The following is a 56,717-nucleotide window of genomic DNA, read 5'->3' on the forward strand; positions in this document are numbered from 1 at the left end:
CGGAGCGGCAATCAGAACACGATGAGACCCTTGCCAGCGACAATCAGCATGATACCTTCATGCCGACCGCGACATAAGAGTCTCATCCAGATTGTCGCCGCCGTCTCATCCTGATCGCCGCGCTATACTTCGGCCACAAAACTTGGGATCTCATTTGCGTTCATTTCGCGCTTGCTCTCAATCATGACATCCTCGCTTTGAAACGAGAAAGTACTGTGAAGTCGAGCGGTTCCCACAGGGACAAAAACGCTCACCGGAATTCGGAGCAAACGGAAGAATGGCCCCGATGGGGTGTCGGGGCCAGTTGGTATCGTTGGCGCTTCTACGCGGGGAATGGGAGTACCTCCATGAAGCGCTGTAATCCCGGAAAGGATCATTGCCTATCCTCTAACTGCCGCGTGTAAAGTGGTTCCCAGTTGGAAAAGAGACGGCCCCGTCCGGGGAGAGCGGGGCCTCGGCACGGAGGTGCCATGGGCTCCATGCTGGGCTATTAGATGGAGCCTAGCCTAGATCCCGCGGGGGATGGTGGATCGTAGGCAAAGCTAGAAACGCGTACATTTGACAGAGGTTCCAGCACCGAAGAAAAAAAAGGGGCCCCGAAAGCCGATAACGGGACCCTAGGAGGTACGTGCCAAAATCCTGGTGTAAGAGAGCCAGGACGATCTTCAAACCTACGACGTCAGGATTGGTTCCGGCTCGATCTGAAAGCCGAGAGGGGGAGAAAAAATGGCCGCAAACGGCGACGACAGCGCCAAAGCGAAAGGATCCGGTCTAAAGTACCAGAGTCCTTGGCCTTGGTGCGCACGGTTTTCAGTGTCGGTCCATTCGCGGAGATCGGTCCACACAGCGTAGACGGAGAGGACGGTGTGTGTGAACGGTCATCAGGGAAATCATGAGGTTGCGATATGCTGCAGGCAGCAGGATCTGCCAGGCGGCCCCGTAATCAACCTCAAGCGCCCCGACCTCTTCGTATCCTCAGCAATGTTCTCGAAAGCCATGCCATTGGAACATGACCGAGCTGCTATAAGAATGCTCAGACACACTCTGCCACGGCGTAGCCGCCGGTAGGGCTGGATGAAAAGTGCCAGCTACGCTACTATAAAATCGTAGCGGCCGAATTTTCCGTCGCTCGTCGTTTTGATGTCGAGCAACAGGTCTGCATTGAACATGCGGTCACGCCTATTGTCCGGCTCATCGGCAAAATACAGCTGCGTCGTCAGCACGTTCCCGCCCGGCCTTTGGACTTTCACGTGGTAATGCCGGGTGCGACCAGGATACAGCCCAGGCACGATCGTCTCGAACCACCATTTGCCTTCTGCGTCCGTGAATTGATGCCCGCGGAGTTTATATCCGCTGTTGTCGTAGGTGCCGGTCTCATCGGCATGCCATAACTCGATCAACGCTTTTTCTACCGGCTGGCAGTCCTTGGTTAACACGTAGCCAATAAGTGTCATTCTTTCACCGCCCGGTGAATCGCTGGCGAAGTCCTTTTTTTCAGGGCTCTCCGGTGTGAAATACGGGCCTTCGGTCTGTGCCGGCGTCAGATCGTCGTCATCACCGCAATTGGCCGTAAGCGGCAACTCCACGGAAGCGGCGGCTGCATGGCCGAGTCTCGGCAGCACAATCGGCGTGGCGACGAAGCTGATAAGGAAATGTCGCCGGGTCGGCATGGCGCTGTATCTCCGAACAAGGAAGTCAAGATCGTTGCGGGTCCATTGGGCAGAAGTGGGGCGGATATTACCAGATTTCGCGACCAACAACGTCATCAGGCGAATGCCGCTGCTGAAGCGTCGCCGGTCTACAGGGTTTGCACGTAAACATCTGGTGTCTGACTTGGAGCAGCAGCAATGCCGTTCCATTGACGCCGTCTGCTTTCTAGCGGAAGTAAGCTTCGTCGCCTTCATGTCTCGGCGAAACTGCGTTTGGCAAAGCATCCTGTCTTTATTCTGGGCTACGGGCACCGCGAGTTTCTCGACGCCCTGGCAGCTGCGCGAGGATCTTGCGAAATGCAGCTGGTGTGGGGTGACCGGCGTCCCGCTGATGGTCGTCCATGTTTCCAGCGGAGATGCGATCGATATCATCGCAGCCGCCCACGCCGCGGCGTGACCTAAATCGACGCTCGTTAGAGCTTCGCCGTCGTCGACTACGGCGTCGAAAAGAAGGATCGTTTCGCTGCCTATAATGCCGTGCCGGGCACGAGACGGATTTTGCGCATCACAGCATCAAAGTTGCCGAGGCTAGACGCGCTGAGTTCCACCAGCAGATCCCACCGGCCGTTCGTCGTGTGAATCTGCGAGATTTCAGGAAAGCCGCCACGCGATTGATCTATCGGTTCTGCTGTCCTTAGAAAAGTGATGGTGGATAGCTCAATGCTCAGCGCCGCCGGCTTAGCCGCCAAGAAGCCCACGGCGCGGTGACCGACTGACTTTCGGGGTTGGAAAGATACAGGACGCAGCGCGGGCAGTGTCAAGGATAGCCTGGCTCGACTTGCTCCGGCTTTCGACGAACCATCATCGCAATTTGTAACTAATCGTTTCAGCCAATCTATTGGCGCAGATTCGGTACAAACCCCTGCTCATCGCGAAACAATCCATACACAAGCAGCGCGTCAACTGAACGCGCTAATAGAAACGGATTTCATGAGGACTGACGTCCCGCCGCAAAAGCGCGACTGCATCTTCGGCTGCACACTCCAACTTCGACAACTGGCCACCACTGGAAAGGGTTCCAAATGAAAATTATGCATAGCATCGCGATCGCTGCCGCGGCGGCTTCAATCAGTTTCGCGCTGGGCGGCGTTGCCCAGGCGCAGGAACTCAAACGGACTGGTCTGGTTCAAAGCGATATCAGCGTGCCGGGCAAGGAAGCGCTTCAGGTCCGGGTAGATTTCCCGCCAAAGGCTGCATCTATCAATCATAAACATCCCGGCGAAGAAATTGCATATGTGCTCGAAGGTACGCTTGAGTACACCCTCGAGGGTCAGAAGCCGGTAACGCTGAAGGCCGGTGAAGCCCTCTTCATTCCGGCGGGTGTTGCGCACATCGCCAAGAACGTTGGCGATGGCGAGGCGTCGGAGCTTGCGACTTACATCGTCGCGAAGGATACGCCGCTTGCTGCCCCGGTGAAATGAGTTCGCTGCGATGGGGGAGCGATCCACTAAGTCTGTTCGTGGCTCGACCGTATGCGACCTGGGTCGACAGGCGCCGCGGCTACAAGAAATGCCGCGACAACCGATCCGCAACGGCTTCGATCATAGAGTGCAGACGAAGAGGCCCGCTGGCTTGCTATAGCCAGGTGGGGTCTATGCACCGCTTACTCAGATGGGAGCACCCCACCGCAAGAACTGCTTGGCGGGGCAACTACACAGACCGTGACTGCCGCTCTGATGCAGCCGGGGGCGCGGGCGCTCCCCGGAAAAACAAGTCATAAAGTTCGGCGACACGTGCAAGCGGATAAACGCTGTCGACCCGGCGCTTGGCCGCTGCGGCGAGCACTGCATATTCGGATGGACGGAGACCCTGCATACGATCCATCGCATCGGCCAATGCGGTGACGTCGCCAGGCGGAACGATGAAACCACTGTCGCCGACTATGACCGCCGCGTCGCCCACGTCCGTCGAAATCACAGGTTTGGCAAAACTCATCGCCTCGGCCACCACATTGGGGAAACCTTCTGTGCGTGACGAAAGTACAAGAGCGTCGATGTCGTGATAAAAACCCGCCATGTCTGAAACATTTCCGCGTAGTTCGATGGCGCTCAAAGGCAGGCCTGCATCAGCGATCATCTGGCGAACGATGGCGCTATCGAGGGTCAGGCCAGATCCAGCAGCGACGAAGCGGATCTCCGGGTGGCACCGGTGGGCATGTGAAGCGGCAGCGAAGAAGGTCGCGTAGTCCTTCTGCGGATGTAACCGACCGGCAATGCCGAATACCAAAGGCCGGCGGGCGTTCACTGGTATTTCCTCTACGAAATCGAAACCATTCGGGATCGTGACGAGGTTCGGATTGCGGTAGCCGAATTGTCGATGCAAATGGAGGGCGCGCGAGGAGTTAAAGACAATCCCCGTTGGCCGGCTCGACAGAAGACGCGTCAAGTGTAGCGCCGTACGGGTGCTCGCGCTGAACGAACTCATGTCGTCCAACGACTGCCTGACGTTCCAGTAAACCGGCACCTCGTGAGCAACCCGCCACGCAGCCACCTGTCCGACGACCATGGCGTGGTACAGCCAGCACATTAATGCATCCGGCCGCTCATTGCGGATGAGCTGGCGAACCGTGAGCACCGATTTCATCATTCCGGCGGTCGACCGAACCTTCAAGGGACGAACATCGAGATCATGATCCGCAATCACCTGCCGATGTCGTTCGGAGACATCCATGAGAGACACGATAATTGGACGTTCGCCTCCGATCGCGCTCGCAAGTCGCAGCAGCATCACCTCCGCACCGCCAGTCCCCATCATGTTGGTTATAATATGCATCACGCGCATTCTTGCCGTTTCCCGCCGTGCTAATTCGGTGCGCCCATTTCGTGCCCCTCCGCTGGTCCGATCATCTCGTGATCTCCGCAGCTACCGGAGGCTTTGATGGGTCTTTCCACATGCCTGACCGTCGGATCGGCACGCTGATCGAAGACCGCGCGATCCTTCGTCAGGACCGCCTCTGCTGCGAGCAAACCCGCGAGCGTAGCCCAGTCGGACCCCGGCCTGTTGACGTGGTAGAGCGTTGGATATCTTGCCAAGCTTCGCAGAAGTGACAGACGTCGCTCCGTCTGCTGCTCGCGCCAACTTGCTGCGGCGTTTGTGCGTTGCAGGCGGCGAACAGAAGAGCCGATCAGTCTTCCCGGATCGACCAGCCCAGCGGAAGCAAGTTCGTTGAGAGTGCGCTCAGTAAGGGCCTGGTCTCCTATTTGGATAATCGGATCGTCGGCCTGGCAAAAATATTCAATGCAGAGGCTCGAATGCCCTGGTGGAACCATTGCCCCGCCAAATGCCGCGTAATTGGTAATGCGCCCGATGGATGTCAGGGGATCGTTGACCTCCAACCAAGCGTGTGGAAACTGTGGTGGTTCGTCAAAAAAAAGATAAACGAGGATAACGCTCCGCCGTGCTTCGCGGCAATCCACATCGTTCGGACCGGCGCCAAGCAACTCCGTAAGCTTCTCAATAGGCAGGCTGGAAATCACATGGCGGCTCGTTCTACTGTGAACAACGCCGGACTCCAAATAGTCGACTTCGAATGAACCGTCCGCCTGGGGTCGGATCGCCCGGACCTCTGCTTGGAACCGTATCCTGCCGCCACGGGCATCAATCTCGCTGCGCAGCGCTTCGAAAATCTGGCCGGTACCGTGCGTGGGGTGACGCCAGGCGGCTTGAGTTTGTACACCTCCGCGTTGGGCAAGTCGTAAGGCCTGTCGCGCAATTTCGAATGATCGGGAGCGTTTCGAGGGGACTTCGTCGTCCATTTGTGGCACGGGCATTTCCACCCAGCGCCGGCCGCGGAATTTCTCCCAGTAGCCCTGCGCCAGCAACTCTGCAAAAACCCGTCCGACGCGACCATGCCAATAGGCCTCGTAGGATTTCGGGGAGCGCATCGCTGCGCAGGCCCAGCCTCCCAGCATCGACAGTCCTCCACGGACCAGCCAGGGAACAGGGATGCCACGCAGAATTCCGCGATATTTGCCAGACAACTCAAGGATGCGTCCGCGATAAAGGCTGCCGACACGATGAGGATACGGACCGTACGCACCGCCAAGCGCCTCGTTCCAAAGTGCATCGACTTCGGGAAACCGGGTGTAAAGTTCCTTGCGGCCCAGATCGACAGTGAACTGACGCCACCTGAATGAACGCATCAATCCACCGACATCGTCATCCCGCTCCAGCACAAGCGGCCGCAATCCGCCGCGACAAAGCGCGAGTGATGCTGCAAGGCCAGATGGGCCTGCCCCGAGCACAATGACGTGTTCATCATTCCTACGAGCACGGACATCGGACATATTGACTCTTTACGTAGAGGAACAGCTCAAACATGCCGACACCAACGCTGCCGTTGGAGGGCAAACCAATAATCTCTCTTGCCGATTTTGTACCATTACAATACCCTGTCAATAAATTCCAAGTTTAATTTAGTTCATTGGAAATGATAGCACATTAAGATGCGACAATGACAAGCATCGCTCGAATTATGTAAACAGAAATACTTATGGGTAAGTCGAATGGGCGACGGGGGAGGCTTTGTCCTGTCTCTGGATTTTGAGCTTATGTGGGGCGTCAATGATTCCCGCACGGTTGCCAATTATGGCCGCAACATCCTTGGAGTGCGCCACATGGTTCCGCGGATGCTTGACCTGCTCGATCATTACGAACTTGGCTGCACCTGGGCGACAGTCGGATTCCTCTTCTGCGACGGTCGGGACGAACTCCTTGCTCGCCTGCCCGCGATCCGCCCTTCCTATCGCAATCCGCGTCTTTCGAACTACTCCTATCTGAACACCGTAGGCGCGGATGAAAGCAAGGATCCCTACCATTTCGCCCCAAGCCTTATTCGCGACATCAGCAGGCGACCGCATCAGGAAATCGCCACGCATACATTCTCCCACTACTATTGCCTTGAAGAGGGCCAAACGTACGAGGCTCTCGCTGCCGACATCGATGCGGCGCTCGATGTCGCTGCTGCCAAAGGATACTCCATCCGCACGATCGTCTTTCCACGCAACCAGGTCAGCGCTGCGGCGCTGGCGGTCTGCCGGGAGGCCGGAATTACGGTTTACCGGGGAACGGGACGCGCAGCTGGCGGCGGAGGTGTCGCTCGCGAAAGAGAAGGCGTTCTTCGGCGGGCCGTTCGGTTTGCCGACAGCTATCTTGAAATGGGGGCCCGACGAGAACTTGGGGTCGAGAGGCATGATGGGATGTGCAACGTCCCGGCAAGCCTTTTCCTGAGACCCTTTTCGCATCGCCTGGCGGCTGGCGAGGGTCTGAAGTTACAACGGATCTTGAACGCCATGCGCCGTGCCGCGCAACGAGGCGGCGTGTTTCATCTGTGGTTTCATCCAGAAAATTTCGGCGTCGACCAGGACGAGAATTTCGCGACGATGTCAGCTATCGCCGCAGAAGCCGCGCGCCTGCGCGAGCGTTACGGCTGGCCGACACTCAACATGGCCGAGGCCGCCGCTTCAGCCGTACGACAAGACACGACAATCCAGGCGGAAGGCAGTTAGCGCTTTGGCACTTCGCAAGCAGCTCGCCGACGTACCTTGGGGGATCGACGCAGTGACAGCAACGGCTCGTGGCAGATCAGAGGTGGACATCCGTTCTCCCCGGATCGCCGTGATTGCGAGCCTCACTTCGTCACTGGTGAATTTCCGGTTGGAGTTGCTGCGTGGTCTTCGGCAGCGTGGCTGCGATGTTTATGCACTGGGACCAGACGACGACGCGGAGACCACCGCTGTGCTTGAAAGCCTCGGCGTTCACTACATCCGCATACCACTGGCCCGAACGTCGACCGGACCAATCGGCGATCTAACAACCTTCGCAGCACTCGTGCGCATCTTTCGGAAAATCCGCCCAGACATCATTCTGCCCTACACCATGAAACCGATCATCTACGGCGGGCTCGCCGCCCAGCTCACGCGCGTACCGCACCGCTTCGCGCTGGTAACGGGCCTCGGCTACGTCTTTGTTGAACGGGTACACACGCTGCGCACGATTGCGCTGCGGTGGTTGAGCGTCAAATTGTATCGCATGGCTCTGAAGGGCGCGGAGCGCGTCTTTGTCTACAACGAAACGGACGCGGCTGAACTGAAGGCGCGCGCGATCGTCGCAGAAGACGTTCTGACGCTGGTACCCGGTTCTGGCGTCGACACTGAACGGTTTGCTGCATGCCCGCCGCCGATCGGGCCGCCGGTCTTCCTGATGATCGCGCGTCTCTTGCATGACAAGGGTGTGAATGAATTCGTGGCGGCAGCAAAGATCCTTCGGATGCGCCATCCGCAAGCCCGCTTCAGACTGCTTGGACCGTTCGATTCCAATCCCGCAGCGATCTCGCGCGACGAAGTCGATCGCTGGGTCGCTGAGGGTGCGATAGAATATCTCGGGCAGACGAAGGACGTACGGCCCCATCTTGCCGATTGCTCGGTTTTCGTCTTGCCTTCCTATAGGGAGGGACTATCACGCACTATTCTCGAGGCTATGGCAACAGGCCGAGCGGTGGTGACTAGCGATGCACCCGGCTGCGCAGAGCCGGTCCAGCACGGCGTCACCGGCTACGTCACCCCGGTCAGAAACATTGATGCTCTCGCGCTTGCGATGGAGAGATTCATCGCCGACCCCACGTTGATCGAAACCATGGGCGCTGAAGCTCGTCGCCGCGCGGAGGAGCGCTACGACGTACATGCGGTCAATGAGACGCTTTTTGCCGGCCTTGGGTTGGACCCGGTGCTTCCTGGGTCGCGGGACAGAAGTCTTCCACTACAGGGAGCAGGTGCCCCGTGAGCGGTTTCCCGGTTCAGGAGCGTATCGCAGTCGTCGGGCTCGGCTATGTCGGACTACCGGTGGCCGTTGCATTCGCACGTGTGGCAGAGCACGTCGTGGGTTACGACATTTCGCGCCGGCGAGTGGAGGCCCTGGGAACCGGACGCGATGACACCGGCGAAATTTCGAGCTCCGAACTGTCCGCTACGCGACTGACGATTTCGAATGATCCCGAATGCCTGGGGAATGCCACGCTATACGTTCTCACTGTGCCAACGCCGGTCGACAAGGCGCAGCGACCGGATTTTACGCCCCTGCTCTCCGCCTGCCGCGCTGTTGCTCCTCATCTGACGCCAGGGGCGATGGTCGTGCTTGAAAGCACGGTTTTTCCGGGCGCAACCGAAGAGATCTGCGGTCCCGAGTTGGAGCACGCCTCCGGCCTGACGTGTGGTCGGGATTTTTTCCTCGGATACTCGCCGGAGCGGATCAACCCCGGCGACCGCGTTCACCGGCTAGAGACGATCGTCAAGGTTGTCGCAGGGCAGAACATGGCGACCCTGGAAAGGATCGCAACCGCATACGGCGCCATCATCCATGCAGGCATCCACCGCGCCAGCTCCATCCGGGTGGCCGAGGCGGCGAAAGTTATCGAGAATACCCAACGCGACATCAACATTGCGCTGATGAACGAATTGGCGATGATTTTTGAAAGACTTGCCATTCCGACGGGCGAGGTTCTCGCTGCAGCCGGGACCAAGTGGAACTTCCTGCCGTTCACGCCCGGGCTGGTCGGCGGACACTGTATCGGTGTCGATCCGTACTATCTGACGGCAAAAGCCGAGGAAGTCGGCTACCGTCCCGAGGTCATCCTTGCGGGCCGCAGGATCAACGATGGAATGGGGCGATTTGTAGCGCAGAAAGCGGTGAAACTCATGGTCGAAATGGGCATTGCACTCAGCACTGCCCGGGTTGGCGTTCTTGGGCTGACCTTCAAGGAGAATGTGCCAGACCTGCGCAACTCGCGAGTACCCGATATTGTCGACGAGTTGCGCAGCTTCGGGATTCGGGCTCTCGTTCACGACCCGCATTGTTCGGCGCATGAAGCGAAACACGAATATGGCATCGCTCTTGATGACCTTTCACACTTCAAAAAATTGCAGGCGCTGATCCTCGCCGTGCCGCACGACACCTATCTCGCCAACGATGGGGAGATCGGCCGGATGCTTGATCGCGGTGGTGTGCTTGTCGATGTCAAGGGAGCGCTGGCCCGCGCGCAGATCCCTGACGATATCAGGCACTGGAGCCTTTGAGGCATCGGACCAGGCAGATATTTGCGACAGCCATTCGTGTTGCGCGCCCGCAACGATCCGACATCAGGAGAGACACAGCAACGCGTCAACTGACTACAGACCGCACAATTGCAGCCTTAACAACGACCAACTACATGACATTTTTCTAATAATAAACTACACTGAGCGCGCCTTTGAGGCACGACCTCAAATTGAATTTCTGTTTTCATCTTAAACCATTGTAACGTATGCAATTTTTTGGCGGGCGTGCCATGGTTGAATTAAGACGTTTTCGCAAATCGCTTTGGCTGTTGATGACCCTCTCGGCGATTTCGGTCGCAATACTGAATTCGCGGTTCATCTTGGTGGATATTCACACCATATTTCATCGAGCCATTGATCACCTCGAGAATGAAAAGTTCGAGCTGTATTTGCACCTTTTTACGGCGCCGGTGCTTCTTGTCGGCGGGGCACTTCTTTTCTTTGACCGGCTCCCGCAACGGTTCCCCACTGTTCACCGCTGGGGCGGCCGCGCGTACATCTTGACAGTGCTTGTCACCTCGATCGCAACGCTGAAGATGAGCCTGAACGAAACCGAGGGGCCTTTGACGGTTTTCGGCTTTGCCGTTCTGTCGATCCTATGGTTCGTCACGGCCGCTCTTGCCTGGTTGCGGGCTGTTCAAGGGCGATATGCTCGTCATGCTGAATGGATGATCCGAAATTACGCCCTGACCCTTACAAATGTGACTTTCCGCGCTGAACTGCATCTATCCCTTTGGCTTGGGGCAGACTTCGACCTTATCTATGAGCCCCTACGATCGCTGCAGTTTGTTCCAAACCTTCTGCTTGCCGAATTGCTGATTCAGACTGCATTTTTCACAAGCCCGAATTGGCGGGACCTGCTTCGCTCCGATGCCTACCGCCGGCGACGAGACAGGCAACTTACGTCTCAGCCGGTGCGAGAGTTCTCAGTTCAAATACCGCCTGGTGACTCGTCATCACCTTAGTCTGCGTTGCGTGCAGCTAACCGAATTGACGTATCTGAACCTCGGTGGACCAGTGAAGTTTGATCAATCGCCTTCCCTTGACCGACTTGCCGCAAATTTCAGCGTTGCGAGAGGCGATAACGTAGAATCAGCACCCGCCATCGCGACGTCCGCGCAGCGAATGGTATTGGCAATTGTTACCGTGATGTTTTTCAAACAGGAAAAGGGCTACGGCTTCATCTCTCCCGATAACGGCGGAACGGACGTGTTTGTCCACGTCTCAGCGATCGACGGGGGGCCTTCTGCGAGACGTCAGAAGGTCAGCTATGACGTCGGCCAGGATCGCAAGACCGGAGAAACGAGAGCCGAGAACTTCAGGGTCTGTCCGAGCCGCCCCATCACCAGGCAGAGCAGCCCTGCCCTCCAGTCAGACCTGCATCAATTCAGCGTTTCGAGGACTTGGCGATGCAAGGCTTCGTTGGCGGCCGCGAGGCACAGATTGCCGGAAGTCAGCGTGAGCGGCCGACCCTGCCAGTCCGTGATACATCCGCCCGCACCCGTCACCACCGGGACAAGGGCGCAATAGTCGTAGGGATCGAGCCTCCATCGATGCTGATGTCGATGCTGCCGTCCGCGACGCGGCCATAGGCCATGCAGCTCCCACCATAGACGCACCACCGCGTAGATAGGCGCAGGCGCTCAACGCTATCCTTCTCGTTTTGCTGGAACGGTTCCGGATTGCCGTTGGCCATGAACGCCTCCGAAAGGAGAGCGGTCGATGCGGTCCGGATGGCAACACCGTTGAGGGTCGTCGCGCGCCCTGACAATCCCAGCCAGCGGTCGCCGGTGACAGGATTGTCGATCAGTCCAAGGACCGGCGTCCCGCCATGCGTCAATGAAATCAATGTGCCATAGACAGCAAGTCCGCCGACGAAAGCCTTGGTGCCGTCAATAGGATCAATGACCCAGACGAACTCCTCCCCCAAACCCTCGGCGCCAAACTCCTCCCCGAGGACCCCATGGCGGGGGAAGCGGTCTGCGATGCGTTCGCGCAGCGACTGCTCGACCGCGCGATCCGTTTCCGTCACCGGGCTCGAATCCGATTTCGCAACGGGGCGGCGCGGGCCGGCCGCAGCAGTGCGCACGATCTGCCGCGCAACATCGGCAATCTCGCTGGCGAAACTGGAAAAAAGCTGAAGCGGCTGGTCAAGCATGGGCGGGTACCCTCCTCAATGTGTTTTGTGCCTCTACGGCCGGTCGCATGTGGCGGGAAAGTCGGGCCTCGATCGCCCGCACCAGGCGCGAGAGCATCCAGGCGACGCAGAGATAGACGAGCGCAGCGGAGATAAAGACTTCGTAGGGAGCATAAGTCCGGGCGACGATCGTATTTGCCGTGCCCGTGAGCTCCATGATCGTGATTGTGCTGGCGAGCGAGGTCGCCTTCATCATGCTGATCATTTCGTTGCCATAGGCCGGCATGCCGATGCGCAACGCCTGGGGAAGAATAACGAGCCGGTAGATCAACAAGGGGCGCATGCCCAAGGCGACGGCCGCCTCCTTCTGACCGGCCGGGATTGCGAGAATGGCGCCGCGCAGGATGTTCGCGGTGTAGGCTGCGGTATGGAGCGCGAGCGTCAGCAGTGCGCAGAACCAGGCTTCACGAAGGACCGGCCAGAAGATGCTGCTGCGAACAATCTGAAACTGCGAAAATCCGTAATAAACCAGGAAAACCTGCACCAGCAGAGGCGTTCCACGGAAGAAGGTGATGTAGCCCATCACCGGGAGCCGGATGATCGGGCGGCCATTGGCTGCGACGATGCCAAGCGGCAAGGCGAGCAGGGCTCCGCAAACAAGGGTCATAAGGAGCAATTGCACCGTGGCCAGCGCACCGTAGAGCAGCGCCGGAACGCTCTCCAACATCAGGGACCAGTTCATGCTGGGGACCTCCTCTCGCCGCGCATCAACCGTCCTTCGAACCAGGCGATGAGGCGCGTGTTTGCCAATGTCAGAGTCAGGTAAATCAGGGCGGCCGTCATATAGAAGGTGAAGGGCTGGCGGGTGACCGAAGTGGCCATCTGCGACAGGCCCATCAGTTCATGCAAACCGACGATCGAGATCAGCGAGGTATCCTTGATCAGCGAAATCCAGTTGTTGCCAAGGCCTGGCAATGCAAAGCGCATGAGCAGCGGCAGACGGATCTTGGCGAACATGACGAACCCCCCGAGGCCAAGCGAGTGCCCCGCCTCGATCACTCCGCTCGGAACGGATTGCCACGCACCGCGCAGGACTTCGGCAGCATAGCCACCGAAGACGAGGCTGAGCGCGAAGACGCCAGCCTGGAGAGGCGGCACCTCGACGAAGCCGAAATCCGCGACGAAGAGGTTGACCGCTTTCGTCAGCGCCACCGTGCCGCCGAAGTACACGATCAGGATGACCAACAGTTCGCGGGTACCTCGCATCACCAGGCTGAAGCCACGGCCAAGGGATGCCACGGCCCGGTTCGGTGACATCTGCGCCAACGCGCCCAGCATGCCCCAGCACAGGCCGACGAGCAGCGAGAGGACTGCCACTTTCATGGTCAAAAGGGTGCCGTGGGCGATCTCGTCACCCCATCCCTGCAATAGATCCATGGTAGTCTCCAAAGAAAGACGGAGCCGTCAAACGGCTCCGTCCGGTTGTGGTCGCGGATTATTTTGCGGAGGCCGGAAGGACGCTGAACGACAAGTATTTGTCGTTAATCGCCTTGAAGTTGCCATCCTTGAACATGGCGGTCAGCGCACCATCGACATTCTTCAGAAGATCTTCGTCGGCCTTGCGGATGCCGATACCGATACCGGGGCCGAAGTAGGACACGTCGTCGATTTCCGGACCGACGAAACCGTAGTCCTTGCCTTCCGGCTTGCTGAGGAAATCGTTGTCGAGCTTGATGGGGCCAGCAAAAATGAGATCGACGCGGCCGGCCTGAAGATCGAGGATCATGTTGTCGACCTTGTCATACTCGGACACGGTCGCCTGCGGATACTTCTTTGCAATGTACTTCGCATAGGTCGACGAGCGCTGGAGGCCGATGGTCTTACCGGCAACGCCTTCCGGGTTCGGCTCACCTGCCTCCGTCACCGGCTTGGCATCCAAGGTCTTTAGTCCGACGAACCGGGCGGCCGACGAGCGGTAGGGAACGGAGAAATTGATGCTCTGCAGCCGCTCCTCGGTGATGGACATCGATGCGGAGATCAGGTCGTACTTTCCGGCGAGCAGGCCGGGGATCATGCCGTCCCAGGCCTGGCAGATGATTTCGACCTCACTGCCAATCTGCCTGCCTATGGCACGCGCGACATCGACGTCGAAGCCTTTGATTTCTCCGTTCGCGTCCTGATATCCGAACGGGGGATAGGTGCAGTCGGCTGCCACTTTCAGCGTCGCGGCCTGCGACGACGTCGCGCCGAGCAGAAGGCCGGCGAAGGTGAATACGATGATCTTTTTCATGGGACCTTCCTTGTCAAAAGGCTGCGTTTTTTCGGCATGGAACAGGGCAGCTGCTTTAGGCGGGCGGCTGCATATGAGGTGTCGCTGGCGGCGAACTGTGTTCAAAGCCAGCAGCACGTACCTGCTCCGGCGATGCTGGTGAGCGCGACTATCTGGTCATGTCTTTGGATCCGACTTGCATTCTGGCCTCCCTCCAGAACCTGTCTTCTGGAACAAAGGATGGCGCGGAAGCAGAACGAGCTAAAGTACCAATTCCCATAAACTGATGGTACCAGACCGAGCTTCAGGAAGATTTGCCGGCTTTCTCCAGAAACCGCCTCGTGACAAGCTCCATCCGCTGAACCGCCCCGGCCAGCCGCCCGGTGGAGAGATTTCCAAATCCCGCTACGAGACCAAAAAGATCCTTCCGCTCAATGCAATAGGAAGAGAGCGTGGGGTGTCGATCCATGCCCCGCGCAGGAGCCGTGAAAGCTCGACGTCGTCGAAGGGCTCGCGCGCCGTAAGCGTCAAATGGAGACCAGCGTCCAGTTCCGGCACATCGAACACGTCGCCCAGCTTTTCTTTCAGGGACGCGATCATCGCGGTGGCACGATCCCTGTAGAGAGCGCGCGTGCGCCGGATATGAGATGCGAGTTCTCCGCTCGCCATGAAGTCGGCGACCGTATGCTGGTGCGTCAGCGGCGCATAGCAGGAAAGGCTGTCTTGCACTGCCGTGAACGAGGTGATCAGCTCGCGCGGCACGACGAGATAAGCAAGCCGCAGCCCGGGGGCGAGCACACGATTGAAGGAGCTGACATGGATGACCCGCTCGCCACCCTTGCGCGCGGCGAGCGGCACGAGCGGCGTACCGCGCCATCTGATCTCGCTGTTGAAGTCGTCCTCGAATATCCAGCGCTGCGACGTATTGGCCCAGGCGAGAAGCCGTTCAATCGCCGCTTCCGACATGGTTGCACCCGCGGGAAACTGGCCGACCGGCGAAACCAGGATCATCCGGGCATCCGCGGCACGATGCGCGATGTCGTCAGCGTTCAGTCCGTCACGAGACACGGGCACGGGTGTGAGCCGAAGTCCAGCCGAACGCAGAGTGGACAAGAGCGTCGCGTAGGCCGGGTCCTCGACGCCGACAACGTCACCGGCGTCGAGAAGAACATGCGCGACGAGATTGGCAGCCTGAAGCGTGCTTCCCACGACGATGATTTGGTCAGCCTCGCATCGAATACCGCGCGCCTCGCTAAGATAGATGGCGAGTTGTTGGCGAAGCGCCGCCAGGCCGCCGCCTTCGCCATACCCGAGGTCAGAAACCGTGAAGCGTCGCCAATAGTTGGCGGCGATCTTGCCGAACTGCTTGTAGGGGAAGATATCCAGCGCCGGCATGCCAGGACTGAGATCGAACTTGTCCTGGCGCGACCAACTCCAATGCCGTACCGACGCCTCTCTCCCCCGTGCAGACAGCGCAACCGGTAAACTCGAAGGCGGCAGGCCTCTTTCTCCTCCAGGCCGCACCGAGTCTTCTGGAAGGCTCTCTTCCACGTAGAAGCCGGAACTCGGGCGACGCTTGATATAGCCCTCGGCCGCCAAGCGATCATAGGCAATGTTGACCGTGTTTCTCGATATCGCGAGATCTCTCGCCATCGACCGGCTGGCCGGCAATCGGGCGCCGCGCGCAAGCTGTCCGTTGACGATCAGCCGGCGCAACTGGATGAAGAGCTGCTCCTGCAACGTCGGCCCACCGGACTTTTCTCGAACGACCATGGTCCAAACGGGATAATTGAACTGTTTCGCTGAAGCCATCCGAGAAATCCCTGTGCGGAGCCGCGCACTATCTCCCTGCCGGGCGGTATTTCGATCTACGAGACGACGTTGCGAATGAAGCGGACGATCTTCTTTCCGACGTTGCAGTACGAATAATGCTGGGCCGTGCTGTAAGTGACAAACTCGCCCGTGGCATAGTCCTGCGCCTCGCCCGATTGGATCAAACGCAGCGCTCCTTCGACAACGAAAAGCATCTCGTGCCATCCTTCGGGGTCCGGCTCGGCCACGTAGCTGTCGCCCGGGCCGAGGGTCCACAGCCACATCTGTGTTTCCCGCGAGGCCGGCGCTGAACAAAGCAGCATCGCGGCGCTCGCCGGTTGACTTCCGCGCCAGGTGACCTCGTTGATCTCGGCGCGCGTCTCCCTAGACGGATCGCGCACCAACTCGACGAAGTCTACGCCCATCGCGGTCGCCAATTTATCGAGGCTGGAAAGGCTGATGTTCGCGTCGCCGCTCTCGACCGCCGCGATCATCCGCCGGCTGATACCGGATGCATCTGCCAGCGCCGTTTGGCTCAGGCCCGAGGCGAGCCTTAAACGGCGGAGGTTTCCGGAAACGTGGGCCAACACATCGGCCCGGTCTTGACTGTGCAATATATTGCTCATATGGTCCTTCTAGACTACCGGCTTTCACAGCTCAACATATTTCTGTGCGTCTTGCCCTGCATGGGGCGCCAAGGCTTTGGCGTCCATGCAGCGTGATTTCGCACGCCTTTTTGGGATCGTCAAAATGCAGAAATTGGTCGTACTCAACGACGAAGATATCACCCGACTGTTGCCCCGGACAGATGTTCGCGCAGCCCTGGAGCGTATGTTCATCGCGCTTGCCGATGGACGGGCTGTGCAGCCGCCACAGACGTTGAGCCTGTTCCCGGCCGGCGGCGGAGACTTCATCACCTATCCAGGCGTTCTTGGAAGCGATGGTGTCTTTGGCACGAAGCTGTCGCCCTATATCCCCGGCACGAATGGGGCGACCGTTACCGCCTGGACGCTTCTGATGTCGATGGAGACCGGGAAGCCGCTGCTCCTGTGTGATTCCAAACGCCTGACGACCGAACGAACGGCCGCGACCACCGCGATTGCCGCCGATCTGCTCGCCTCGAAGGAGGCAAAGATCCTGACGATCATCGGCACAGGCGAAATCGGCCTCGCGCATCTTCGGCATGCCGCATCGATCCGTCCGTGGCAGGAAATTCGTCTGTGCTCTCCGGATATTGCCAACCGGCTCGGTCTTCCGGTGCAGCTCGAATCTGGCTGCCCGGTGACCACATCCACCTATACCGATACGGCCGCGGCCGGCGCCGACGTGGTCATGCTATGCACCTCGTCCGGCACACCGGTCATTGACGCGTCGAGGTTCGGCGCGGGCGTACTCGTCACATCCATCAGCACCAATGTCGCCAACGCCCACGAGATCGCCCCCGACACGCTCAATCGGTTCGATGTCTATTGCGACTATCGGGCCACCACGCCGGCTGCGGCCGGCGAAATGAAACTTGCCGCGGAACGTGGCCAGTGGAGCATCGATCGCCTTGTTGGCGACCTGCCCGAGCTATTGTCGGGCCGAGCGACTGCCCGGGACACTGGCCGTCCAGCTTTCTTCCGTTCGATCGGGCTCGGGCTCGAAGACATAGCAACCGCCAGCGCCCTGCTTTCCGCAGCACGCAGCTAACCAATTCCAAGACAGCACAGGAGATAGGCAATGAAGATTCGTAATTTCGGCGTCGAGATCTGGATGAACCGCTACGAAAACAGATGCGACTGGAACATCGCCGAGACCTGCGTCGAGTCGCTGACAGTCGCTGAACTCTTGGAGATGGCCGGCAAGACCGACACGATCCTCTCCGAGCTTCTGCCCATGAAGCTAACCTACGGCGCCATCGAAGGCAGCGAACGCCTCCGCAAGCTGGTTGCCGGCCTCTACGAAAAGCAAACTGCAGAAAATGTCGTGGTCACGCACGGCGCCATCGGCGCGAATGCCCTGGTGCACGCAACGCTGGTCGAGCTGGGTGACCGTGTGGTCTCGGTCCTGCCGACCTACCAGCAGCACTATTCCATCCCGGAAAGCTACGGCGCCGACGTACAAATCCTCAAGCTCACGGAAAGGACTGGCTTCCTGCCAGACCTGGAAGAGCTGAAGCGCCTTGCAACACCGGGCACGAAACTCATCGCCATCAACAATCCGAACAATCCGACGGGCTCGCTGATGGACCGCGCCTATCTGGAGAAAATCGTCGAGATTGCCCGCGCCTGCGGCGCGTGGATCCTGTGTGACGAGGTCTATCGCGGTACGGACCAGGAAGGCGACGGAATGACCGCGTCGATCGCCGACCTCTATGAGAAAGGCATCAGCACCGCGAGCATGTCCAAGACTTTCGCGCTTGCCGGCCTGCGCCTTGGATGGATCGTCGCTCCCGTAGAATTGATCCATGCTGTCTCCGTCCATCGCGACTATAACACGATCAGCGTCGGCATGCTGGACGATCATTTCGCAGCAATTGCACTGGAGAACCGCGACAAGATTCTTGCGCGCAGCCAGGCGATAACGCGCACCAACCTCGCCTTGCTTTCCGACTGGGTCGACAACGAGCCGTTGATCTCGTGGATCAAACCGAAATCCGGCACCACGGCACTCCTCAAGTACGATCTGCCCATGTCCTCGGAAGAGTTCTGCATCCGGCTTCTGGAACGTACCGGCGTCATGCTGACGCCTGGCAGCGCGATGGACATGGAAGGGTACGTCCGGATCGGCTTCACCAACAACGGCACCACCCTTCAGGAAGGCCTGAAGCGCATGTCCGAATTTCTTAAGGGCTATCAAACCGCGGCCGCGTGATCAGGGCGGTGGAGATGCAATGTCTCATAATGAAAGGGGAGTGAACATGAAGAAATTGCTTGCCGTGATGACGATTTCGCTGGCAGCGAGTGTCGCCAGTGCGCAAGATCTGCGGGTCGGCACGAGCGCAGATTATCCGCCGTGGGAGTCCGTCGATGCCGCCGGCGAGGTCGTCGGTTTCGACCGCGACGTCGGTAACGAAATCTGCAAGCGCATCGAGGCGAATTGTACATGGCAGAACCAGGCCTATGACGGTCTGCTGCCCGGCCTGCAGGTCGGTAAGTTCAACCTGGTGATCTCGGGCGTTTCAATCAACGAGGAACGGGCGCAGAAGGTCGACTTTTCCGTCGCCTACGCGGACGCCCCAAACGCGATGGTCGTTGCCGCGGGCAGCCTGGTTGCCGAGGCGAAGTCCGCCAAGGATCTGCAGGACAAGCTTGCGAAGGTCGCGATCGGCGTGCAGACCGGCACAACCCATGAGCAGGTGGTTCGCGCCCATTTCCCGGATGCGGACGTGCGCGTCTATGACCGCCCGGACCAGATTGCCGACGACGTTGTCGCGGGACGCATCGATGCCGGCCTGATGGAGCGATCCGCACTGGAGCCGCTTGTGAAGGATCGTGGCGCTGACAAGTTGGTCTATGCCGGCCCGCTCCTGACCAGCGCGGACTTCCCCGAATTCGGCAAGGGACAGGGCGTCGCCATCGCCAAAGGCAACACGGAACTCGCCGCCAAGGTTGACAAGGCCGTGGCGGAGATGCTCGCCGACGGCACGATCAAGACGATCTCCGAAAAGTGGTTCGGCTACGACATTTCCAAGAAATGACGAACACATGAACCACGCGAGGGGGCGAGCAAGCCCGCCTCCTCGCGAGAGGAATTGGACGATGACACTCCCAGACCATATCAAGATCGAAGCGAAGCGAGACCTGACGGACCTCGTCGCGATCCCTTCCGTCAGCGCCCGAGTTGAAGGCCTCGATGCGTGCGCCGATAAGGTTGCCGCTCTTCTCGCCGACGCCGGCTTCCAAACTGCAATCGAGCCAGGGGACGTCGGTCCGTTCGTAACCGGAGAAATCGGTGAGGGCCCCTTCACACTGGTGATCTACAACCACTACGACGTTCAGCCTGAAGAGCCTATCAATCTTTGGACGGCACCGCCCTTCAGCCTGACGGAGCGCCACGGCGCGCTCTTCGGCCGCGGTGCGGCAGACGACAAGGGCGAATTCGTCAGCCGCATTGCCGGATGGCGCCTATTCCGGGAACGACACCCCGGCCCCTTACCCTTCCGCCTGATCTGGATCGTCGAGGGCGAAGAGGAAATCGGAAGTCCTTCGCTCGTACGCTTCCTTGAGAAACGTTATCCAGGCCTTCAAGCTGACCTCTGCTGGTGGGAATTCGGGGAGGTCGATACACGCGGCCGACCGGTGGTCCTCATGGGCTTCAAGGGTGTGTTGGCGATCGAGCTGAGCGTTCGCACCGCACGCGCTGATCTGCATTCCAGCCTCGGCGCCATATTCGATAATCCCCTATGGCGGCTGGCCTCTGCTGTCGCTTCCATGCGCGATGCAGCCGGCCGTGTCCTGATCAAAGGCTTCTACGAAGGCATCGAGCCCGATCGAGCGACGAGAGAACTTGCCGCTTCGCCCCCGTTTCCACTGGAAGACTTAATGGCGGCAACCGGGGGGCAAAAGCTTCTTGGCGCCGTGACGCCATCCAACTTTTACGAGCACCTCAACTTCGAACCCTGCCTGAACGTCAACGGTATCCATGGCGGATACGAGGGAGCTGGCACGAAGACGGTTCTGCCGGCGACCGCGACCGCCAAGCTCGATTTTCGTCTCGTCCCTGGACAGAACCCCAAAGCCGTCGCTGACCTGGTACGCCTGCACCTGGACGACAACGGCTTTGACGATATCGAGCTGATCGTTCACGACGCCGAGGTCTTGGGTGTTCGCAGCGATCCGTCGCATTGGGCCGTCAAGCTCGGGGCGAAGTTGCTGGAAAAGTGGTTCGGCCAGCCTGCCATCCTTCAGCCGAGTTCGGCAGCCTCGGGGCTTGCGCACCCCTTCGTGCATCAGCTCGGCGCCACGCTTTTCGGTGCGGGCATCACGCACCATGGCGCAATGTTGCACTCTCCCGATGAGAACATCCTCATCGACCAGTTCCACCAGATGATCGGCTTCTCCGCAGACTTCTTCTCCGCGCTCGCCAGCCAGTGCGGATCGGCGACAGACGTTGGTTACCAGCAACGCGAGACCGGGTCATGATCGAAGCGGTTGTCCAGTATTTTCCCCAGCTCCTGCAGGGCTTCCTCGTCACGCTCTCCGTCGCCGTCGGAAGCTTTGTCCTTGGACTGATCTTCGCGGTCGTGCTTGCACCGGCCGCGGTCTACGGATCCGCCCCGGTTCGCAAGGTCATCGCCGGTTACGTCAGCCTCATTCGGGGTCTGCCGGAACTGCTGGTCATCTTCCTGATCTTCTACGGCGGCACGGTTCTATTGACCGGTCTTTTCGGCGTCTATGTCGAAGTGGATGCTCTCACCGCCGGCATCGCAGCGCTGACTGTCGTCTCGACCGCCTATCTGACGGAGATCGTCCGCGGCGCACTGGTCGGGGTGTCGTCAGGTCAATGGGAGGCGGCACTCGCTCTCGGCCTTCGCAGGCCCGGAGCGTTCCGGCTCATCGTCCTGCCGCAGATGATGGTCCGAGCCCTGCCCGGCCTCGGCAATCAGTGGCTCGTGATCCTGAAGGAGAGCGCCTTGGTCTCGATCGTCGGACTCGAGGAATTGATGCGCAAATCCGTCGTCGCGGCCGGCGCAACCCACAAGCCCCTCGCCTTCTACCTTACGGCTGCGGCGCTGTATGTGCTGGTGACCGGCGTCTCGACGCTCTTCATCAATGCCTACAATCAGCGCCTGACCACTCATCTGCGGTAGTCCCATGTCATTGGATCTCTTTCTTCCTGCTTTCATCACCATCAAGAACGGCTTCGTTCTGACACTGATCATCACCCTGGCGAGCTTTCTCGTGGGACAGGTGCTCGCGCTGCCGGTCGCCCTGGCTCTGTCCTCTCCCTCAAGGTGCTTGCGGCTTCCGGCGTCTGCCTACACATTCGTCATCCGTGGCAGCCCGCTTCTCGTGCAGCTCTTCATTGTCTACTACGGCCTAGGACAGCTCGAGGCCGTTCGCGAGAGCGTCCTCTGGCCCATCCTCCGCAGCCCGGTCTACTGCGCCGTCCTGACGATCGCCCTCAACTCGGCCGCCTATTCGGCTGAGGTCCTGGCCGGTGCAATCCGGCAGGTGCCCAAAGGGCAGTGGGAAGCCGGGAAAGCCCTCGGGTTGGCAAAATACGTCCTGTTGATCAAGGTCGTCCTGCCGCAGATCTACCGCGCCGTGTTGCCAAGCATCGGCAACGGACTGATCCTCGTCATGAAGGGGTCGACCCTCGCCAGCGCGGTCACGGTCATGGAAATGACCGGTGCAGCCCGCGTATTCGTCGCCAAGACCTATGCACCATTCGAAACGTTCCTGATCGCGGGTGCCATCTATCTCTTGATCGGCGCCGCCTTCGGTCGGGTCTTCAAGGGGCTCGAAACAAGGTTCGCCATCCCAGGCCGATAAGCCAACACGATCGACAGTCACGAGAACTGCAAGCGGAGAACGTCTTCCGCGCGGCGCAGCCAATGCACACTTCTGGAGGAGAAAAAATGTCAAAGTCAGCAGTCAAGATCGCCGGCATGAACAAGTGGTACGGCGCTTTCCACGTCTTGAAGGACATCGATCTAGATGTTCAGCAGGGTGAACGCATCGTCATTGCCGGCCCGTCGGGCTCCGGCAAGTCGACGATGATCCGCTGCATCAATCGGCTCGAAGAGCACCAGAAGGGCAAGATCGTCGTCGACGGCATCGAGCTCACCAACGACCTGAAGAAGATCGATGAAGTGCGTCGCGAAGTCGGCATGGTGTTCCAGCACTTCAACCTCTTCCCGCACCTGACGATCCTCGAAAACTGCACGCTTGCGCCGATATGGGTGCGCAAGATGCCGAAGAAGCAGGCCGAGGAACTGGCGATGCACTTCCTGAAGCGCGTCAAGATCCCCGAGCAGGCGAACAAGTATCCGGGCCAGCTCTCCGGTGGTCAGCAGCAGCGCGTGGCGATCGCCCGCTCGCTGTGCATGAAGCCGAAGATCCTGCTCTTCGATGAGCCGACCTCGGCGCTCGACCCGGAAATGGTCAAGGAAGTGCTCGACACCATGGTGTCGCTCGCCGAAGAAGGCATGACCATGCTGTGCGTGACCCACGAAATGGGCTTCGCCCGCCAGGTCGCCAACCGCGTGATCTTCATGGACCAGGGCCAGATCGTCGAGCAGAACTCGCCGGCCGAGTTCTTCGACAATCCGCAGCACGAGCGCACCAAGCTGTTCCTCAGCCAGATCCTGCACTGACCGACGGCATTGCACCATTCCGCGCGTCCGCGCCCGTTCTTGTCGAGCCCCGCTCGATGTCATGATTACCCCGGCCGATCATTCGTCGGCCGGGGCCCGGCCGCGACCGGATGGCTATCGACAAAGCCGTCGCAATCCTCAAGGTGGCAAAGCGCTCGATGATTGTCGCCGGCGCTTGTGCCGCCGGTGCGCCAACCCATTGCAGGAAAACGCGGCGCGCCAGCCGCAGCGACACCCGTCGACGTGAGTTTCCAGGTAGACGCTCGTCAGGTTAGAGCTTCGCCCTCGTCGACCGCGGCGTGGACAAAAGAAGGCTCGTCTCGCTGCCCATAATGCCGGGCACGAGACGGATCTTGCGCAGCACGGCATCGAAGTTGGCCAGGCTCGATGCGCTGAGTTCCACCAGCAAATCCCACCGGCCGTTCGTCGTGTGAATCTGCGAGATTTCAGGAAAGCCGCCGAGCGTGCGGATCACCCGATCGGTCACATGGCCCTCGATCTCAACCATCATCACCCCACGAACGACATCTTCAAGCGCATCGGCACGCAGCATCACCGTATAGCCGAGGATGGTCCCGTCCTGCTCCATCCGCTCGATGCGCGCCCGCACGGTCGCCCGCGAGGCGCCCGTTTCCAGCGCGAGATCCGAGACACTTCGACGCCCATTGCCGCGCAACAGCATCACGATCTTCTGGTCGAGAGCATCCATGCCGATTTGGATTCCGTTCTTATCAATTTGGTCAAACTAGCATCTCGATATGCCAAAATTCAATGTTCAATCCGCCATCGATGACTTTTATAATCATGAAAACAAACGGGAGTACACTATGGACTGCACGCTCATCGGCGCGCCCCTGCAAATCGGGGCAGGGCAGCTTGGCTGCGAGATGGGGCCGAGCGCCCTGCGCATCGCTGGCCTTCGTACGGCACTGGAAGAACTGGGCCATTCGGTCAAGGACAATGGCAATCTCAGCCCGCGTGCGTTCGACGAGATGCCCCATCCGAACAAGGCCGTCCATCACCTCGGCGAAACGGTCGCCTGGGTCGAAGCGCTGTCTGCTGCTGCCTACGAACACAGCAAGGCGGGCATGCCCATTTTCCTCGGCGGCGACCATGCCATCTCCGCGGGTACCGTTCCGGGTCTCGCACGCCGAGCCGCCGAACTCGGGCGGCCGCTGTTCGTGCTCTGGCTGGACGCCCATACCGACTTCCACACTCTCGAAACGACGGTCAGCGGCAACCTGCACGGCACGCCCGTCGCTTACTATACCGGCCAGACCGGTTTCGATGGCTTCTTCCCTGCGCTTGCCCATCCCGTTGCCGCAGAAAACGTCTGCATGATCGGTATCCGCAGCGTTGACGCCGCCGAAAAGGCCGCCATTCGCACCACCGGCATCACGGTGCACGACATGCGCGTAATCGATGAGCATGGCGTGGCCGTCCTCGTCCGCAATTTCATCGAACGGGTCCGGGCCGCAAACGGCCTCCTGCACGTCAGCTTCGATGTCGACTTCCTCGAGCCGGACATCGCGCCGGCCGTCGGCACCACGGTACCGGGAGGAGCAACTTTCCGCGAGGCGCACCTGATCATGGAAATGCTGCATGATAGCGGGCTCGTGACCAGCCTCGACATTGTCGAGCTCAATCCGTTCCTCGACGAGCGCGGCAAGACCGCACGGCTGCTCGTCGATCTCGTGGCCAGCCTGATGGGCAAGCGGGTGATGGATCGCCCGACTGTTACTGGCTGATTTCGAATGTTCTTTGGTTGGAGGGAAAATGAATACTGATCCGAAACTGAACGTGGTTCCGTTCGTAAGCGTCGACCACATGATGAAACTGGTTCTGAAGGTCGGCATCGACCGGTTCCTGACGGACCTGGCGGCCACAATCGAGGAGGACTTCCGCCGCTGGCCGGTCTTCGACAAGACCCCGCGCGTCGCTTCCCATTCGCAGGAAGGCGTCATCGAGCTGATGCCCACCAGCGACGGAACGCTTTACGGCTTCAAATACGTCAATGGTCACCCGAAGAACACGCGCGATGGCCGCCAGACCGTGACGGCCTTCGGCGTGCTCTCGGATGTCGGCAACGGCTACCCGATGCTGCTCACCGAAATGACGATCCTGACCGCGCTGCGCACTGCGGCAACGTCCGCGGTCGCGGCGAAGTACCTTGCCCGGCCGAATGCCCGGACCATGGCCATCATCGGCAATGGTGCGCAGAGCGAATTCCAGGCTCGCGCCTTCAAGTCGCTGCTCGGCATCGACAAGCTTCGCCTCTACGATATCGACGCCTCCGCCACCCGGAAATGCGCACGCAACCTCGCAGGACTCGGCTTCACCATTGAAGAATGCACCTCGGTCGAAGAGGCGGTCGAAGGCGCGGACATCATCACCACGGTGACCGCCGACAAGCAGTACGCGACGATCCTATCGGACAACCATGTCGGTCCCGGTGTCCACATCAACGCGGTGGGCGGTGACTGCCCCGGCAAGACCGAACTCAGCAAGGACATTCTGCTGCGCTCGGACATCTTCGTCGAATATCCGCCGCAGACACGCATCGAAGGCGAAATCCAGCAGCTGCCGGCTGAGCACCCCGTCGTTGAACTCTGGCAGGTCATGACCGGCGAGACAGAGGGCCGCAAGAGCCCGGATCAGATCACGCTCTTCGACAGTGTCGGTTTTGCGATCGAGGACTTCTCCGCCCTTCGCTACGTCCGGGACCAGATTGCCGAACACGGTATGTTCACAGAACTCGACCTCCTCGCTGATCCCGACGAGCCACGTGACCTCTACGGCATGCTTCTGCGGTGTGAGAAGAAACTCGAAGCGGCATAGACTGACGCGAAGTAATCACGTTCCCCGGTTTGTCGACGGTCAAGCCGGGGGAACGCTGGGCGTCAGTCGCCAAGCAGCCTGATAGAGGCCAATTGAGCGCCTTGAAGGGAATCGAACTTACTACCCAATTCCTTGAAAACCGCGGCACAAAAAGTAATACCTTGGATAAATAATTCCCTACACGGGTCCGGCCATGACGACGACAGTTACATCCAAGGGACAAATTACTATTCCCAAGCCTGTGCGCGATCTCTTGGGTATCGTGCCTGGAAGCAAGATAGACTTCCGACGCACTTCAGATGGAAGCGTTGTCCTCGTCCATGCTGCGAAAAAGCAGCCGCCCAGCCGCTTCGCGAAACTACGAGGGCATGCGGGCAAGGGCCTCGACACTGACGCGATCATGGCGCTTACGCGTGGCGAACCGTGATACTCGTAGACACGAAAGTCCTTCTCGACGTCGTTACCGATGATCCAACTTGGGCCGATTGGTCGATAGCGCAGCTGGAAGCCGCAAGCCTCGGGGGAGCAATCTGGATCAACGACATCGTCTACGCGGAACTCGCCGTCCACTACGATCGGATCGAAGACGTTGACGGCTTGCTTGATCAAGCGGGGTAGAAGCTGGCGGCGGTACCCCGTGAGGCCCTCTTTCTGGCAAGCAAGGTTTTCACACGATATCGCAAAGCAGGCGGAACGCGGACAGGGGTGCTCCCTGATTTCTTCATGGGTGCGCACGCAGCGGTTAGCGGATATTCGCTGCTCACACGCGACGTCGGCCGTTATCGCACCTACTTCCCAACGTGACGCTGATTGCGCCGAACTTGCCGACCTGATGAAGCTGCTCATGGGAGGCTCAGTTCCCGTCGATACATTATGCGATCCAAAATGCACAAAACCGGAAGATGCGCGTTGCGCAAACGCGGGAGGAATACTGTGCGTTGGCGCACTTCAGCAGAGAGTCAGAAACAGGCGGCGACCCCACTCCCCTTTTCTGGAACATTGTCGCAGCTCAACGGTTTTGCGTTCACAAACGAGGAGGTGGAAGATGATTGGTGTGAACCAGCAATCGATTGAAGATCAAATCGCCGAATTGCGATCGCAGATCGCGGAGGTGAAGCAAGCTGTGAGTGAGGGGGTCAATTCTGCGGCTGAAGGCGCCTCTGAAATAGCTAGGAACGCAGCCCAGACGGTCCGACAGCAAGGACAGGGCGCAATAGAGGCCGCGCGGGAAAATCCCGGAACAGCAACGACAATCGTCAGTACGGCCGCGCTTATCGGATTTTGCATCGGCCTATACCTGGGCCTTTCTTCGACGAGTGGCGTTCGGGCGCGCTGGTAGGCAGGAGCCATCTTATCTTTCGAAGCCCAATCGAACATCCCTAGCATTTCTAACCGAGCAACTGATCCGCAGCCGGATGGCATCTGTTAGTCGGCAAAAGGCGTGTTAGGTAAAGACTCCTTGCCGATTGCCGATTTGTCGGTGCCGCCGCCCGCCAGCGATCCCGGTCAGCCGGCTCTTGCGGTCGAAAGCTGACGACGAATTTGGACGCGCGCGGCTCGAAAGGCCGAGGCGCAAGGGTGAGCTTCCCTCCACTCAAGCCAAAGGCAACCGAAGTGTTGCCGACAGAGTTCGCCTCGACGAACGGGGCGCGGCGCTCGACGTAGTTGCCGTTCGAGTTACCAGCGACCTGCACGCCGATTGGCCGATTGATGCCGGGGGTGCCATGTTCACAGAACTCGACCTCCTCGCTGATCCCGACGAACCGCGACCTCTACGGCAGCTGCTTCGCTGCGCGAAGAAGCTCGAAGCGGCATAGACTGACGCGAAGCAATCACGTTCCCCGGTTTGTCGACGCTCAATTGGGGGCCAAAGGATCAGTTGACCCGGGCTCCTTCGGCGCAGAACAGATGGATCTTCTGGTTCTTCGGCTGGAGATAAATCTGCTCCTCAGGCTTCAGGTCCACGCGGCGATGCAGCACGACCCCCGCCGTCTGCGTGCCGACGCGCACCAGAAGGTGGGTTTCGGCGCCGGTTGGCTCGACCGTCAGCACGGTTGCCGGTATGCCGGTTTCGGCTATCTCCAGATCTTCCGGGCGGATGCCGTAGGTGCGTGCTTCACCGTGACCCAGCGACGTCGGCAGCGGCAGGGAAACACCGCCGTCAATGAAAAAGCCGCCATCACCGACGTTGCCCTCAAAGAGGTTCATCGACGGCGAGCCGATGAAGGTGGCGACGAAGGTATTGTCCGGGCGATCATAGAGGTCGAGCGGCTTGCCCATCTGTTCGATACGGCCGGCGCGCATGACGACGATCTTGTCGGCCATGGTCATGGCTTCGATCTGGTCGTGGGTAACGTAGACGATGGTCGTGCCGAGCCGCTGGTGCAATTCCTTGATCTCGCTGCGCATGGTCACGCGCAGCTTAGCATCGAGATTGGACAGCGGCTCGTCGAAGAGGAACACCTTGGGGTGACGAACAATGGCGCGGCCCATGGCGACACGCTGACGCTGGCCGCCGGAGAGCTGCTTGGGCAGACGGTCGAGCAGCGGCTCAAGCGCGAGAATTCCGGCAGCCTCCTTCACCAGCTTATCGATCGTCGCCTTGTCTCGACCCTGGAGCTTCAGGGAGAAGCCCATGTTCTCCTTGACCGTCATGTGCGGATAGAGTGCGTAGCTCTGGAACACCATGGCGATGTCGCGCTCCTTGGGTGCGACGTCGTTGACGACGCGCCCATCGATGCGGATTTCGCCGCCGCTGATGTCCTCGAGCCCCGCAAGCATGCGCAGGAGCGTGGACTTGCCGCAGCCGGACGGTCCGACGAGCGTGACGAATTCTCCATCCTCAATGTCCACGGAAACGCCGTGGATGACGGAGGCTGCGCCATACTGTTTCAGAACGCGGTCGATCGCTACCGATGCCATTTTTCTTCCTCCCTCAAATCTTGAGTTGCCAGATTTTCGCGCCCGTGACGGCGCCCGTCAGCCTTGCCGATCGCGCGGCGGCAAATCCGGGAATGCGCTTGGTGCCTGTCCAGCGGCCGTTGTCGGCAAAGACCTCGATCGAGCCCGCATCGAGGAAGATGCGCAGCTGCGAAGGTCTGGCGCCTGACGCCAGATATCGCGGTGGCGGCTTGCCGGTACCGGCATCGAAGAGGATTGCAAGGCCCTCGTCATCGAGCCTGACGCCAAGCGCGACATCCGGGTGATCGAGGACGAGCTCGAAAGCCGCGCCGGTCTCGGGCAGTGCAAGCACGATCTCGACCGCACCGCTTTCGAGTGGAACCGTTTCGCCCGCAGCAAGGGCTGTTTCATCGAGCAGCCTGTGGCGCAGGTTTTCGACTGCCGCGACCGGCGGCGTCAACACGGCACCCCCATCGAGAAGCACGCGACGCGGCAAGGTCATCGCCGTCGGGAAATCGTCCTTCTTGGAAAAGTCTGTCCAGTTGGCAAGCCAGGCGATGCCGACCGGTTCGTCGCCGTCGACGAAGGCCTGGAAGGCGTAGGCGTCGGAGCCGAAATCCAGTTCCTGTTCGAATTCGGCCGTGAACGCCCGGCCGTCGAAGCGGCCGACGGTGACGGATGTGAGGTTGCGCCGGCCGGTGGCCGGGTCACGGCTTGTGAGCAGGCCAAAGATCAGCGCCCAGCGGGTCTCCGGATCATCCGCCATGCCGCCGACCGGCAGCATGCACGGGCACTCCGCTGCGGTCATGCCGAAACCGTCCTCGCGATGGATGATGTCGAGGAAGGTCCAGCCCGTGGCACCCTGCAGATCCGCCGTCTCGTAAAGCAGGACGACACCGCCCGATCGGTCGCGACTGCCAAGCAGCATCTTCCAGCGGCCGTCCGGGCCCTTGAACACATAGGGATCGCGGAAATCAGTCGTGAGGTTCAGGCCCTCCGGACGGATAGGCAGGATCACCTCGGACGGGCCAGCAACGATGCCGTCTCGGCTGACGGCCGAGAGCTGGATCTGCTCCTCCGGCTCCCGGTCGCGAACGTGTTCGGTGTAGAAGACCCGGATGTCGTCCCCGTCCGGCCCGGAGACGGGGACGGCCGAGCCGGAAAAGGCGCCGCCACGGCCATCGTCCTTTTCCGACAGGTGATCCGCCGGAAACAGGAACATCGGCACGTGCGTCCAGCGGATCCAATCTTTGGAGACCGCATGGCCCCAGTGCATGGTGTTCCAACGCAAGCCATGCGGATAGTGCTGATAGAAGAGATGGCCGAGGCCCTTGAACCGGCCGAAGCCGTTCGGGTCGTTCATCCAGCCGAAGGGCGGACGGAAATGGTAGCTGCCGGGAACCTCAGGCGGCGCCGTGCGGACGTCGCAATGGAGGACGCGGATCCCCTCCTCCATTACCGTCTGCGGGTGGAACGCATAGGCGACGGAGAGCGCGGTTGTGTCCGCATCATAGGCAAGCACCGTGCGGCCAGTCGTCTCGAGCGTCACCGCGAAGAATTCGAACTCCCCGGCGCGGCGCGTGGACGGACCGGCAATCTCACTGCGGTCTAAGGTGACGGACAGTTTCGCCTCGTCGCCAATTTTGCGCGCCTTGAGCCAGAGATGCAGCACGGTCCCGGCCGGGAGTTCGGCCTCGACGATTTCAAGCACGCGGCTCGCGGGTCTTGTCTGCGAAGTCATAATCAACCTTTCACGGCGGAGCCGACGAACGAACTTACGAACCAGCGCTGGAAGGCGAGGTAAAGGATGAGGACAGGGATCATCATCAGCACGGACGCGGCCATGGCGCGGTCCCAGTAAATGCTGTCCTGCCCGAAGAAGGTGGCGATCGCGACGGAGATCGGCCGGGCATAGTCGGTCTGGGTGACCAGCGTCGGCCACAGATACTGGTTCCAGCTCTCGATCCCCATCAGGATCGAGACCGTCGCAAGCGCCGGCAGGCTGAGCGGCATGTAGATCGACCGGTAGATGCGAAACGCCGAGGCGCCATCCATCTCCGCAGCTTCGTAGAGTTCCTTCGGCAGTTGCGCGAAGAACTGGTAGAACAGGAAGACATAGAGCGGGCTTGCCACCCAGGGCAGGATCTGCACGGCAAACGTATCCGTCAGGCCCACCCGCGACATCATCACGACGAGCGGCATGATGATGCTTTCCTGCGGGATGACGTAGAGCGCGACCACGAGGGCAAGCAGGATCGCCTTGCCGCGAAGCGACGCCCAGGCGAGAACGAAGCCCGCCATGGAATTGATGATCAGCCCGGACACGACGGTGACGACGAGGATCACCAGCGAGTTGACGAGGTAGCGACCATAGGCAAGTTCGCCGGAGAAATTGGCGATCTCGCGGTAGTTCGACAGGGTCGGATCGCTGACCCAGAAGGCGCGGAAGCTGCCCATGTCCGCAAGGATGCGGAAACGGTCATCCTTGAGGCTGGCGATCAGCAGCATGAAGAGCGGCGAAATCATCACCAGAGCGATGATGAAGATGCAGACGGTCTGGACGACACGCAGGCCCGTCTTGCTGTTGCCGCGGGGGATCGCCAGCGGGGCTGGCTGGCTGAGCACGAGATCAGACATCGAAGCGCCTCAGGAGTTTGCGCTGGAGAAGCGCGATCAGAAGAACGATGACGAAGAGAATGACGGAGACGGCGGATGCGTATCCGAGCTTCTGTTCCTCGAAGCCGGCACGCACCATGTAGTGCACGACGGTCTCCGTGCTTTCCTTCGGTCCGCCCTGGGTCAGGATCGCAACCTGCGTGTAGAGCTTGAAGGCCTGGATCGTAGTGATGACCAGCACGAAGACGTGGGTCGGACGCAGGCCCGGCATGGTGACGTGCCAGAAGCGGCGAAACGCGCTGGCGCCGTCGATGCGGGCGGCATCGTAAAGTTCGTCCGGAATGCCCTGCAGGCCGGCGAGGTAAATGATCATCTGGAAGCCATAGGCCTGCCAGGCTGACAGCAGCACGATCGAGAACATCGCCCAGTTCGGGTCGCCGAGCCAGTCGATCGGCTGGATCATGCCGCCGGACAAGAAACCGACGATCTGGTTGAGCGGACCGCTCGGATACTGGAACAACGTGCCCCAGATCACGCAGACGACCACCATGGATGTAATCGCCGGCAGAAAGAACATGCCGCGCAGAAGGTTCTGCATCGGCAGCTTCTGGTGCAGCAGCAGCGCCGTCAGGAAAGCAAGACCGCACTGAACCGGCAGCACCCAAGCGGTGAAGCGGGTGACATTCCAGAGCGACGTCCAGAACAGCGGATCGGTGAAGACCCGCTGGAAATTCAGGAGGCCGACGAAACGCACCGGCGTCGGACGCGGCACCAGCGGCTGATTGGTCATCGCCGTCCAGAAGGATAGAAGAAACGGCGTGATCAGGAAGATGGCGAGCAGCAGCACGGCCGGTGCGATCATCGCGACCTCCTGCCAGAACCGCTGCCGGTCGCGCCGCCTGGCGGGGCGTGGCAGCGCGGCCGTAGACGTCTGTTGCAAGGTCATGGTCTCCTCCTCATCGCTCATCCTCCCGAAATCGCGCAGGGCCGGCCAGCGGGACGGCCCTGCAAAATACGCCCTATTGCTGCTCGTCGAAGGGCGGGTAGCCGGCGTTGTCCTCGATGTCCTGATCGATCTTCTTCGCCGCAGCCGTCAGTGCCTCCTGCGCATCACCGCCATTGAAGATTTTGTCGACCGCCTGCATGAAGGCCGAGGTGATCGTCGGATAGGCCGGGTGCGGCGGACGGGCGACGGCGGTTTTCGAGGCCTGCTCGAAGGCGACGGCAAGCGGCCCGCCTTCAGCGTAGAGCGGGGATTCTGCGGCAAAGCTCTTCAGGCCCGGATAGGCCGACTGGGTCTTTGCATAGTCGCGATAGTCCTTGTCCTTCAGAAGGAAGCTCAGGAATTTTCCGGCGGCCTCAGGGTTTTCGGAGCTCGCCGAGATACCCCAGATCCAGGTGCCGTTCGGGCTGACGCCCTTTTTGCCGATCTTCGGCAGCGGCATGACGACGATGTTGTCCTTCATCGCAGCGGCAGCTTCGGCGTAGAACCAGTGCCCACCCATGGCAAGCGCTGCCGGCTGCCCCTCTGCATAGAACTGGTTGGTGCCGGACGAGGTCGGAACAACCCAGCCGTTTTTCACCCAGGTCTGCATCATCGTCAGCGCCTTGACGCAGGCTTGGCTGTCGAGCGTGCCGCTCGCCTTCCAAGCCTTGCGATCGATCAGGTCGCAGCCCGCACTTTCGAGCAGCGGGCCGTAGGCATAGGTGATCCACTCGGTCTTGATCCCGTAACCGCGGAACGTGTCGATCGGCCACTTCACGCCTTCGAGTTTGGAGAGCTTTTCGAGATAGCCTTCGAATTCCTCGCGCGTCCAGGCATCATCGACAGATTTCGGAATGCGTGCGCCGATGGCTTCGAGATACTTTTTGTTGCCGTAGAGAACGACCGAGGAGTCAGTGAGACCGATTGCATAGAGGTCCTTGTCGATCGGGTAGGTTCCCTGAGCGATGTTCGAGCCGGTCATGTCGTCGAGAACATCCTTGTCGACGAGTGGCTTGATGGGCTGCAGGTAGCCCGACCAGACGTAGTTAGCGAGAAACGGCGCGTCGAGTTCCATCACGTCGGGCAACTGCTTTGCCATGACGGCGGCGCTGAACTTCTCGTTATAGGCGTCGTGCGGCGCGTAGATCATCTCGACGTCGATGTCGGGATTGGCTTCCTCGAAGCGCTTGGCGACGTCGCCATAGGCCTTCACCCAACCCGGATCGCCCTGGTGCATCACATGGATGACGGATTTTGCCTCTGCAAAACCGGCGGTCCATAAGAGTGCGGAAGACGCGAAAAGCACGCTAAGTAAACGATTACCCAGATAAGTTGTCATTGATCTTCTCCTCCTATTCAGTTCGACGAAAATGCTGATTGTCAGACCGATGCCCGCTCCACGAGATGAAACGGCAGCTTGCGCAGATGCGGCGGCTGAGGTTCCCCGGCGAGCAGTATCTCCATGGCCAGGCGGCCCATCGCGCGGTGCGGCAGGGCCATCGTCGTCAACGGCGGATCCAGCCGCGAGGCGAGCTCGACCTGGTTGTCGAAGCTGGCCACCGCAATGTCGTCCGGGATTTTAAGGCCGGCGCGCGCAAGGGCCGCATAGACTTCCATTGCGACACGGTCGTTGCCGCACAGGATCGCGTCCGGCCGCTGACCGGTGGCCAGCAATGTCTCGACATGCGACGCGACGAGGCTCGGAGCGCGGTCGCTATAAACGCTGCGGCGGACGGCCGGAAGCACACCAATCGGTTCGATGCCGGCCTCTTCAAGGGCTGCGCGAAAACCCTTCTCTCGTAGCGCCCCGGCAAGGATACCCGGCAGGTTGATGAAGGCGATGCGGCGGCGGGCAGAGGCGAGCAGGTAACGCACGATCTCGCGCGCCCCACCTTCTTCGTCGGGGACCAGTGACGTGACGCGCCCGGAGGCCTCGCGGCAATTGATCATCACGCCGACGGAGCCCGCGAGTGCCGGCGGCAGATCGACGTCCTTGTGGTACATGGCGGCATAGGCAACGGCACGCGGCCGGAACTGCTGCACCTCGTCGACCACCGAGCCGATTGACTGTCCGCTGCTGTGGTTGACGGCAAACACTGCCATGCCTGCACTGCGCGCAGCACCATCGAGCCCGCGCACGATTTCGGTGGCGAACGGCGAAGTGATGAGGCCATCAGAAACGACGCCGACCAGCGGCAGCCATCCCTGACGCACACCGCGCGCGGCGAGATTAGTCACGTAACCCAGTTCCTCCGCGATCGCCTTCACCTTCTGGCGCGTGTCGTCCGACATGCGCGCGGAGCCACCGTGCAATGCGCCGGAGACCGTCTTCACCGAGACGCCTGCACGCTCCGCAATGTCAGAAAGCGAGATTGCCACGATGCTCCTGAACTCCGTTGGGTTATCGATTACCCTATAGTTTAAACCGCGGTCTTTTGTCAAGCGCAGCCGACGGGTCCTTGCGACTTCGCCGACAAACCGCTGGTTCGTCGCAGGCGCCCATCTGACCCAAGCGACCCCTCTGCCCTTCGTTGCCCGTGGCCAAGGCGTCACGGCAGTCTTCCCTGGGGACCAAGCGACGGCGGCGATCTTCGACGTGCTCGGCAACGCCGTCGAATGCGAGAGCAAGGTGGAAGATGACCTTCTCGCCGCAGCCAGCGCCGTGATGGCCGCCTATTTCAGCATCCTGCACCGCACGACAGAATGGCTCGCCCAAAATGGCCTGCCAGGGCTGCGCCTATCTCGCGCCCCTGTTTGCGGCCTTTCTGAAGCGGCAATTCACGCAGGCAAGGATGTCGATTTCGTCGAGATGAGCCGCGAGTTTGCCACCAAGAGCGGCCTCAACGAACAGATGTTCCGGGACTTCGACGAAAGGGGCGGAACCCAAGCGCTGACGCGAGCGCTCGGCAGAGTGTTCGAGCGGATCCACAACCGCTAACAGGTGACACTCGCCGCCATTTCTCCCCATGCGGTTGATTAGATCACGAATTCCTCCTCATAGGTCTGCGGCTCGGGAACGACCGTAACCTCCACCGGTACGATCCAATTGGCCGCGTAGCTCTCGAAGTCGGAACGCTGCTGGTCGGGCTGCACGCGCCCCGCCGCATCGATCGCGCGACATCGCAGTTTGTATTGCCCCACCTTTTCAGGGGTCCACGTGTACTCCCACAAGCGCCATGCAAAAGGACGTTCTTTCTCGAGGAGGCTTGCCTCGCGCCAGCCACTTCCATCTTCGGTGCAGACCTGAACCTGCCGGATAGCAGCCTCGCCGCCCCAGGCGGCTCCGAAAATTCGATAGGGTTGGCCGGCGATGAGACGCGCGCCCTGCACGGGTCGCGCGATCTGCGCTTTGACCTCCATCTCCGTGAGGGGGACTAGGCTCGGTTCCCCGAGGTTGCGCTCCCAACGGAAGTACTCACGCGCTTGCCAGTAGCCAAGGAATGGTTGTTCCAAAACCGTGATATGGGTGATCCACTTGACCCAAGCCATGCCGAACCAGCCACCCACAACCGCGCGCAGCGGGTAGCCGTGATCGCGCGTCAACGGCTCCTCGTTCATCGAATGGGCAAGGATCGTGCTGTGCGCCATGGCCTTCTCAAGCGGTAGACTGCGCGCAAAAGCGATGGGGCCAGGAGAAGCCGTTTTTTTGTTCGTGTCGACGACGCCGCTGTCTGCGCCCACAAGCAGGACCTCACGCGCGTTAGGCTTAACGCCCGCCATTTCCAATATCTCGCTGAGAAGAACTCCTGTCCACGCAGCATTGCCGACGGCTCCGTTCTGCCACTGCAACCCCTCCTTCGGTGGCACATAGTAGACGCGGCCATTCCCGGCGCATTCGACGACGGCAGTCAAGGTCGTGCTCCGCATCGCCTTGATGCTGTCGAGATCAAGTTCGAGCGGCCGCGCCACCGCCCCGTCAACGCGCAATCTCCAGTCTCGCGCATCGAGGTCCGGCGAGGGGAAATGGTTTCTCACGAAGAACAGCTCGGTTGGGATCAGCAAATCGGAGAGCGACGCAAATGGAAACTCGGTATTCTGTGGGGATTTTTGTCGAACTATCAGGCTGGGTTGCTCTGGTGTCGGCATCGTTCTCGTCTCTCCTTCCAAAAGCACAACCTCGGTATCCATCCCGGCGGGTTCCGGTTAGATCACACCCCGCGCAGTGCGCCTGTCGCGTTCCGCCTTCGGCCGCATTCTCGCCTATACCGCACGTTTCGAGCATCGATCTCGGACGGCAGCTTACTGCATGGTCACATCTCTCTTTCGCGCCGGCTTGTCGTTGAGACAGTACCTCTGCAGAAGACCAGCGACATGTTGTTGGCAGGCATCTCGATCGTCTCGCGGAGAACAAGTCCAGCGGCCTCACCCAATTGTTCAAGGTCAGCGATATCACGCACACCCCAAGATGGGTTGCGCTCCTTTAGAGCGGCGTCGAAAGCAGCATTCGAGGGGGCGTTGTGTACGCCGTCGCGCATAAAGGGACCGTAGAGAAGGAGAAGCCCACCATCGTGAAGCAAACGGCCAGCTCCTTCGAACAATCCTGAGCTTGCCGTCCATGGCGCGATGTGGATCATATTGATCGATAAGATGGCGTCAAAATGCCCCGTTTGTTCGACGATCCATTGTCCTGAGCACACATCAATATCCCGCGGTGCCAGCACATTCTTCAGCCTTGAGAATTTGATCCAGCTAGACGTACTGACGCGGGCGTCGGCATCCGGATCGCTCGGCTGCCAGGTGATGTTTGGCATTGCCCCCCCAAAACACACGGCGTGCTCACCGGTCCCGCATCCAATCTCCAGCACGGTGCCACGTGTTGGAAGGACACGTTGTAGGACCGCGAGGATCGGCGCCGAATTTCGCGCAGCGGAAGGTGAGAACATGCGCTGGTCGGCGCTGACGTCGCGCTGTTCCAGCGCAACAGGCGAACGGTCCTTCTTCTCTGGGAGCATTGGCCTGTAATCCCCTTTGGGCAATGCCTCCACCTTATAGCTGAAATGACTGAAATCAAGGATTGCGGACTTACAAAGGGTCGTCGGTGCTGCGTTCGGGATCATGTCCCAGGGAGTGGTGTAAGTGGCGGCTTTGGTCGCCGCGTTCTCCGGCATGGGCCGGGATGATCAGCGCGCCACGGCTGGCAGGCTGATGAGCGGATCATCGCTCATCTGGCTGATGGTTTCCAGCGTCATGTATCTGGCGCGTTGGACAGCCCATTCGTCGTTCTGCTCGAGCAGGATCGCGCCGACGAGGCGGACGATGGCGTCAGAAGGCATCGAGGCAATCATCAGCAAGACACTGCGCGAGCAATGGCTGACGCTCGAGGCGCCTCCTCTCGCACCGGTCGTCGCCGAAATCCGTGCGCGCTGTGAAGAGGCTGGTCTTGCCCTGCCGTCCTATGTCACCATTGCCCGGCGCATCCCGGCGCTGTTTTCGCCTGAAGAGATCGCCAGAAAGCGGTCGGCCAATCCAAAGCACCTGCTGCGGTTAAAACCGCGACCAGGCTATATCCACGCACCGCACCCACTCGACGTCTGCCAGATCGACCATACGCCGACCGATTTGAGCGAAAACAAGGTCGCGCGGCCCGGCTGATCACCTGAAAGCGCCGGTCATACCGGCGGGTTCCGGCCAAGAGGCACCGCTGGAGCAGAGCAAACACTGCATGCAGTAAGCTGCAGAATCGCAATGCGCTCAGGCCTGGATGTTGTCCGCCGACATCTTGCCGGACTTGCGGTCTTTCACCAGCTCATAGGTAATCTTCTGGCCGTCGTTGAGTCCGCGTAGACCAGCTCGCTCTACCGCGGAAATGTGGACGAACACATCGGCAGTTCCGTCATCCGGCTGGATGAAACCGAAGCCTTTTGTTGTGTTGAACCATTTTACTGTACCGGTTGCCAAAGTATCCTCCTTTGATCATCGTCGTGTCGGACCGATAGGCTCGAATGATACTGGTACGCTCACATTAGTAGACGGTTCCGGCGTCAACGAAAAGCATGCGAGCTGTCGCGTCTATCGCACCGGACCAAAATTCCGGATCTTGGTTGCTTACCTTTGCTGTAAGCACGGTAGAGCGGGCGTAATATGGCTGCAAGATCAAGACGCAGTCGTAAAGGGCCTGAACGCGTTAATTGCGCCGATGCGCCTAATCCCAGGACAGTTGATCCTTCGGAAGCCGACCACTTGGGTCGTGTACCTGCACTTTATGCGGCAGGTTGGGGCCCCAGTTCCAAAGCACCAGATTTCGATCTCCCTCTTCGGCGCCGGGCGCAAAGCTGGGTACTATGATGCCTGCCGTGCCCCTCGCCTTGAGTCGATCGTATATCGACCAGGATGGGGGTCTCCTTCCTTCGGAAAGCGTGGTGGCCCAACTGCAGGCTATTTCCTCCACCGAAACGGAATTCGAGGCCCGACCAACTTCAGAAGCAAGATCCGTAATGTCATCACAGTCGACATCGTAGGAACAAAGTACACAAGGGTCGATGCGATGGGCAAACCCTTGATTGGCTTCCTTTACCGCCGTCATCACACTAAGGGCGAGATAGAGAGCTGGCACGCCTTTTGGGTTGAACCGCGCGCCTCTTATAGCCGCGCCATCTCCTGAAACCGGTTTGAAAGCCCAGCGTGGATCGTGCGCACGGTAACAATTGCCCACAAACCTCAAGCGAAGCCCCCTAGGGCCATATGATCGAGGTAATCTCGCACCGCCGCGGCCTTGCCGTCTTTTACGAGAGCCTCGGGCGTACGCCCGCCAAAAGCTGGTAGAGGTTGGGCCCGGTACCAAGCCATTGCCTGCTCCTTACCACCGGCCCAATCTGAGACACGACTGATAATCTCCAGCATTTCCCGAAGACGGCTCTGCGTTTTCGCGCCCAGGCTACGTTCACTTCTATACAGTGTTTCGCGGGATAGCCCCGCCGTCTCGGCCAACTGGCTCTTAGACATGCCGAAGCCGGTTGCGACCCGTTCCACAGCGATCTTTCCCGAGCGATCCATATAGGACAGCACCAAGGGACCGCTGTGCTCTAAAGATTTCAGAACCTGAGGCATGATCATTCCGCCATATCCAGCAACTCATTTATTGTGCGAAATATATGACTCTATTGACGGTAACGCAAGCGACTACGACATTCGCCGGGGTAGCGAGAAGTTTCAAGCCACTGCCACCCCCAAAGAGCCGTTCGCTAGGCGCTTCGAGCAACCACTGGATTCGCCCGCAACAGAGCCATCAACACCGGCCCGAGCGAAAACTCCCCTCGCCGCGCCTTGTCCGTCAGATTGCGCAGATATCCGCCGGCCGAGTTGATGTGCCCTGCCCTTTCGAGAATACAGGCCATTGTCGCAGCCACATTTTCCGGCCCCATCGCCTCGCAGGCGTCCTGGTAGGCGCTTGGACTGACGCCCAGCATCGATCGGACCACCACTCGCCTACTCATCCCACCTACCTGAAGGTCCGGCTGCGGCAGGTGTTTGGTGAAGATCTGTTGCTGAACTCAGTTATCAAATCGACCGCTGTCCCGGGCGCTCGCCGCTGCCGCCACCCCGTTGCTTTTGCGACGGGCTTGGGTCTTTTTGCGGTGATAGGTCCACCTTTCATATCGCTCCTCGATCGCGCTAAGGGCGATGTTTGCGAGCAAAGGTGAGATGATCCCCCCCTGAGGGATACCGGCGTCCGTCCGGAGGAACTGATCCTCAGTCAAAACACCGGCCTTGAGGAATAATCCGACCAATCTCACCACTCGTCGATCACCGATGCGCTTGCGCATCCGCTCGAGCAGGTGATGATGATTGATATTGTCGAAGCATCCTTTGATGTCCCCCTCAATAACCCAAGGATATGGCAACCGGTTTCGCCGAGTGTCCTTGTCCCGCTTCTGCGGCAAGGCTGCCCGACGAATGTACTCCAAGGCGCCGTGGGTGTTTCTGCCGGGTCGAAACCCATAAGAGACATGCCAGAATTGCGCCTCGAAGATCGGCTCCAAAAGGATTCTGGCCGCGCCTTGTACGACGCGGTCTCTGATGGTGGGGATGCCCAAGGGTCGGAATTGCCCCGGTTTCCCGGCCTTTGGAATGAGCTTGCGTCTGGCCGGACTTGGCCGATATGCACCACTGCGCAGATCAGCTTGAAGATCGACCAGGAAGCGATGTTCACTCCTGTTTCGGATACGTCCCACCGTCATCCCGTCAACCCCGGCCGTGCGTCCACCTTTGTTGGAGGCAACGCGCTGCTAGCCAGGCAACAAGGTTGAGCCAGCTTCGTCCAGCGAGGGCGGCGTGACGGTCGGAAAGCGCCCGTTTCGGCGCGTTGCTACCTATCAAGGCCAGTGGCTCTATCCTGCGACGTCCAGGCACGGGACCCGCCCTTGATCAGGCTTTCAGGAAGACCAGCGCTCGCAGGATCTCCGCAAAATCCGCATGCTTGAAGGCGACGGCGCGAGGACCGTGCGCATATGCACCGGGATACCAGCCGGCACGATAGGCATCTGTCGGATTGTTGAACTCGATCACCACTTCGTAGCGCTCGGCCCTGGACGGCAGCACCTGAGTGAAATCGCCGGACAGCGCTTCTGCCACGCCTTCACGAATAAGCCGGCGCGACCAAGCAGGCGAGATCGACGTCGTCGAACGACCTTTACCCTCCAGCGTTTCCACGGACTTCAGCCCCGGCACCATCGCCCGCGCCTCAGAGCAAATACCGGCATCGCCGGCAAGGAAGACCGACGGTACACCGTAACCGGCGGCACAGAGCGCGTTGACGGTAAATTCCGAGGCGACCTCTCCGTTCAAAAGCAGGCGCGAGATGCGCATCGTGGAGGTATGGGCGAGCGGATTTGCCTCGCTGCCCGCTTTGGAGTGATAGCCCGTATAGAGCGCGGCCGCGAAGCCGGCATCGAGGCCGAACATCATCGCATCCGGATGGCCGGACCAGCCGCGCACAATGCGGACATAGTCCGGCAGGCGGTCGAGGATGAGGTTGCGACCGCTGTCATGGGCGTCTTTCACCACGACTTCCGTCGCACCGGCGGCACGCGCGCCCTCGCAGGCAGCGACCACCTCGGCGGTCATCAGGGCGCGAAATTCGGTCCAGTCGGAATGGGTGCGCTCGGCTTCGTCCCATTGCGCGATGCCTGCGGTGCCTTCGATGTCAGCGGAGATGAAAACTTTCATGGGTGGGTTCCTCTATCGGTCAAATCGGGAAGAGCGGGATAGATGCGGTCGTTTCAGGCAGGCATCGCGAAGGCCAACCAACGCGATGGGCGCCGCCAACCGCGGGGGCTTCAGCGGCCACTTTGGCAGACTTGGTTATCGGCGAGGCACGTCTGACCGGTGATCGGCGATTTGCATGTCGTTTAACGGAACATTGGTGCAGCTCGCCGCCACAGGCCAATTCAATTTGGGCAAAACTCCATGCAAGAATCGCCTAACTCCCGAGATTTCAATCGGTTATGGATAACTCCCTCACGAGCAGGCGTGCGTGCACGGTCGCTAGCGCGGAGTTCTCGCCGACGCCAACGTCGGTGAGAACTCCACACGCAGGTCTAGAGAAGTTCGCCCATCGACTGCAGGAGCCGTTCGATCTGATCGGCCGTGTGCTCGGAAAACACCGCAAGCCGCATGGTCGCAACATCTGACGCGTCGGAATAACCACCAGGCTGCTGCACCCTGACGATGATGTCGCGCTCCGCCAGACGATCGCGCAGCTGTTCGAGGTCGGTGACGCCCTTGATGGTGACGATCGGTACCGGCGTGTCGGCAACGTCGAACCCGAGGGTCCGCAACCCGCTGCGCATATGCTTGACGTTGCGAACGAGGTTGGCGCGCTTTTCCGGTGTCGCCTGCAGAACGCGCAACGATGCGGCTGCAGCGGCTGCAAGACCCGGTGGCGCCGGCGAGGCACCACGCATGATCATCGCATTGCCCGCGATCTTGGCGGCCAGATCCGCACTACCGGGAACGATGCCGCCGAGCGCGCCGAACGCCTTGCTCATCGTGCCGGCGAGATAGTTGCCCTCGCCTTCGAGCCCCGCGTGCTGCAGCGATCCGCGGCCGGTCTCACCAAGAACGCCGACACCGTGGGAATCGTCGATGCAGAGCAGCGCACCATCATAGGGGGCCATGGCCTGCCGGTAATCCCCAAGTGGCGCCAACCGTCCGGATGACGGAAAGACGCCGTCGGTCAGCACCGCCGGCCGCTCGCCCGCCTTCACATGCAACGACAGTTGCGCAGCAAGATCCTCCGGATCGGCATGCCGAAATTCGTGAACCCGCTTGCCGAGCGTCGGGATCGCGTCACGGGTGCTGTAATGCGTCGCGCAATCCATGAGGATGACATCGAATTCGTCGCGCAGCCCCTGCAGCAACACCATGGGGCTGGTGTAGCCGGAAATCATGTAGACGACCTCGTCTGTGCCGAACCAGTCGCGCAACCGCTCCTGCAAATCGGCATAGACCTGCATATGGGCGAGTGTCCCCGGCCCCATGCCGTAGCGCCTGGTCGCTTCGCAGGCCGCCTCGATCACTTCGGAGTGGCCATGCAGGCAGAAGTACGACGTGCCGCAATAATAGTCGACCACGCGCCCGCCGATGAACATGCGGGCGCCAAGAGGTGACTCCATCTTGATTGGAGCGGTCATGGTCACGCCGCTTCGGCCTGGGACGGGCTGCGTCGCTCCAGGAACATCGGCCCGACGCGGATGCCGCGCTTGCCGTTGTCGCCGACGGCATCAAGCTCGAGGATCTCGTCTTCGTAAAGCCGCCCATGCATGCGGAAGCGTCCCTCCTCGACCGGCTCGCATGTGTGCGTGCAGAAGTACTCGATCAGGCACTTCAGGCCGCCATGGCTGTAGGTCAGGTAGGTGATGTTGAAGTCCGGTCCATATTCGCCGAGATGCGGCGCAATGGCGTCGGGCACGGTCTCGTCCTCAGGCGTCTCTATGCGTGTCCAGCTTGTATCCCGCCAGACGAGTTTGCCGGCTACCGGGAAGGAGAGGTTCATATGGGCATAGTCCGCGCCGCGCCCGTAGATGCGACCGTCGATGACGAAATCGTTGCCGGCAACGGGACGGATCCGGTGCGGAACGCCCTCGCCCATCAGGTAGATCTTGCCGTCCTTGGATTTGACCTCGACGATCTCCTGCGTGGCGTCGTCGCGGTAATAGCCCGGCAGGGTCTTGAACTGCGCTTCGGGGATCTCCGGCGGACGCTGTGTCCGCTCGGGCATCTTGCCCATCTTGCGCTCGGCAAGAACGATGCGCACGCCGTCGACGCCGAGCCGCGAGGCGATCTGGTTGGCGAAATCAAGGGTCGCAAAGATCAGCACGCCGACGCCGGCGGCAGGCAACAGCATCATCTGCGAAGCATAACCATAGACGGCGCCACCATGGCCGACCGAGGTCCAGCCGTCGACGTCGCCGGCACCGAAGCACAGGCCATACCCGTTGAGCGTCTTGTCGTGGCCGGCCGGACGTTTACCGAACGGTGTCCACATCTCACGCAGCGACGCCGGCGAGATGATCGAATTGCCGGCAGCGTCAAAGCCGCCGCGCAGCAGGCACTGGGCGTAGCGTGCCATATCCCCCGTGGTGGAAAAGATGTTGCCGGCCGGCGAGCCGCCCAGGCTGAACACCGGCGCCGGCGTATCGCCGTCGAGCGTCCACATGTCGGCCGGCGCAAGCCGCTCGCGAATGCCCGGCGCCATGCCGCAGGAGGAACTGTCCATGCCCAGCGGCTTCAGAATGTTGGCAGCGACATAGTCGGAATAGCTCTGGCCGGTGACGACCTCGATCACCCGACCGACGACGGCGATGCCGGCGTTGGAGTAATGCATCACCCCGAGGCTCGGATCCTGCTTCAAGGTCGAGCTGGCGAGCTCGTCGACCGTGTCTTCCAGCGGAGGACGGGTCGCGTCGAGATAGTGGCCACTCTTGGGTTCGCGCACGAGCCCGGCCGTATGGGTCATCAGCTTGCGCAGGCTGATGACCGAGCCGTGAGGCCCGCCCTCGGCGCCAGCGAACGGGTTCACCGGCTTAAATCCGGGCAGGTAGGTCGAGACGTCGGCATCGATATCGACAAGGCCCTTTTCGACCAGTTGCATGATCGCCAGCGAGGTGAAGGTCTTGGTGATCGAGCCGATACGGAAGCACGTGTCCTTGCCCATGTCGAAATGGCGGTCATGGCGCTGGACATGGCCTTCGGCAAGCACACCGTCTCGGTCGACGAGGGCGTAGGAGATCGACGGGATCGCCTTGTCCTCGACCTCGTACCGGATCAGATCCTCGAACAGCTCGATGGAAGCAGCAGACAGAGAGGACATGGAAAATGCTCCTTGGTCGTAAGGGATTGGGTCTCAATGGGCGTGGCGTGGGTCGAGCATGTCGCGTAGCGCATCGCCGACCAGGTTCCACGACAGTACGAAGAAGAAGACGGCCGCGCCGGGGAAGGCCAGCGTGTACCAGAACTGGAAGGGATTGCCGGGCTGACCGACGATCCAGTTGCGCGAATAGGCGATGAACTGGCCCCAGTCGGCATAACCTTCTTCGGTGCCAACGCCGAGGAAGCTGAGCGCTGAGGCCGACAGCACCATGGAACCGGTCGCCATCGTCGCGAGAACCAGCACCGGAAACATGGCGTTGGGCAGGATATGCAGGACGATCAGCCTGAGATCGCTGGCGCCGTAGCTCCTGGCTGCGTGGATGTAATCCATCTCGCGGATCCTCAGGATCTCGCTTCGAACGATACGGGCATAACTCATCCAGCCGAACGTCGTCAGCGCGATCGTGATGGGCACGATGCCTTTGCCGAGCAACGCCGTCAGCACCATCGCGGCGATCAGGAAGGGCACGGCCATGAACACGTCGACGATGCGCATCAGCACTTCCTCGACGACGCCGCCGTAATAGGCCGCGACAGCGCCGACGACCGTGCCGATCAGCACGGAGATCGCCACGACCCCCAGCCCGATCTTGAATGCCGTGCGCGTACCCCAGACGACGCCATAGAAGATGTCGTACTGACCTTGCGTGGTGCCGAATATGGCCTCCGGCGAAGGCGGTTGCGGCGTTGCCAGGAAGCCGGCTCGCGGTGTGTCGTAGGGAGAAAGCTGGAAGCTTTGCGGCGGCGCCAGAACGGGCGCGAAGACGGCGATCAGCACGAAGGCGAGGAGGATCACGACACCAAACAGCGACACCGGATTTCGTGCGAGGTAACGAAGAAACTTCATTGCGTCTTCACCCTCGGGTCAAGCAACGGATAGATGAGATCGACGACCAGGTTCATCAGCACCAGGACGACCGCGAAATAGAGGCCGAAGCCGAGAACTGCGGGAAAGTCGAGATTGGCAGCGGTCTTGGCGGCGAACTGGCCGAGCCCGGCGTAGTCAAAGATGGTCTCGGTGATGACCACGCCACCCATCATCACGGCGAGTTCCATGCCGGCGATGGTTGCAAGCGGCAGAAGCGCGTTGCGCCTGGCGTGATGCAATTCGACGACGCGGCGCGGCAGGCCCTTGGCGCGGGCGGTGCGTACGTAGTCCTGGCGCAGCGTTTCCAGCATCGAGGTGCGCATCACCCGCGTCATGCTGGCGACGTTGACATAGGTCAGCGTGATGACGGGCGCCGCAAGGTGACGAAGTGCATCGCCGAAGATCGCCAGGTTGCCGTTGAGCAGCGCGTCGATAGTATTGGCGCCGGTGTAGCGCACGAAATCGCCGGAGCTGACCACGGTTTGCGCCCACTGGCTGAGCCGGCCGGGCGGAAACCAGTCAAGCGCCGAATAGAAGATCAGCAGCATCAAGAGGCCGAAGACGTAAACCGGAAAAGACCAGCCGAGAATGGTGAAGATGCGGATGACGTGGTCGGGCCAGCGGTTGAGATAGATGCCGGCGCGCGAGCCGAGGTAGACGGCGAGTAGCAGACAGGGCACGAAGGCCAGCACGACCAGCTCCAGCGTCGCCGGAAACAGCGACATCAGCGCCGTCGACACCGGTTGGCGGGCGGTCTCGGACCAGCCGAGATTGCCGCTGAGAACGCCGCCGATCCAGCGGCCGTACTGAATGTAGAAGGGATCGTTGAGCCCGTACTGTTCGATCATCCGACGGATGCTCTCCTGACCACCCTTGAGATAGTCGGGCGACGGCGCATAGGCCGCCAGTCTCTGTGTCGGCGAAAGCGACATCTGCAGCGCGAAGATCATCAACGACAGCGCGAAGAGGACGATCGGCAGCATCATCAGTCGTCTGAGTGCGTAATTCAGCACGGTTCACACGTTCCGATTTCAGGGAAAATGAAACAAGGGCTGCCGGGCGGGATCGCCACCCGGCAGCCCTGGCCAATCAATCGTTGGCCTTGGTGACCGGGTAGAAGTCCCACGCACCGTAGAGGATCATGTTGTCGACATAACCATCGATATTGCTGCGGGTGACGACGTAGCCGAAATCTTCCCAGAGGAACTGGGTCGTGGCGTATTCGTACGACATCTCCTGCAGCTTGGCGTAGATCGGCTCGCGAACCGCCGGATCGACCGATGCCCAGGCTTCATCCAGGAGCGGCTTGAACTTCTCCGCCATCAGGTCGCGATAACCTTGGCCGACCATGCCGCCGACGAGACCCGTGGGCGAGAGGTAATAGCTGGCGGCACCGAGCGGACCACCCGGATCGGAATAGTCAGGACCCCAACCCATCACCGTCAAGGGTGCTGCCGGCTTTTCGCGGTTGTTGAGCTTGTCCGAAACGGATGCCCACGGCAGAGCCTGGATCTGCATCTTGAACTTCGGATTGATGCGCGACAGGCCCTGCTGCAGCGCCGAGAGTGCCGCCGTCAGCTGCGGGTTGCCTTCGGTCACATAGGCGGTGAAGGCAAAGCCGGTATCCCAGAGCTTGCCGTCAAATGCCTTCTTGAAGTGTTCTTCGGCCTTGGCGGGATCGTAGCTGTAGACAGGTGAATCCGGGCGGTAACCCATGATGCCGCGAACCGTCGGCCCACGAGACTGCACGGTCTTGTTGAGCAGCACCTGGGTGAGGAGCGCGTCGTAATTCTGGGCGTAGTTGAAACCCTTGCGCACGTCGATGTCGGCGAAGAAGTCCGGCGGAATACCGGCGCCGTCGAGCTTGCCGCTGCCGATCGCCGGATTGTCGTTGTCGTCGAGCGGCCAGGCGAAGAAGATGCCGCGCGAGAACACTTTCTGCAGGCCGTCAATGACCTTGACGCCTTCGGTCTTGCTGAGTTCGTCGATGAACTCGACGGGTGCCGTGACGAAATCGGCGTCACCGGACAGAAGCTGCAGGCGCCGCGTCGTCCATTCCGGCACCGTGCGCATGACCACCCGCTCAAGCTTGGCGGGGCCCATGAAGTAGTTGTCGAACCGCTTCAACGTGATGCGCCGGTCGGTCCGGTCCCACTCTTCCAGCATGAACGGCCCGGTGCCATTTTCTTCCGCAAACAGCGGATTGGCGCCGAGTTCCGGACGGTAGTGGGCCTTCCAGGTGTCGCCCGAGCCATCCCAGCCGCCGACCGATGCAACCCATTCTTTGTCGACGACCGAAGTGCCGAAGGGCAGCGCGATCACCCCAAGCGTGGCCGGAAACGACTTGGGTAGCTTGAGCGTGACATTATCGCCATCGACGACAATCTGCGACGCGAGTTGGTCATAGACCTTGCGCAGGATCTCGGGGCTGGCGTCGTTGATGGATTTCACCTCGCCTTCGGCCTCAACCCACTTGGCGATGTCGGTATATTTGCCGGCTGTGATCACCTCGGTGATCGCGTTCGACATCCAGGACTGGCCTTGAAGAATGGCGCGCAGCAACGAATAGCGTACGTCTTCGGGCGTGATCTGGCCGTAACCCGGCTCGATCGTCGCCTTCTGGGCGTCAGTCAGCTTGTCGTAGTATTCCCAGGTGACTTTGCCGTCGGCGCCCTTGATCCCGACCTTGTGGGCTGAAACGCCTTTGCGGATCGGGAAGGTATAGCTCACCGAGCCATCGGCCGCCTGCTTGATGAGGCCGTTTTCGAGCGAAGGTACTTCGGTCGAGAGCGACGGCACGAACTCGGAGATCTTCGAGCCGTTGAAGTTCAACAACCGACTGTAGATGTTGAGAGCGCCGTAAGAGCTCGGCGTGTTGGCGATATAGGCCGGATCGAACGATTGGATGTCGTCGGTCCACATGAAGACGAAAGTGCCGGGGTTCTTGGTCTCGGCCATAGCGGGCGCAGCCGCGATGCCGAGCCCCAGGCACAGAGCTAGGGCTAAGGTGCGTTTCATCGTTGTTCCCATTTGGTGGAGGCGGAAGTTTTCTTCTCGTTATAGGGGAGGCTAGAAGAGCGCTTGCAGGTCTGTCCAATGTGTAATTAGGATAGACTATGCAAATCACGCATGAGGGCCGGCATGGAACTGCAATGGCTTGAAGATTTTCTCGAAATCGCCGCCACGCGGAACTTTTCGACGGCGGCGACTGCGCGCAACATTTCGCAGCCGGCCTTCAGTCGCCGCATCAAATCGCTTGAGAACTGGATCGGCGCGGACTTGATCGACCGCAGCACCTATCCCGTGCAACTGACACGGGCGGGAACGATGTTCCTTCCGGGTTGCCAGCGTCTCGTGCGTGAGGCCTACAGGCTGCGCACCGATTGCCGCAATGTCGCCGGCGAAAGCTCGGCCATGCTGACATTTACCTCGCTGCATACGCTGGCGATGTACTTCTTCCCGAGATGGATCGGCTCGCCGCTGATATCGCGGATACCGCTTCGCACCAGCATGCATGCCGCCGACTTCCTTGAAAGCATCGATCATCTGTGTTCGGGCCAGTGCGATTTTGCCATCACCTATGTGCATCCCGATGGACCGCCGGTGCTGGAAGGCGGCCCGTTCGAATCCCTGCAGATCGGCAAGGACAGGCTGATCCTGGTGTCGGGAGCCGACGAGAGCGGCCGACCGCTGTTCGACATCGACGGGCCCGAAAGCACGGAGATCCCTTATCTCGCCTATTCCTGGAGCGACGGCTACATCGGCAAGCTGGCGACCTTGATCCAGTCGCGCTGGCGCCGGCCGCTCAATCTCAGCATCGTCTATCAGTCGGGCCTCGCCGATGGCCTGAAGCACATGGCCGTCGCCGGGCGTGGCGTCGCCTGGCTGCCGCAGATCTGTGTGGCGGAAGCCCTGCGCCAAGGCCGCCTCGTCCAGATCGGCGGACCACAGATGTCGCTCGAAATGGAGATCCGTATCTTCAGGCGCGCCGGCCCTGGTAGCGCCGACAGCGATGGGTTGTGGCAGCATCTCAAGCAGTGTGCGGCATTGCCACAGTACAAGAACGGATTCGATGCCGGCATCGACGCCGCCTGAGGCACCGTCATACCCCAAATCGCCTGACCGAGGCCATATGCGAAGACAGGCGACACGATGCAGAAAGCGCATAGTTTCGATTGCCACATTCGTGACACATTGATTTCACTCGGTTTTGCGGCACGGACAAGTGCCGGTTGCGTGCCGCCCGGGCACTGACGGCCTGCCTCGCGGGGAGTTCTCCGCCATCCGAGCATATTGACAGGAGGCAACCCCGTTGCGAGACCTGATAGGGCAACGTCCCCTCGAAATCGGGTCCATGTGCTGATGTTCCTGTCTAAATCCGCGCCCCCTGAACTGCCCGAGGATGTCATCCTATCCGTGGAAGACCTTGAGGTTTCCTTCGCGGCCGGCACCCGCTCACAGCTGCGCGCGGTGCGGGGCGTCTCCTTCCGCATCGCGCGCGGCGAGACAGTTGCTCTGGTCGGCGAGTCTGGATCCGGCAAATCGGTGACCGCCATGACGATCATGCGTTTAACCGAGTATGATGGCGCGGCGATTACCGGCGGGCGGGTGCTGATGCGCTTGAAGGACGGCAAGGTCGCCGACCTCGCGACATTGTCGGAAAAGCGGGTCGAAGCCCTTCGTGGCGCGGACATCTCGATCGTGTTCCAGGACCCGATGTCGAGCCTGAACCCGGTCTTTACCGTCGGCGACCAGATTGCCGAAGCGGTGATCCATCACCAGAACAAGGCACCCGAGGAAGCGCGCCAGATCGCGCTCAACACCCTCAAGCTGGTACGTGTGCCCGATGCGGAACGCAGGCTCGACCAGTATCCTCACCAGCTCTCCGGCGGCATGCGCCAGCGCGTCATGATCGCTATTGCGCTCGCCTGCCGCCCGTCGCTGATGATCCTCGACGAGCCGACGACCGCGCTCGACGTGACCATTCAGGCGCAGATCCTCGATCTGGTTCGCGCCCTGCAGCACGAAATCGGCATGTCGGTGCTGTTCATTACCCACGACATGGGCGTCGTCGCGGAAGTCGCAGACCGGGTCTGTGTGATGCTCAAGGGTGAAATCGTCGAGACGGGATCGGTTTACGACATCTTCGCCAAGCCGAAGCATGCCTATACACGCGCCCTGATTTCCGCCGTGCCGCGCCTCGGCAGCATGGCCGACAAGGATGCGCCGGAGAAATTTCCGCTGCTGGTGTTCGAACCGGAGCGGCAGCCCGCGGAGGCGACAGAATGAACGCGCCGGCTCATATGACGCAATCCCCTCGCCCACTCGTCGAGGTGCGAAACCTGGTGACGCGCTTCGATCTCAAGGCCGGGCTGTTCGGCCACGTCTCTGGCCGGGTACATGCGGTGGAGAACGTCTCCTTCGACATTTTTCCCGGTGAGACCCTGGCGCTGGTCGGTGAATCCGGCTGCGGCAAGTCGACGGTCGCCCGCTCGCTCATGCAGCTCGATCGACCGCGCTCTGGCTCCATCCGCTTTGATGGAACCGAACTGATCGGCGCGCCGCGCCCTGTCCTCGCGCGATTTCGGCGCGAAGCGCAGATGGTCTTCCAGGATCCGTTTTCTTCGCTCAACCCGCGCATGACGATCGAGCAATCGCTGATGGATCCGATGCGGGTCCACAAGCTTGGTTCGACCGGGGACATGCGCGCCCGCGCTGCCGAACTTCTGGCAAAGGTCGAGCTTTCGCCTGAGCATCTCGAGCGCTATCCGCATGCATTTTCCGGCGGGCAGCGCCAGCGCATCTGTATCGCCCGGGCGCTTGCGCTCAACCCGCGTCTCATCGTCGCCGACGAAGCAGTCGCTTCGCTCGACGTGACGATCCAGGCGCAGGTGATCAACCTACTCATGGACCTGCAGCGCGAGATGCAGATCGCTCTTCTGTTCATCAGCCACGATATGGCGGTGGTCGAGCGCATCGCTCACCGCGTTGCGGTCATGTATCTCGGCGAAATCGTCGAGATCGGCGATCGCCGCTCGGTGTTTAGCAATCCGCAGCACCCCTATACCCGCAAGCTGCTATCGACCGTGCCGATTGCCGATCCGACGCGCCGTCCGCAAGGGCGCCAGCCGATGTCCGACGAAATTCCAAGCGCGGTGCGTGCGCCGGACTTCGTGCCTCGCGAACTGCCGATGCGGCAGATCTCATCGACCCACTACGTGCGCCAGGTCGCAACCGCCTGACATAGCCGCTATATCCCGTTCCAGATCAGAGTATCCCAACATGAGCACTTTCGAAGTGACGCAACCGGCTGCGAGCGCTGTCGGCATGGCGTCGACAGATATCCGCGACAGCACAAGCGGGACCACGGCCGCAATGTTCCTGCGTCCAGCGGCCGCCGACCGACCGACACCCTATATCGAGGTCGACGAGAAACGGCTCACCCGCAATATCAAGGCCATGCAGCAGCGCGCCGATGCAGCCGGCGTGGTGATGTTTCCGCATGTGAAGACGCACAAGAGCCTCCACATCGCCCGGCAGCAGCTTGCCGCAGGTGCGCGCGGTATCACCGCCTCCAAGCCCAGCGAAGCGCTGGTCTTTGCCGAAGCCGGGATTGCGTCGATCATCCTGGCCTATCCCATCGTCCACGCGGCGTCGCTCGATCGCCTTCTGCCTGCGGTCAAGGCGCGGGGCGTGGAACTGCGCGCGATTGCGGCGAGCCAAACAGGTGTCGATGCGCTGTCGCAGGCCGCCAGCCGGCACGGCATCGAGATCGGCGTGTTCCTCAAGGTCGACGTTGGCCTCGGCCGCGTCGGCCTCAAACCCGATGACCCGGCAGCGCCTGAACTGTGCGCAAGCATCGCCGACGCCCCCGGTTTGCGATTTTCCGGACTGCTTTCGCACGCCGGACATGCCTACGCGGCTCCTGAGCCCCATGCCCTGGCCAAGATCGCCCACGACGAGGCCGAGGCCCTCGCCGGCCTCGCCGAGCGGCTTCGGCAACGCGGAATTGCCGTCGATTGCATTTCCGTCGGCGCAACGCCGACTTGCGTCGGTGCACCGCTGCCCCGGGAAGTCGATTGCATCCGTCCCGGCAACTACGTCTTTCTGGACGGCACCGCCCTTCGGCTTGGCATCTGTACCGCCGACGACCTCGCGCTTTCAGTCGTCGCCCGGGTCGTCGCGTCGAACGACGCGCACTTCATCATCGACGCTGGTTCGAAGTCCATGAGCTCCGATCGCGGCGCACATGGCATGGGTGGCGCAGGGTTCGGCACCGTCGTCAGCGCCGAAGGCGATGGCGAAACCGGCCTGTGGACGCTCGAGCGACTGTCCGAGGAACACGGGTTCGTCCCCCATTCCGGGCGCCCCCTGCCGCTCGGCAGTCGCGTGCGCGTGTTCCCCAACCATTCCTGCGCCTCGATCGCCAACTTCGACAATTTCGTCCTGGCGCGTGCGGATGGCACTGCAGCCAACCTGCCGGTCGACGCCCGCAACGGTCAGACCTGAAGAGCGCACCGGCCTTTCGGCCACCTGGGCGGCGATTTATCGCCGCCCATCAACGCGTTGAAGTTCTCGCTCCTTCGTCCATCATCGAGATGGAAAGCTGGATTGTGAGACCTAGATCTCCCAAATATCATTGCGACGCCAATATCAGTGCATCGAGAAGCCGACGCGGCTGATCGGACTTCAAATCTACGCCTCCAGTGTAAAGGATATGATCTATGAAAGTCCTAATGGTCCTCACTTCGCACGACACCCTCGGTAACACCGGCAAGAAGACAGGGTTCTGGCTCGAAGAGCTGGCGGCTCCCTATTACGTCTTTAGGGATGCCGGAGCCGAAATCACCCTTGCATCACCCAAGGGCGGCCAACCGCCGCTCGACCCGAAGAGCGATGAACCGATGTTTGAGACCGACCTCACTCGGCGTTTCAAGGCAGACCGGGAAGCCAAGGCCCAGCTCGCCGAGACGGTTCGCCTCGACAGCGTCAACCAAGGGGACTTCGACACCGTCTTCTATCCCGGCGGTCACGGTCCGATGTGGGATCTCGCCGAGGACGGAAACTCGATCAAGCTGCTCGAAGCCTTCATTGCGGCGGGCAAGACGATTGCCCTTGTATGCCACGCACCCGGCGTTCTGCACCGCGTCAAGAACCCGGACGGCACACCTTTCGTAAATGGGCGAAAGGTCACGGGCTTTACGAATTCCGAGGAAGCGGCCGTCGGTTTGACGGAGGTCGTGCCCTTCCTGGTAGAAGATGAGTTGCTCGGTCTCGGCGCCGTTTTCTCGAAGGTTAAAGACTGGGGCGTCCACACGGTCGTCGATGGCCGGCTCATCACCGGCCAGAATCCCGCCTCATCTGGCGAAACGGCAAAAGCCCTCCTGGCCGCCTTGAAACCGTAATCGAATGTTGGATCGGGGCGCGTCGCCAGAAAGAGCGTCCGCCTTCGGCGGAGCGTGTCTTGCAGACAGAGGACTATTCCGTCTCCAATTCCCTTGGCGAAACAATCGATCTCAAGGGCTTCATAGAGGAACAAGCCCGCTTCAGCGTCGGGTTCGATGTCGAGAGAACGCTGGGGCTCGAAAACGGACTAACGCTATCACCGTCGATCGGCGCGGATATCGGCTTTGCCTCGCTTGATGGCGAAGGCCTGTTCGGGAGGATCTCCGCCGGGCTCACTCTCTCCAACCACGACAACTGGAATATCGACTTTTCACTGCTGTTTAACGTCGAGGGCGATGGTTCGCGCTCGGGCGGCGGGAAGATTGGCGCGCGCGTGAGCTTTTGACCGAACCATCACACGCCAGACGTCTTCGCCAAAGAAATGACGGCCCCTCTCAGCGCTCACATACGTTTTCCAAGCGGCCTAACCTAGGCCGAAGGAGATATTGAGGATGCGCTGCGGAGCATAGACATGTTAGGCACTTAGGGAAGGACAGCCGCATCTTGCAGCATTCGCACCGGTGCGCCTCACTGCTATCAACGGGGTGCGCCTGAAGCGGGACGCTAGTAAGCCAGCTGAGCACGTAGGCTTGGGACGATCCAGTCGAGGAAGCACCGCACCTTCAGCGGCAGGGGATCGGCTGGTCCATGGATAACGTTCACAGGTAGCGGTTCCGGTGCAAAGTCCGTCAGCAATTCGTGCAGAGCGCCGGAGCGCAACTGATCGGAGATCTGGTAAGACAGCACGCGGATAATGCCGATACCGGCTATTGCAGCCTGAATGGCAGCCTCCGTCGTATTGACCGCGAATTTGGGGCGCGGCTCGATGGCAAAGGCCGCGCCGTCCCGGCGGTAGCGCCATTCCGGCGCGGTCGCAAAGCCCTGAAAGCTTATGCCATCATGGTGGCTGAGGTCTTCCGGCTGAAGCGGAACGCCTCGGCGGGCAAGATAGTCGGGGCTCGCGCAGATCACCCGTCGGACGGCGCCGACGCGCGTTGCGATAAGCGCGCTGTCCGCCAAGTGTCCGATCCGCAGGGCCACATCGACGTGCTCGTCCGCCAGACTTAGCTGACGATCGGCGAGGGTCAGACGCAGGTTGATATCGGGTTGCTCCTTCAGGAACTCCAGAGCTATTGGCAGCAGATGGCGCTCGCCGAAGGCAATCGGTGCGGTCACGTGCAGCCCTCCACGCAGCGCGCCATAATCGCCGCTGGCCTGCCGCTCCGCCGCGTCCAGCTCCTCCAGAATACGACGTGACGCGGCGACGAAGCTGCGCCCCTCATCCGTCAAGGAGAGGCCGCGGCGGGTGCGCACGACCAGGCGCACGCCAAGGTGTTTCTCAAGATCCGCGACCCTGCGGCTGACCGTGGCGAGCGGTGCATGCAATCGCCGCGATCCAGCCGAGAGGCTGCCGGCGTCCACCACCGCCAGCAGCACCGACATCGCTTCAAACCGATCCATCGTATCCTTCCGGAAACTGAGAGGAAAGTTCCAGAAATGGCAGGATACCCTATTGCTTTCGGATATCCTAGCTTTTGCGTCGATCCAGGGGACGCCGGCCGGCTCCCCGTATTGCCAATGATCAGGAGAAAGACGTCATGCCTCAACTTTCACGTCGTGCCTTTGCAAGCGCTCTTCCTCTCGGCCTCCTCGGGGGAGGACTGATCAGTGGCGCACCGGCCCCTGCCGCCGCGCAGAATACCCCCAACACGCCGGTCAGCATTACGCCGCTGGCGCAGATACGCATCGGTCGCTTCACGGTGACGGCGCTGACAGACGGGTACGCCGATATGCCCTTCGACTATTTTCCGGGACGCGCGCCGGCCCAGGTGGAGGAGGCGGCAGTCGCTCAGTTCACCGCCCGGCCGAGCGGGGTGCGGTTCCTCTTCAACCAGTATCTCATCGATGATGGCGAGCGCCGCATCCTGATCGATGCCGGTGCAGCGGGCTCGATTGGTCAGACCGGCAAACTGCCGCAGGCGCTTGGTGCGCTTGGCCTGCAGCTTGACCAGATCGACGCGGTGATCGTAACGCATATGCATCAGGACCACATGGGCGGTCTGATCGCCGGAGGCAAGAACAACTACCCAAAGGCGGAGCTCTACATCGATCGTCGCGACGTCACCCATTGGACCGACCCGGCCAAGCGCAGCGGCGCGCCCGACTATCTGCAAACCAGCTTTAAGATGGCGGAGGAGGTGGTGCGCCTCTACCCGAAACTCCAGGCGATTGACGGAGAACGCGAAATTGTGCGCGGCGTCTCAATTGTCGACCTGACCGGCCATACACCCGGCCATATCGGCGTGCGGGTCGAAGATGACGGAAAGAGCCTCATCATGGTCTCGGACATGATCTTTCCGGTCGTGCATCCGGGG

53 protein-coding genes and 7 pseudogenes (1 of these 60 running past the window's edge) are annotated in these 56,717 nt (G+C 60.6%); 28 read left to right on the forward strand and 32 right to left on the reverse strand.

The window, feature by feature from the left end:
* Positions 1 to 1,088: 1,088 nt before the first annotated feature.
* A complete protein-coding gene (locus IB262_RS28500) occupies positions 1,089 to 1,766 on the reverse strand; it encodes an intradiol ring-cleavage dioxygenase (protein ID WP_348646939.1) in 678 nt (225 codons plus the stop codon).
* A gap of 7 nt (positions 1,767 to 1,773) precedes the next feature.
* Between IB262_RS28500 and IB262_RS28505 the strand changes: the two genes are divergently transcribed.
* Positions 1,774 to 2,106, forward strand: coding sequence for a hypothetical protein (locus IB262_RS28505; protein WP_192494014.1), 333 nt, complete (start codon positions 1,774 to 1,776; stop codon positions 2,104 to 2,106).
* Positions 2,107 to 2,176: 70 nt separating this feature from the next.
* Here IB262_RS28505 and IB262_RS28510 read toward each other — a convergent pair whose 3' ends face one another.
* Positions 2,177 to 2,407 (reverse strand): Lrp/AsnC ligand binding domain-containing protein, encoded by a 231-nt coding sequence (locus tag IB262_RS28510; protein WP_060539254.1) that lies wholly within the window; start codon positions 2,405 to 2,407, stop codon positions 2,177 to 2,179.
* Between the two features lie 324 nt (positions 2,408 to 2,731).
* Here IB262_RS28510 and IB262_RS28515 point away from each other — a divergent pair, with 324 nt between their 5' ends.
* The gene (locus IB262_RS28515; protein WP_089045292.1) at positions 2,732 to 3,130 is read left to right on the forward strand and encodes a cupin domain-containing protein; all 399 of its coding nucleotides are present in this window, start codon (positions 2,732 to 2,734) and stop codon (positions 3,128 to 3,130) included.
* Between the two features lie 229 nt (positions 3,131 to 3,359).
* On the opposite strand, the gene IB262_RS28520 is transcribed toward IB262_RS28515, so the two are convergent.
* Together IB262_RS28520 and IB262_RS28525 are read right to left on the reverse strand one after the other, a co-directional pair.
* On the reverse strand, positions 3,360 to 4,490 hold the full coding sequence (locus tag IB262_RS28520; RefSeq protein WP_244496871.1) for a glycosyltransferase: 1,131 nt from the start codon (positions 4,488 to 4,490) through the stop codon (positions 3,360 to 3,362).
* A 20-nt stretch (positions 4,491 to 4,510) separates the two neighbouring features.
* Entirely contained in the window at positions 4,511 to 5,995 is a 1,485-nt protein-coding gene (locus IB262_RS28525) for an FAD-dependent oxidoreductase (protein WP_192439471.1), read from the reverse strand.
* 219 nt (positions 5,996 to 6,214) lie between these two features.
* Here IB262_RS28525 and IB262_RS28530 point away from each other — a divergent pair, with 219 nt between their 5' ends.
* The 5 genes and pseudogenes from IB262_RS28530 to IB262_RS28550 form a co-directional block, all read left to right on the forward strand.
* Positions 6,215 to 7,216 carry a polysaccharide deacetylase family protein gene (locus IB262_RS28530; RefSeq protein ID WP_063891175.1) on the forward strand — a complete coding sequence of 334 codons (1,002 nt, stop codon included), beginning with the start codon at positions 6,215 to 6,217 and terminating at the stop codon, positions 7,214 to 7,216.
* Positions 7,217 to 7,298: 82 nt separating this feature from the next.
* A complete protein-coding gene (locus tag IB262_RS28535; RefSeq protein ID WP_318267721.1) occupies positions 7,299 to 8,489 on the forward strand; it encodes a glycosyltransferase family 4 protein in 1,191 nt (396 codons plus the stop codon).
* Positions 8,486 to 9,778, forward strand: coding sequence for a nucleotide sugar dehydrogenase (locus IB262_RS28540; RefSeq protein WP_060608775.1), 1,293 nt, complete (start codon positions 8,486 to 8,488; stop codon positions 9,776 to 9,778). Before IB262_RS28535 ends, IB262_RS28540 begins: the two co-directional genes overlap by 4 nt.
* A gap of 251 nt (positions 9,779 to 10,029) precedes the next feature.
* Positions 10,030 to 10,764, forward strand: coding sequence for a DUF2306 domain-containing protein (locus tag IB262_RS28545; protein WP_060608771.1), 735 nt, complete (start codon positions 10,030 to 10,032; stop codon positions 10,762 to 10,764).
* A gap of 166 nt (positions 10,765 to 10,930) precedes the next feature.
* Positions 10,931 to 11,122: pseudogene (locus tag IB262_RS28550) on the forward strand (cold shock domain-containing protein); the annotation flags it as partial.
* Between the two features lie 59 nt (positions 11,123 to 11,181).
* On the opposite strand, the pseudogene IB262_RS28555 reads toward IB262_RS28550, so the two are convergent.
* The 6 genes and pseudogenes from IB262_RS28555 to IB262_RS28580 all read right to left on the reverse strand — a co-directional run bounded on the left by IB262_RS28555 (position 11,182) and on the right by IB262_RS28580 (position 16,643).
* Positions 11,182 to 11,957, reverse strand: a pseudogene (locus IB262_RS28555) (inositol monophosphatase family protein).
* Complete coding sequence (locus IB262_RS28560) at positions 11,950 to 12,678, reverse strand: ABC transporter permease (RefSeq protein ID WP_060608768.1); 729 nt, start codon at positions 12,676 to 12,678, stop codon at positions 11,950 to 11,952. Before IB262_RS28560 ends, IB262_RS28555 begins: the two are co-directional and overlap by 8 nt.
* A complete protein-coding gene (locus IB262_RS28565) occupies positions 12,675 to 13,373 on the reverse strand; it encodes an ABC transporter permease subunit (protein ID WP_192494015.1) in 699 nt (232 codons plus the stop codon). Before IB262_RS28565 ends, IB262_RS28560 begins: the two co-directional genes overlap by 4 nt.
* A gap of 58 nt (positions 13,374 to 13,431) precedes the next feature.
* Complete coding sequence (locus IB262_RS28570) at positions 13,432 to 14,226, reverse strand: transporter substrate-binding domain-containing protein (RefSeq protein WP_192494016.1); 795 nt, start codon at positions 14,224 to 14,226, stop codon at positions 13,432 to 13,434.
* Positions 14,227 to 14,610: 384 nt separating this feature from the next.
* Positions 14,611 to 15,945: a PLP-dependent aminotransferase family protein gene (locus IB262_RS28575; RefSeq protein ID WP_192494017.1), complete on the reverse strand. Its 1,335-nt coding sequence runs from the start codon at positions 15,943 to 15,945 to the stop codon at positions 14,611 to 14,613.
* A gap of 128 nt (positions 15,946 to 16,073) precedes the next feature.
* On the reverse strand, positions 16,074 to 16,643 hold the full coding sequence (locus tag IB262_RS28580; RefSeq protein WP_060581641.1) for an XRE family transcriptional regulator: 570 nt from the start codon (positions 16,641 to 16,643) through the stop codon (positions 16,074 to 16,076).
* A gap of 124 nt (positions 16,644 to 16,767) precedes the next feature.
* On the opposite strand from IB262_RS28580, the gene IB262_RS28585 reads away from it, so the two are divergent.
* The 7 genes from IB262_RS28585 (at position 16,768) to IB262_RS28615 (ending at position 23,320) form a co-directional block, all read left to right on the forward strand.
* Positions 16,768 to 17,709 (forward strand): ornithine cyclodeaminase family protein, encoded by a 942-nt coding sequence (locus IB262_RS28585; protein WP_192494018.1) that lies wholly within the window; start codon positions 16,768 to 16,770, stop codon positions 17,707 to 17,709.
* Between the two features lie 30 nt (positions 17,710 to 17,739).
* Complete coding sequence (locus tag IB262_RS28590) at positions 17,740 to 18,873, forward strand: aminotransferase (protein WP_192494019.1); 1,134 nt, start codon at positions 17,740 to 17,742, stop codon at positions 18,871 to 18,873.
* Positions 18,874 to 18,919: 46 nt separating this feature from the next.
* Positions 18,920 to 19,699 (forward strand): transporter substrate-binding domain-containing protein, encoded by a 780-nt coding sequence (locus tag IB262_RS28595; RefSeq protein WP_060608755.1) that lies wholly within the window; start codon positions 18,920 to 18,922, stop codon positions 19,697 to 19,699.
* Between the two features lie 61 nt (positions 19,700 to 19,760).
* Positions 19,761 to 21,143, forward strand: coding sequence for a M20/M25/M40 family metallo-hydrolase (locus tag IB262_RS28600; RefSeq protein ID WP_192494020.1), 1,383 nt, complete (start codon positions 19,761 to 19,763; stop codon positions 21,141 to 21,143).
* Positions 21,140 to 21,811, forward strand: coding sequence for an ABC transporter permease subunit (locus IB262_RS28605; RefSeq protein WP_060517218.1), 672 nt, complete (start codon positions 21,140 to 21,142; stop codon positions 21,809 to 21,811). The genes IB262_RS28600 and IB262_RS28605 overlap by 4 nt, the downstream gene beginning before the upstream one ends.
* 4 nt (positions 21,812 to 21,815) lie before the next feature.
* Complete coding sequence (locus IB262_RS28610) at positions 21,816 to 22,496, forward strand: ABC transporter permease subunit (protein WP_192494021.1); 681 nt, start codon at positions 21,816 to 21,818, stop codon at positions 22,494 to 22,496.
* Between the two features lie 62 nt (positions 22,497 to 22,558).
* Complete coding sequence (locus IB262_RS28615; RefSeq protein WP_064817053.1) at positions 22,559 to 23,320, forward strand: amino acid ABC transporter ATP-binding protein; 762 nt, start codon at positions 22,559 to 22,561, stop codon at positions 23,318 to 23,320.
* A gap of 271 nt (positions 23,321 to 23,591) precedes the next feature.
* Here the strand turns inward: IB262_RS28615 and IB262_RS28620 are convergent, their stop codons facing one another.
* Positions 23,592 to 24,029, reverse strand: a complete 438-nt coding sequence (locus IB262_RS28620; protein WP_060517223.1) for an Lrp/AsnC family transcriptional regulator — start codon at positions 24,027 to 24,029, stop codon at positions 23,592 to 23,594.
* Positions 24,030 to 24,147: 118 nt separating this feature from the next.
* Here IB262_RS28620 and rocF point away from each other — a divergent pair, with 118 nt between their 5' ends.
* From rocF to IB262_RS28645, 5 genes and pseudogenes are all read left to right on the forward strand, one after another.
* Positions 24,148 to 25,068 carry an arginase gene (rocF, locus tag IB262_RS28625; protein ID WP_112983461.1) on the forward strand — a complete coding sequence of 307 codons (921 nt, stop codon included), beginning with the start codon at positions 24,148 to 24,150 and terminating at the stop codon, positions 25,066 to 25,068.
* 28 nt (positions 25,069 to 25,096) lie between these two features.
* Entirely contained in the window at positions 25,097 to 26,158 is a 1,062-nt protein-coding gene (ocd, locus tag IB262_RS28630; RefSeq protein WP_060529605.1) for an ornithine cyclodeaminase, read from the forward strand.
* A 193-nt stretch (positions 26,159 to 26,351) separates the two neighbouring features.
* On the forward strand, positions 26,352 to 26,585 hold the full coding sequence (locus IB262_RS28635; protein ID WP_060607547.1) for an AbrB/MazE/SpoVT family DNA-binding domain-containing protein: 234 nt from the start codon (positions 26,352 to 26,354) through the stop codon (positions 26,583 to 26,585).
* Positions 26,582 to 26,991, forward strand: a pseudogene (locus IB262_RS28640) (type II toxin-antitoxin system VapC family toxin). The gene IB262_RS28635 and the pseudogene IB262_RS28640 overlap by 4 nt, the downstream one beginning before the upstream one ends.
* A 212-nt stretch (positions 26,992 to 27,203) precedes the next feature.
* Positions 27,204 to 27,497: a hypothetical protein gene (locus tag IB262_RS28645; RefSeq protein WP_112983462.1), complete on the forward strand. Its 294-nt coding sequence runs from the start codon at positions 27,204 to 27,206 to the stop codon at positions 27,495 to 27,497.
* A 536-nt stretch (positions 27,498 to 28,033) separates the two neighbouring features.
* Here IB262_RS28645 and ugpC read toward each other — a convergent pair.
* From ugpC to IB262_RS28675, 6 genes are all read right to left on the reverse strand, one after another.
* The gene (gene ugpC, locus IB262_RS28650) at positions 28,034 to 29,080 is read right to left on the reverse strand and encodes a sn-glycerol-3-phosphate ABC transporter ATP-binding protein UgpC (RefSeq protein ID WP_113553775.1); all 1,047 of its coding nucleotides are present in this window, start codon (positions 29,078 to 29,080) and stop codon (positions 28,034 to 28,036) included.
* Positions 29,081 to 29,093: 13 nt separating this feature from the next.
* Entirely contained in the window at positions 29,094 to 30,800 is a 1,707-nt protein-coding gene (locus IB262_RS28655; RefSeq protein WP_192494022.1) for a GH32 C-terminal domain-containing protein, read from the reverse strand.
* A 2-nt stretch (positions 30,801 to 30,802) separates the two neighbouring features.
* Positions 30,803 to 31,696, reverse strand: coding sequence for a carbohydrate ABC transporter permease (locus IB262_RS28660; RefSeq protein WP_060644272.1), 894 nt, complete (start codon positions 31,694 to 31,696; stop codon positions 30,803 to 30,805).
* Complete coding sequence (locus IB262_RS28665; protein ID WP_029742590.1) at positions 31,689 to 32,621, reverse strand: sugar ABC transporter permease; 933 nt, start codon at positions 32,619 to 32,621, stop codon at positions 31,689 to 31,691. Before IB262_RS28665 ends, IB262_RS28660 begins: the two co-directional genes overlap by 8 nt.
* A gap of 73 nt (positions 32,622 to 32,694) precedes the next feature.
* Positions 32,695 to 33,999: a sugar ABC transporter substrate-binding protein gene (locus IB262_RS28670; RefSeq protein WP_246802734.1), complete on the reverse strand. Its 1,305-nt coding sequence runs from the start codon at positions 33,997 to 33,999 to the stop codon at positions 32,695 to 32,697.
* A gap of 41 nt (positions 34,000 to 34,040) precedes the next feature.
* On the reverse strand, positions 34,041 to 35,039 hold the full coding sequence (locus IB262_RS28675; RefSeq protein WP_192494023.1) for a LacI family DNA-binding transcriptional regulator: 999 nt from the start codon (positions 35,037 to 35,039) through the stop codon (positions 34,041 to 34,043).
* Between the two features lie 124 nt (positions 35,040 to 35,163).
* Here IB262_RS28675 and IB262_RS28680 point away from each other — a divergent pair.
* Positions 35,164 to 35,598, forward strand: a pseudogene (locus IB262_RS28680) (pyrroline-5-carboxylate reductase); the annotation flags it as partial.
* A 38-nt stretch (positions 35,599 to 35,636) separates the two neighbouring features.
* On the opposite strand, the gene IB262_RS28685 reads toward IB262_RS28680, so the two are convergent.
* The 3 genes and pseudogenes from IB262_RS28685 to IB262_RS28695 all read right to left on the reverse strand — a co-directional run.
* A complete protein-coding gene (locus IB262_RS28685; protein ID WP_113188837.1) occupies positions 35,637 to 36,788 on the reverse strand; it encodes a sulfite oxidase in 1,152 nt (383 codons plus the stop codon).
* Positions 36,789 to 36,910: 122 nt separating this feature from the next.
* Positions 36,911 to 37,612, reverse strand: coding sequence for a DUF938 domain-containing protein (locus IB262_RS28690; RefSeq protein ID WP_192494046.1), 702 nt, complete (start codon positions 37,610 to 37,612; stop codon positions 36,911 to 36,913).
* A gap of 168 nt (positions 37,613 to 37,780) precedes the next feature.
* A pseudogene (locus IB262_RS28695) lies at positions 37,781 to 37,930 on the reverse strand (IS256 family transposase); the annotation flags it as partial.
* A 1-nt stretch (position 37,931) separates the two neighbouring features.
* Between IB262_RS28695 and IB262_RS28700 the strand changes: the two are divergent.
* Positions 37,932 to 38,225 (forward strand): annotated as a pseudogene (locus IB262_RS28700) (transposase); the annotation flags it as partial.
* Positions 38,226 to 38,351: 126 nt separating this feature from the next.
* On the opposite strand, the gene IB262_RS28705 reads toward IB262_RS28700, so the two are convergent.
* From IB262_RS28705 to IB262_RS28755, 11 genes and pseudogenes are all read right to left on the reverse strand, one after another.
* Positions 38,352 to 38,558, reverse strand: coding sequence for a cold-shock protein (locus tag IB262_RS28705; RefSeq protein WP_029742584.1), 207 nt, complete (start codon positions 38,556 to 38,558; stop codon positions 38,352 to 38,354).
* A gap of 244 nt (positions 38,559 to 38,802) precedes the next feature.
* Positions 38,803 to 39,321, reverse strand: coding sequence for an RES family NAD+ phosphorylase (locus IB262_RS28710; protein ID WP_082572912.1), 519 nt, complete (start codon positions 39,319 to 39,321; stop codon positions 38,803 to 38,805).
* Positions 39,318 to 39,707: an antitoxin Xre/MbcA/ParS toxin-binding domain-containing protein gene (locus IB262_RS28715; RefSeq protein WP_192439510.1), complete on the reverse strand. Its 390-nt coding sequence runs from the start codon at positions 39,705 to 39,707 to the stop codon at positions 39,318 to 39,320. Before IB262_RS28715 ends, IB262_RS28710 begins: the two co-directional genes overlap by 4 nt.
* Before the next feature lie 134 nt (positions 39,708 to 39,841).
* Positions 39,842 to 40,081: pseudogene (gene repC / locus IB262_RS28720) on the reverse strand (replication initiation protein RepC); the annotation flags it as partial.
* Positions 40,082 to 40,150: 69 nt separating this feature from the next.
* Complete coding sequence (locus tag IB262_RS28725; RefSeq protein WP_244547895.1) at positions 40,151 to 40,837, reverse strand: reverse transcriptase domain-containing protein; 687 nt, start codon at positions 40,835 to 40,837, stop codon at positions 40,151 to 40,153.
* A 187-nt stretch (positions 40,838 to 41,024) separates the two neighbouring features.
* A complete protein-coding gene (locus tag IB262_RS28730) occupies positions 41,025 to 41,825 on the reverse strand; it encodes a M55 family metallopeptidase (protein ID WP_192439488.1) in 801 nt (266 codons plus the stop codon).
* A gap of 371 nt (positions 41,826 to 42,196) precedes the next feature.
* The gene (locus IB262_RS28735; protein ID WP_192494025.1) at positions 42,197 to 43,291 is read right to left on the reverse strand and encodes a pyridoxal phosphate-dependent aminotransferase family protein; all 1,095 of its coding nucleotides are present in this window, start codon (positions 43,289 to 43,291) and stop codon (positions 42,197 to 42,199) included.
* A gap of 2 nt (positions 43,292 to 43,293) precedes the next feature.
* Positions 43,294 to 44,970 (reverse strand): serine hydrolase domain-containing protein, encoded by a 1,677-nt coding sequence (locus IB262_RS28740; protein ID WP_192494026.1) that lies wholly within the window; start codon positions 44,968 to 44,970, stop codon positions 43,294 to 43,296.
* A 33-nt stretch (positions 44,971 to 45,003) separates the two neighbouring features.
* Complete coding sequence (locus IB262_RS28745; RefSeq protein WP_192439491.1) at positions 45,004 to 45,876, reverse strand: ABC transporter permease; 873 nt, start codon at positions 45,874 to 45,876, stop codon at positions 45,004 to 45,006.
* Positions 45,873 to 46,910, reverse strand: coding sequence for an ABC transporter permease (locus IB262_RS28750; RefSeq protein ID WP_029742576.1), 1,038 nt, complete (start codon positions 46,908 to 46,910; stop codon positions 45,873 to 45,875). Before IB262_RS28750 ends, IB262_RS28745 begins: the two co-directional genes overlap by 4 nt.
* A gap of 76 nt (positions 46,911 to 46,986) precedes the next feature.
* Positions 46,987 to 48,915, reverse strand: coding sequence for an ABC transporter substrate-binding protein (locus IB262_RS28755; protein ID WP_029742575.1), 1,929 nt, complete (start codon positions 48,913 to 48,915; stop codon positions 46,987 to 46,989).
* 123 nt (positions 48,916 to 49,038) lie between these two features.
* On the opposite strand from IB262_RS28755, the gene IB262_RS28760 reads away from it, so the two are divergent.
* The 6 genes from IB262_RS28760 to IB262_RS28785 all read left to right on the forward strand — a co-directional run bounded on the left by IB262_RS28760 (position 49,039) and on the right by IB262_RS28785 (position 54,688).
* Positions 49,039 to 49,992, forward strand: a complete 954-nt coding sequence (locus tag IB262_RS28760; protein ID WP_029742574.1) for a LysR family transcriptional regulator — start codon at positions 49,039 to 49,041, stop codon at positions 49,990 to 49,992.
* Positions 49,993 to 50,313: 321 nt separating this feature from the next.
* Complete coding sequence (locus tag IB262_RS28765) at positions 50,314 to 51,186, forward strand: ABC transporter ATP-binding protein (protein ID WP_234824617.1); 873 nt, start codon at positions 50,314 to 50,316, stop codon at positions 51,184 to 51,186.
* Positions 51,183 to 52,139 (forward strand): ATP-binding cassette domain-containing protein, encoded by a 957-nt coding sequence (locus tag IB262_RS28770; RefSeq protein WP_083523714.1) that lies wholly within the window; start codon positions 51,183 to 51,185, stop codon positions 52,137 to 52,139. The genes IB262_RS28765 and IB262_RS28770 overlap by 4 nt, the downstream gene beginning before the upstream one ends.
* Before the next feature lie 40 nt (positions 52,140 to 52,179).
* Complete coding sequence (locus IB262_RS28775) at positions 52,180 to 53,406, forward strand: alanine racemase (protein ID WP_192357993.1); 1,227 nt, start codon at positions 52,180 to 52,182, stop codon at positions 53,404 to 53,406.
* Between the two features lie 215 nt (positions 53,407 to 53,621).
* Entirely contained in the window at positions 53,622 to 54,302 is a 681-nt protein-coding gene (locus IB262_RS28780; protein ID WP_029742572.1) for a type 1 glutamine amidotransferase domain-containing protein, read from the forward strand.
* Between the two features lie 59 nt (positions 54,303 to 54,361).
* Complete coding sequence (locus IB262_RS28785) at positions 54,362 to 54,688, forward strand: hypothetical protein (RefSeq protein ID WP_089045265.1); 327 nt, start codon at positions 54,362 to 54,364, stop codon at positions 54,686 to 54,688.
* Between the two features lie 218 nt (positions 54,689 to 54,906).
* Here the strand turns inward: IB262_RS28785 and IB262_RS28790 are convergent, their stop codons facing one another.
* Entirely contained in the window at positions 54,907 to 55,803 is an 897-nt protein-coding gene (locus IB262_RS28790; protein WP_112983466.1) for a LysR family transcriptional regulator, read from the reverse strand.
* Between the two features lie 137 nt (positions 55,804 to 55,940).
* On the opposite strand from IB262_RS28790, the gene IB262_RS28795 reads away from it, so the two are divergent.
* Positions 55,941 to 56,717, forward strand: the 5' portion of a protein-coding gene (locus tag IB262_RS28795) for an MBL fold metallo-hydrolase (protein ID WP_029742569.1). The gene runs 195 nt beyond the window's last position; only the first 777 of its 972 coding nucleotides appear in the window; the start codon lies at positions 55,941 to 55,943; its stop codon lies beyond the right edge, outside the window.

This window comes from Ensifer sp. ENS02 (assembly GCF_014851885.1).
Lineage (GTDB): Bacteria > Pseudomonadota > Alphaproteobacteria > Rhizobiales > Rhizobiaceae > Ensifer > Ensifer adhaerens.

What these genes read in the sequence shown, in the direction of transcription:
- IB262_RS28500 (WP_348646939.1), bottom strand. Translation starts at nt 1,766, where the DNA reads ATGACGTTGTTGGTCGCGAAATCTGGTAATATCCGCCCCACTTCTGCC.
- IB262_RS28505 (WP_192494014.1), top strand. Translation starts at nt 1,774, where the DNA reads ATGCCGCTGCTGAAGCGTCGCCGGTCTACAGGGTTTGCACGTAAACAT.
- IB262_RS28515 (WP_089045292.1), top strand. Translation starts at nt 2,732, where the DNA reads ATGAAAATTATGCATAGCATCGCGATCGCTGCCGCGGCGGCTTCAATC.
- IB262_RS28520 (WP_244496871.1), bottom strand. Translation starts at nt 4,490, where the DNA reads ATGCGCGTGATGCATATTATAACCAACATGATGGGGACTGGCGGTGCG.
- IB262_RS28525 (WP_192439471.1), bottom strand. Translation starts at nt 5,995, where the DNA reads ATGTCCGATGTCCGTGCTCGTAGGAATGATGAACACGTCATTGTGCTC.
- IB262_RS28530 (WP_063891175.1), top strand. Translation starts at nt 6,215, where the DNA reads ATGGGCGACGGGGGAGGCTTTGTCCTGTCTCTGGATTTTGAGCTTATG.
- IB262_RS28545 (WP_060608771.1), top strand. Translation starts at nt 10,030, where the DNA reads ATGGTTGAATTAAGACGTTTTCGCAAATCGCTTTGGCTGTTGATGACC.
- IB262_RS28560 (WP_060608768.1), bottom strand. Translation starts at nt 12,678, where the DNA reads ATGAACTGGTCCCTGATGTTGGAGAGCGTTCCGGCGCTGCTCTACGGT.
- IB262_RS28565 (WP_192494015.1), bottom strand. Translation starts at nt 13,373, where the DNA reads ATGGATCTATTGCAGGGATGGGGTGACGAGATCGCCCACGGCACCCTT.
- IB262_RS28570 (WP_192494016.1), bottom strand. Translation starts at nt 14,226, where the DNA reads ATGAAAAAGATCATCGTATTCACCTTCGCCGGCCTTCTGCTCGGCGCG.
- IB262_RS28580 (WP_060581641.1), bottom strand. Translation starts at nt 16,643, where the DNA reads ATGAGCAATATATTGCACAGTCAAGACCGGGCCGATGTGTTGGCCCAC.
- IB262_RS28585 (WP_192494018.1), top strand. Translation starts at nt 16,768, where the DNA reads ATGCAGAAATTGGTCGTACTCAACGACGAAGATATCACCCGACTGTTG.
- IB262_RS28590 (WP_192494019.1), top strand. Translation starts at nt 17,740, where the DNA reads ATGAAGATTCGTAATTTCGGCGTCGAGATCTGGATGAACCGCTACGAA.
- IB262_RS28595 (WP_060608755.1), top strand. Translation starts at nt 18,920, where the DNA reads ATGAAGAAATTGCTTGCCGTGATGACGATTTCGCTGGCAGCGAGTGTC.
- IB262_RS28600 (WP_192494020.1), top strand. Translation starts at nt 19,761, where the DNA reads ATGACACTCCCAGACCATATCAAGATCGAAGCGAAGCGAGACCTGACG.
- IB262_RS28605 (WP_060517218.1), top strand. Translation starts at nt 21,140, where the DNA reads ATGATCGAAGCGGTTGTCCAGTATTTTCCCCAGCTCCTGCAGGGCTTC.
- IB262_RS28610 (WP_192494021.1), top strand. Translation starts at nt 21,816, where the DNA reads ATGTCATTGGATCTCTTTCTTCCTGCTTTCATCACCATCAAGAACGGC.
- IB262_RS28615 (WP_064817053.1), top strand. Translation starts at nt 22,559, where the DNA reads ATGCACACTTCTGGAGGAGAAAAAATGTCAAAGTCAGCAGTCAAGATC.
- IB262_RS28620 (WP_060517223.1), bottom strand. Translation starts at nt 24,029, where the DNA reads ATGGATGCTCTCGACCAGAAGATCGTGATGCTGTTGCGCGGCAATGGG.
- rocF (WP_112983461.1), top strand. Translation starts at nt 24,148, where the DNA reads ATGGACTGCACGCTCATCGGCGCGCCCCTGCAAATCGGGGCAGGGCAG.
- ocd (WP_060529605.1), top strand. Translation starts at nt 25,097, where the DNA reads ATGAATACTGATCCGAAACTGAACGTGGTTCCGTTCGTAAGCGTCGAC.
- IB262_RS28635 (WP_060607547.1), top strand. Translation starts at nt 26,352, where the DNA reads ATGACGACGACAGTTACATCCAAGGGACAAATTACTATTCCCAAGCCT.
- IB262_RS28645 (WP_112983462.1), top strand. Translation starts at nt 27,204, where the DNA reads ATGATTGGTGTGAACCAGCAATCGATTGAAGATCAAATCGCCGAATTG.
- ugpC (WP_113553775.1), bottom strand. Translation starts at nt 29,080, where the DNA reads ATGGCATCGGTAGCGATCGACCGCGTTCTGAAACAGTATGGCGCAGCC.
- IB262_RS28655 (WP_192494022.1), bottom strand. Translation starts at nt 30,800, where the DNA reads ATGACTTCGCAGACAAGACCCGCGAGCCGCGTGCTTGAAATCGTCGAG.
- IB262_RS28660 (WP_060644272.1), bottom strand. Translation starts at nt 31,696, where the DNA reads ATGTCTGATCTCGTGCTCAGCCAGCCAGCCCCGCTGGCGATCCCCCGC.
- IB262_RS28665 (WP_029742590.1), bottom strand. Translation starts at nt 32,621, where the DNA reads ATGACCTTGCAACAGACGTCTACGGCCGCGCTGCCACGCCCCGCCAGG.
- IB262_RS28670 (WP_246802734.1), bottom strand. Translation starts at nt 33,999, where the DNA reads ATGACAACTTATCTGGGTAATCGTTTACTTAGCGTGCTTTTCGCGTCT.
- IB262_RS28685 (WP_113188837.1), bottom strand. Translation starts at nt 36,788, where the DNA reads ATGGATACCGAGGTTGTGCTTTTGGAAGGAGAGACGAGAACGATGCCG.
- IB262_RS28690 (WP_192494046.1), bottom strand. Translation starts at nt 37,612, where the DNA reads ATGCTCCCAGAGAAGAAGGACCGTTCGCCTGTTGCGCTGGAACAGCGC.
- IB262_RS28715 (WP_192439510.1), bottom strand. Translation starts at nt 39,707, where the DNA reads ATGCCTCAGGTTCTGAAATCTTTAGAGCACAGCGGTCCCTTGGTGCTG.
- IB262_RS28725 (WP_244547895.1), bottom strand. Translation starts at nt 40,837, where the DNA reads ATGACGGTGGGACGTATCCGAAACAGGAGTGAACATCGCTTCCTGGTC.
- IB262_RS28730 (WP_192439488.1), bottom strand. Translation starts at nt 41,825, where the DNA reads ATGAAAGTTTTCATCTCCGCTGACATCGAAGGCACCGCAGGCATCGCG.
- IB262_RS28735 (WP_192494025.1), bottom strand. Translation starts at nt 43,291, where the DNA reads ATGACCGCTCCAATCAAGATGGAGTCACCTCTTGGCGCCCGCATGTTC.
- IB262_RS28740 (WP_192494026.1), bottom strand. Translation starts at nt 44,970, where the DNA reads ATGTCCTCTCTGTCTGCTGCTTCCATCGAGCTGTTCGAGGATCTGATC.
- IB262_RS28745 (WP_192439491.1), bottom strand. Translation starts at nt 45,876, where the DNA reads ATGAAGTTTCTTCGTTACCTCGCACGAAATCCGGTGTCGCTGTTTGGT.
- IB262_RS28755 (WP_029742575.1), bottom strand. Translation starts at nt 48,915, where the DNA reads ATGAAACGCACCTTAGCCCTAGCTCTGTGCCTGGGGCTCGGCATCGCG.
- IB262_RS28760 (WP_029742574.1), top strand. Translation starts at nt 49,039, where the DNA reads ATGGAACTGCAATGGCTTGAAGATTTTCTCGAAATCGCCGCCACGCGG.
- IB262_RS28770 (WP_083523714.1), top strand. Translation starts at nt 51,183, where the DNA reads ATGAACGCGCCGGCTCATATGACGCAATCCCCTCGCCCACTCGTCGAG.
- IB262_RS28775 (WP_192357993.1), top strand. Translation starts at nt 52,180, where the DNA reads ATGAGCACTTTCGAAGTGACGCAACCGGCTGCGAGCGCTGTCGGCATG.
- IB262_RS28780 (WP_029742572.1), top strand. Translation starts at nt 53,622, where the DNA reads ATGAAAGTCCTAATGGTCCTCACTTCGCACGACACCCTCGGTAACACC.
- IB262_RS28790 (WP_112983466.1), bottom strand. Translation starts at nt 55,803, where the DNA reads ATGGATCGGTTTGAAGCGATGTCGGTGCTGCTGGCGGTGGTGGACGCC.